Source organism: Pseudomonas fluorescens (assembly GCF_004683905.1).
Classification (GTDB): domain Bacteria; phylum Pseudomonadota; class Gammaproteobacteria; order Pseudomonadales; family Pseudomonadaceae; genus Aquipseudomonas; species Aquipseudomonas putida_A.
In genome coordinates, this window is sequence record NZ_CP038438.1 from 2,858,793 (window position 1) to 2,916,463 (window position 57,671).

Here is a 57,671-nt window from a genome sequence, read left to right on the forward strand (position 1 = left end):
TCCTCGTCAACCCGGTGTTGTGGCAAGGCTATATCACTGAAACTTTCACGTTCGCAAATCGCAAGATCAAAGATGTTGCGCTCATTCAGATGGACATCGCCGTGCGTGATACCCGTATGAGCGACACAGGCTGGATTTTCGGCACCTTCCAGTACAACGGGGCTAAAACCGGCAAACCCGGTTGGGACAATCTCGTTCCGGTCGGGATCATGTGGGGTAACGATCCGAAAGAAACCGGCAATGACTTCACCAATCCGACGCCGACTGAAACCAGAATCAACCCGGCATTGCAGCAGACGGCAATCAACGCCAACACCAAAGAACTGCCGCCCACCCACCTGGGCTGGAACGGTCGCCTCAACGGGCCTGTAGACAACCCCAACAGTTCCTGCCTGAGCTGCCACGCCACGGGTGAGTCGCCACAGGTGGCGATCATGAATCCCACCTTCCAGCCCAAGGACAAAATACCGAGCCCGGGTTCTGCGGAATGGATGAAGTGGTTCCAGAATATTCCGGCGGGTCATCCGTTCACGCCAGGGACCAAGAGCACGGACTACAGTCTGCAACTGTCAGGCGGTCTGGTTAATTATTTCGAATGGAAATGTGACATGAGCGGGATCTACGCCGATGGCAAGAACGCCTGCGCCAAGGTTCAGAACCTCAAGTTGAAAATGCTCAAGACAGGCGACGACAATTCGCAGCCTCAGCAAAAAGTCATGCGTGACCCAAGCTTGCAGCAATTGCTCGAGTAAAGTGCAGCAGCCTCCAGACGTCTCGGCGTCTGGAGGTTTTCAATCAGTTGATCACCATGCTGCCATCGGCCTGTTGCTTGTAAATCGTGTAGGGCAGCAAGAATGTGTCCAGCACACCTGAGACTGCTGCATCGACCACCAGGCCAAGGGAGGCGTTGTTGTAATTGAACGCGTCGACGTCATCCGGCTTTTCGGCGTGCAGCATGCAGAAGTCGTAGGTTGCACCGCTGTAAATGCGCGGAACAGCGCCGCAGTAGCTTTTCTTGGTCTTCAGCTGGTCCACGGAAGCCTTGTCGCTAAGCACGACGGTCTGCACCGTCCCGCACCCGCCGAGCATCAACAGCGTCAGCATCACTGCCTGAATTCTCATTACCGCCCAATCCTTTCGCCGGAAAAACCTCAATCTACGCCGAGCAGGCGCAAAAAGCACTCACGCCATCGGCGGTAAACGGCGCTTGACCGGGGTTTTCTTGACGATCGCGGTGTTGGTTTCGGCCAGCGTATTAAGGCGGTCGAGCAGGGTGTCCAGCTGTTCCATCGAGCGCACGTGCAGGCGTGCGATGAAGCAATCTTCCCCGGTGACCTTGTCGCACTCGGTGAACTCCGGGATCGACATGATTTGCCGCTCCACCTCCTGCAATTGCCCCGGCAGTGGTCGCACCCGGACGATCGCCTGGAGCTGATAGCCGAAGCATTTGGGGTCGATCTCGACGGTATAGCCCTTGAGCACGCCGCGCTCCTCCAGGCGGCGCAGGCGTTCGGCCACGCTGGGTGAGGACAGGCCGCTGATTTGCGCCAATGCCTTGAGCGAGCGACGCGAGTCGTCCATCAAGGCGCTGATGAGGATCTGGTCGATATCGTCGGTCATGGGGCAACTCCGGTATTAGGCATTTAAGGGAAACTACCCACGATAAAAAAGGCAGAAATCGAGTTTAGCCTGCTTTTTGCGCTGGAGGCGCTCATGGTCGGCTTGGCATACTTTTGCCACGCTTTCGTCAAACGCTTAGGGAGATCGATGATGGACAACACAATACGCCGTGGTTCATTGGAAATGACCGCCGCCATGCTGATTTCCGGGACCATCGGCTGGTTCGTGCTGGTGTCCGGGCAACCGGTGCTGGATGTGGTGTTCTGGCGTTGCGTGTTCGGCGCCGGCACCTTGCTGCTGATATGCGCGGCGTTCGGCTTCTTGCGTCCGGGCATTCTGACCCGCACCACGTTCCTGCTCGCGGTGCTCAGTGGGGTGGCGATTGTCGGCAACTGGGTGTTGTTGTTCGGCTCGTATTCCCGCGCCTCGATTGCCATCGGCACAGCGATCTACAACGTGCAGCCGTTCATGCTGGTCGGTTTGGCGGCGCTGTTTCTCGGCGAGAAAATCACCTTGCAAAAGCTGTTCTGGCTGGCGATTTCCTTTCTCGGCATGCTGGCGATCGTCAGTGCCCATGGCGGGCAGGGCGAGGGCGGTAGCGAATATCTGCTGGGGATTGCGCTGGCGTTGGGGGCGGCGTTGCTCTACGCGATGGCGGCGCTGATCATCAAGCGCCTGACCGGCACGCCGCCGCATCTGATCGCGCTGATCCAGGTCTGCACCGGAGTGCTGTTGCTCGCGCCGTTCGCGCACTTCAACGGCCTGCCGCAAACCAACGGAGCCTGGGCCAGTCTGGTGACGCTGGGCATCGTCCACACCGGCCTGATGTACGTGCTGCTGTACGGCGCGATCCAGAAACTGCCGACTGCCCTGACCGGTGCGCTGTCCTTCATCTACCCGATTGCGGCGATTTTCGTCGACTGGTTCGCCTTCGGCCATCGCCTGCAGATCCTGCAATGGATCGGGGTGGCAGCAATTCTGCTGGCCGCCGCCGGGATGCAACAGGGCTGGGGCCTGAAAGCCCGGCGCCAGCTCAAATCGGTTTGATCAGATCCTTGAACAGGCCTTTGAGCTGCTGATTGCCGGCATCCACCAGATGGTTGTCGTCAAAGTACAGCGGCACGCCGTCCATGGAACCCATGCAGTTGCCGTCGGGGCACAGGTACGGCGTCGGGTCGATAACCGTCGCGTTGCAGCGGCTGGCAGCGGCTTCGATGGTTGCGATGGCGATGCGGTTGCGCTTCTCATAGGCTTGCAACGGCAGGGAAATGTCGGTGGTTTGCCGGAACAATCGCTGATTCAGGTTCAAGCCCTTGTAGACGCTGAAAGGCATCTCCGGGATCGGTTTGACGATATACACCGGATGGTTTTCAGCGATCGAGCAGACTGTGCTGACGTATTCTTCGGTATACGCTTCGGCAAACGTGGCCTGGCGCTCGGGAAAGGAAATCCGGTAGCTGTTTTCCCGGCCCGAATCCGCATACAGCGCTGCACGGCTGAACAGCACCACCGGCACGCCGGCGTACGCGGTTTTCAGTTGTTGCAGCTTTTCCTGATTGAAGCCCCGGCACTGGCTTTCGACGGTCTTGTCGTGCATGGCGAAGTGCGCCAGGGTCGGGCAACCGCCCCGTGACCATGACAGTGCCGCTTGCGGGTTGTCCATCTGCACCGCCGCTGCGGTGGATTGCGCATGACTGTCGCCGTACAGAATTACCGACACATCACCCGTGCCCAGTTTGCAATCCGCCGCCGCATAGGCATTCGGGTAGCACTCCTGCGGATACAGCTTGCTGGCGTATTCGGGCTGGCCGAGTTCGACCAGTGCCGGACGCCAGTCGGGGTGTTGCTTGACCAGCGACGACGTCGTTGCCGACACGGCTACCACCGCTACCGTCAGTGACGCGAACTTGATCACTGTTCGAGTAGCGCTCGTACCTTTTTTCACCTTCGATTCCACCAGATAGAAGGACAGGGTGCCGAGGGCGAACGAGGCGATGATTGCGCCGATCACGTGCGGCCAGCTGCTCAACAGCCCGCACAGGTAAAGCAGTACCACCAGCGGCCAATGCCACAGGTACACCGAGTAGGAAATGCTCCCGACAAATTGCAGCGCAGGATTGCCGCTGAACATCGACCGGGTGTTGGCGTGAATCACCAGCATCGTCCCCAGCACCGGCAACAGTGCCAGGTAGCCCGGCCACAGATCCGCCTCCGAAAAAACCAGCACGCTGACGGCGACTGCCAGCAGGCCGAATCCTTCGCAAATCGCGCCGCCGCGCTGGCTCAATCGCAGGGGAAACAGAAAAACCAGCCCGCCAGCGATCATTTCCCAGGCGCGGGTGGGCAGCATGTAGAAAGCGAACGTCGGGTTGACGCGGGTCACGACGATGGACGCCAGCAGCGAAATCAGCGCCAAGGCCAGCAAGGCAAAGCGAGTTTTATCTGTGCCGAATAACCGGTGCAGCCCCATGATCAGCACGGGGTAAAGCAGGTAGAACTGCCATTCGACCGACAGCGACCAGGTATGCAGCAACCAGTTTTCATGCAGCGGCGCCGCGAAGTAATTGCCGCTTTGGGCAAAGCTGAAGTTCGAGCTGAACAGCAGACTGCTCTTGATCGTACGGATGGTTTCGCGCAAGTCATCCAGCGGCAGATAAAAGTAGCCGAAGATCAGCAGCGCAACGCACAGGACCAGCAGGGCGGGAATGATGCGGCGGGCGCGGGAGGCATAGAAACCGAGGAGGGAAAAGTTTTGCTGCTGCACACCCTTGAAGATGATGCCGGTCATCAGGAAGCCGGAAATGACGAAGAACACGTCTACGCCGACGAATCCGCCCTCAAACCCTGGCACCTTGAAATGAAACAGCACGACCGCGAGCACGGCCAGTGCCCGCAGGGCGTTGATACTCTTCCTGAATTGCATTTATGCGTCCATGTCACATCCGTTGTGCGGCGCATTGTAGTGATGATGTCGGATTTGTTACATGGATTTTTCCGCTGATTCAGATGTTCCAGCGCGGCGCCGTCATCGCCAGGCGTTGGCGCAGTTCACCAATGTTCGCGGCCAGTTGTCGGGTCAGCAACCGGTAGCCGTCCAGCGTGTTGTAGACCCGTGTGTCGAGGCTGGCGTCAGGCAATTCCAGCGGGCGCTGCAGGCGTTGCGTGGTGCCAGACTTCAAGGCCCGGGCCATGCCGATCAACTGTATGCGGATCACCCGGTGCTCGGCCCGCAGTGCCGATTGCAGGTGCGCCATGGCTTCGGGGTCGTTGGCATCCGGGCGGGTGTTGCCGAGGATCTCCAGGGTACTGACGCACATCCGCAGGTTGCGTTGAATCGCGTCCAGCTCGGTCATGGAGATTTTCACTTCCTTGGACACCGAAGGCATCAGCGAGCGCAGTTGCACCATAACCGTAGTCACCCGGCCCATCAGCTTCAGATGTTCATCGGCGCTGACCGGTTGGCCGCTGATGATCCGCCCGTACAACGTGGCGCAGTCGCGCAAGGCATCGGCCAGGTTGTAGCGCCACGAATACACCGCGTACAGCGGCAGGGCGAAGGAAAACGCGAGGGCCAGGGCGATGCCGATCAGGATGTCGACGCCGCGCCACAAGCCGTCGGTGATCGGGTTGTCGCCATGTCCGGCGACGATGAAGACGGTAATTGCCGAAAGCAGGGCGGTGTAACCGCCCTTGCCGATGGCGTGATATGAGAAGAATCCGCAGACCACGGCCATCGCAAAGTAGGTCAGCCACGGCATGCCCAACCACGCCTGCTGCGCCACCAGCAGCAGACCGACGCCGGCACCGATCAAGGTGCCGGTGGCGCGTTCGGCGGCTTTCTTGCCGATGTTGCCGTGGTGTTGCAGGCCGCCGATCACCACCAGCATGGTCACCGACGCCCACTCGCCGTGGGGCAGGTTGATGCCGGTGGTCAGCAGGATGGTCGCCAGCAGCCCCAGCGCTACCCGCACCGCGTGAATCAATCGGGCGTGCTGGTAGCGGCGGTACGGGTCCAGCAACGGACGCAGGATTCGCCGCAGCAGCGGTGGCAGTCGTTGGGTGCTGAAGGTGCTCAGTGCAAAGTCCTCGTCAGAAGATGTAGTCGGTGGTCAGGAAGCTCGAATCGCGGCCGCGAATGATTTCGCTGATCAGATCCTTGTTGCTGTCCTGGAACTTGGTTGCCACCAGTGTGCGGATCGAAAACACCCGCAGGGCATCGTGTACCGACAGCGTGCCTTCGGCGGAGTTCTTGCGCCCGTTGAACGGGTAGGTGTCCGGGCCGCGCTGGCACTGGGCGTTGAGGTTGATCCGCCCGACCTGGTTGGCGAAAGTGTCGACCAGTCGACCGATCGCCACCGGGTTGGTGCCGAACAGGCTCAGTTGCTGGCCGAAGTCCGATTCCAGCACGTAATCGATCACGGTATCGAGGTGACGGTACGGCACGATCGGCACCACCGGGCCGAACTGTTCTTCGTTGTACACGCGCATCTGCGGCGTCACCGGGTACAACACGGCGGGGTAGAAGAACGACTCGCGACTCTCGCCGCCATTCGGGTTGACCACTTGTGCGCCCTTGCTCTGCGCGTCGGCCACCAGACCGTGCAGGTAGTCGACCTTGCCCGACTCCGGCAGCGGCGTCAGCGCCACGCCGCTGTCCCACGGCATGCCCGGCTTGAGCGTGGCGAGTTTGGCGTTGAATTTTTCGATGAAGGCATCGACCACGTCCTCATGCACAAAAAGGATCTTCAGCGCGGTGCAGCGTTGGCCGTTGAACGACAGCGAACCGGTGACCGCTTCGCTGACCGCATTATCCAGATCGACTTCCGGCAGGACGATGCCGGGGTTCTTCGCATCCAGGCCCAGCGCGGCGCGCAAGCGGTGTGGTTTCGGGTGCAGTTTTTTCAGGTCGCTGGCGGCCTTGTTGGTGCCGATGAAGGCGAAGATGTCGATCTTGCCGCTGGCCATCAGTGCGCTGACGGTTTCGCGGCCGCTGCCGTAGATCACGTTGATCACGCCGCTCGGGAAACTGTCGCGGAACGCTTCGAGCAACGGGCGGATCAGCAACACGCCGAGCTTGGCCGGTTTGAACACCACGGTGTTGCCCATGATCAGCGCCGGAATCAGCGTGGTGAAGGTTTCGTTCAGCGGATAGTTGTAAGGCCCCATGCACAGTGCCACGCCGAGCGGCACGCGGCGGATCTGGCCGAGGGTGTCCTGTTCCAGTTCGAAACGGCTGGAGCGACGGTCGAGTTCTTTCAGTGCATTGATGGTGTCGACGATGTAGTCGCAGGTGCGGTCGAACTCTTTTTCCGAGTCCTTGAGGTTCTTGCCGATCTCCCACATCAGCAGCTTGACCACGGCTTCGCGCTGCTGGCGCATCCGGCCGAGGAACGCTTCGACGTGCTGGATGCGTTCGGCCACGCGCATGGTCGGCCACAGGCCCTGACCACGATCGTAGGCGCGCACGGCGGCGTCGAGGGCGGTGAGGGCGGTGTCGGCGTCGAGCAGCGGGGTGCTGCCGAGAATCACTTGTTCATCGCCGTTTTCGCCGTGCAGATACACCGGGCTGCGCACGGTGGCGAGTGGGCCGTCCCAGCGCCGCAGTTGGCCATCGACGAGGTATTCGCGTTGCTCGACCTGACCGTCGAGGCGGTATTTTTCCGGGATGTCGCTGACAGAAGGGAACAGATTGCCAAGGATGTTTGCTGTGGTCATGTCGCTACCCCGTGTTGATGTCCGTATACAGATCAAAAAGTCTTTACAGGTTATACGCCTGAATGCGCCGATATTTAAACCCGCCAATGTCACGCGAATGTCACGCAGAGATGCGGAACAGAGCTCTGACTGGTTTATGAAATCCAATGTGGGAGCGGGCTTGCTCGCGAATGCGTCCTTTCAACTGACATCCTCATTGCTGACACACCGCATTCGCGAGCAAGCCCGCTCCCACAGTTGAATGGGGTGGCCTGAACACTCTCTACTGGCCCCGGTTGGCCCCATCGTTGTCCGGCAATGCCCTCAACCCGCTGCCGTGCCTGCCTTAAGGTGTGATCACAACAAAAAGCGATGCCACCCTCGAGGATCGTTATGCGGGCAATCCCACTCACTTTACTGCTGGCGCTGATGATGACGCTGTGCGGCTGCGACGAAAAATCCGCACCGCCGGCGACCACTCTCAATGCTACTCCCACCGACCCGGCACTGGCGCAGATCTACGCCAACAGCTGCCAGCTCTGTCACGCCAATCCCGCCGCCAACGCACCATTGACCGGTGACCGAAAAGCCTGGGAACCACGCATCCGCCAGGGCGCCGACACGCTGCTCGACCACGCCATCAACGGCTACAACGGCATGCCGCCAATGGGCCAGTGCGTCGAGTGCAGCGAAGAACAATTCCTGCAACTGATCGGCTTCATGGCCGACCAGCCCCTCCCACAATAAGGGCGCGCGCATGAGTATGGATCTGACACGGCGTCAGTTGTTGCAACGGGCAAGCATCGTCGGCGCGTTCAGTGCACTGGCGGCCAACCCCGCGCTGGGGCAATTGATGCGCGCCCCGCGACTGATTCCCTGGCGCAACTGGTCGGGCGGGCAGAGTTGCCTGCCGGCGGCGCGGCTGGCGCCGAAGAATCTTGATGAACTAAGTGCTGCGATTCGTCAGGCTCAGGGCAAAATCCGCCCGGTCGGTTCCGCGCATTCGTTCAGCGCACTGGTGCCCACCGACGGCACTTTGCTGTCGCTGAGCTACTTCACCGGGCTGCTCGACCACGATCCGAACACCCTGCAGGCCGAATTCGGCGCCGGTATGCCAATGTCGCGCATGGGCGTGCCGCTGAAGGACGTCGGCCAGGCCCTGCAGAACATGGCCGATATCGATTACCAGACTCTCGCCGGGGCAATTTCCACCTCGACCCACGGCACCGGGAAAACCTTTCAGTCGTACTCGGCGCATGTCTGCGGCCTGCAACTGGTGACGGCCGACGGCGAGGTGCTGGACTGCGACAGCCAGCGTCACCCTGAAGTATTCAACGCGGCTCGCGTTTCGCTCGGCGCTCTTGGCGTGGCCACCAGAATCCGTCTGCAAAATCGCCCGGCCTACCGCCTGCGCGAACGCCAGTGGATCGCCAAGACCGAAGAGCTGCTGGAAGACCTCGACAAAAACACCCGGGAAAACCAGCACTGGGAAATGCTCGTCGTCACCCATTCCGACTACGCGCTGTCCATCGCCCTCAACGAAACCAGCGACCCGGCCACGCCGCCGATCCCACCCGAAGAGGAGGGCGGCAATGAGTTCGTGACCCTGATCGAGAAGATCGACAAATACGGCAGCGATTTCCCCGAGCTGCGCCGCACGCTGCTCAACAGCCTGCGGCATCTGGCGAGTTTCAATGACCGGGTCGGCGACTCGTTCGACATCTACGCCAATGTGCGCACCGTGCGCTTCAACGAGATGGAATACTCGGTGCCCGCCGAACACGGCCCGGCCTGTCTGCGGGAAATCCTCAAGCTGATTCAGGACAAGGACCTGCGCACCTGGTTTCCCATCGAGTACCGCTACGTCAAGGCCGACGACATTCCGCTGAGCATGTTCGAGGGCCGCGACAGCTGTTCGATCTCGGTGCACCAGCATTACCAGATGGATCACCACAACTTCTTCGCCGCGGTCGAGCCGATCTTCTGGAAGTACAACGGCCGCCCGCACTGGGGCAAGTTACACACGCTCAACGCGAAGAATCTGCAACCGCTGTATCCGCGCTGGCGCGAGTTTGTCGACGTACGTCAGGCGCTGGACCCGAGCGGACGCTTTCTCAATGCGCATCTGTCGTCGATTCTGGGGGTGAGCTGATGGCGGTCAATCGACGCAATTTTCTCCTCGGCACGCTGGGTGTCGGCGCTTTGTTAGTGGGCGTGGGCGCCTGGCTGCGACCGGGTGATCGTGGCGGCCCGTACAGTGAGTATTTTTGCGCGCTGAATAAAGAATTGAAGGACAACGGCCCGATGCGCCCGGTGTTGTTGATCGATCTGGATCGCCTCGATCACAACATCGACGTGGTGGTGCAGTCGCTCAAACGCGGCGGCAAGCAATTGCGTCTGGTGGAAAAATCCCTGCCGTCGCCGGGCTTGTTGAGCTACATCGCGCAACGGGCCGGGACACAAAAACTCATGTCGTTTCACCAGCCGTTTCTCAATCACGATGCTGTAGCGTTTCCGCAGTCCGACATCCTGCTCGGCAAGCCGTTGCCGGTGCGTTCGGCCGAGCTGTTTTATCAGACTCACAAAGGCCCGTTCGATCCTTCCAGGCAACTGCAATGGCTGCTCGACGGGCCTGTACGGCTGCAGCAATACCTGGCGTTGGCGCAAGGGCTGGGCACGCGGATGCGCATCAACATCGAACTGGATGTCGGCCTGCATCGCGGCGGGGTCAGTGATGTGAATGTGCTGGGGCAGATGCTCATGCTGATCAGCGCCAATCCGCAGCATCTGCAGTTCGCCGGGTTCATGGGCTACGACCCGTTCGTGGGCATGGGCGTGCCGGGGATTCTCGGTTCGCCCGAGGAACTGTTCGCCAAGGTCATGGTGATTTATCAGCGCTGCGTGGATTTCACCCGCCAGCAGTATCCGGCGTTGTGGAACGAAAACCTGTGCCTGAACACCGCCGGCAGCCCGAGTTACCGCATCCACGAAAACGAGAAACTGAGCACTGAGGTGTCGGTGGGCACGGCGATGCTCAAACCGACGCATTACGACCTGCCGTCGCTGGTTGACCACGTGCCGGCGACCTACATCGCCACGCCGGTACTGAAAAGCACTGGTGCGGTGAATATCCCGGCGCTGGATGACAAGTCGACTTTGTTCTCGTGGTGGGACACCAACCAGCGGCAGACTTTTTTCATCTACGGCGGCAACTGGATGGCCGAGTTCGAATCGCCGCCAGGGTTGCTGAGCAATGGGGTGTACGGGCGCAGTTCGAATCAGGAGATGGTCAACGGCTCCAACGCCGTGGGCCTGACCATCGAAGATCAAGTGTTCCTGCGCCCGACCCAGACTGAAGCCGTCCTCCTGCAATTCGGTGATCTGCTGGCGGTGCGTGGCGGCAAGATTGTCGACACCTGGCCGGTCTACACCTGACCCAAAAACACCTCAGATACCCCTGTGGGAGCGGGCTTGCTCGCGAAAGCGTCCTGTCAGTCAGCATCTATTTGACTGGCACACCGCATTCGCGAGCAAGCCCGCTCCCACAGGGTTTTGTGTTGTCTGTCAAATCCCGATCAATTTCTGTAATGAAGCTTTTATGACAAAAGTTCGGTAGCACATAGCCAGTCCGGTCATGCCTATGTAACGCGCTTGAGGGGCCCAACGGGGCGCTTTTCACAAGCCGAGGCGGGACGCCGGGAGTGAGGCAATGGGGACTATGGAACGCTACTCGAAAGTGGGCATGCAGGAGCTCGATCAGCGCCTGTCGAAGATCGTCGAGGCCGCGCGCAAGAAGCCGGTTTCGGTATATCGCTACGGCGCGCCGTGGGTCTGGATCGTGTCGCAGGATGACTGGCAGGGCGCCTTGAAAGAGGTCTCCAGCTACATTCCGCCCGGCCATTCGCTGGTGTTGCTGCGCCCGCAGATCGATGACTTGCTCGACGCCCATCAAGGCCTGTTGCACGAACTCAATGCCGAGCCCGGCATGCTCATCCCCGCGCAAACCGTCATGCACATCCTGCTCCTGCAACTGCTGTATTCGGTGCCCAGCGAGCAGCAACTGTATGAACAGCTCAATTACAACCTGCTGTTCCGCTGGTTCGTCGGTCTTGGCCTGAACCAGAAAGTCTGGAGCTTCAACGTCCTCAGTCGCGACATCGCCACGCTGCTCAACAACCCGCGTGCGGTGCAGCTCATCCAGAAAATCATCGGCGAAGTGTTCTGCGGTGCCTTGCTGCAAATGCCCGAGTTCTCGTTGAACTTCGCGCTGCTGCACACCTGGCTCGGCAAGCACAGCGGTGCCTCGACAGTCAGCAACTGACGCAACACACAAGGCGCGCAACAGCGCCACCAGGTCATCGCGAATTCAGGGGGTAGTGTGGATCAGATTTTCACGTCACGGCTGGCGCTGTGGGGCTGGCTGCTGGTGACGGCCGGCGCGCAACCGGCATTCGCCGAAGAGGCCGCCGAAAGCGTAGCGCCGCAACGTCTGGTGGACGTCAACGAATACTTCGTGCGCGGCAACACCGTGCTCGACGCCCGAGCAATTGAAGAGGCGGTGTACCCGTTTCTCGGCCCGCAAAAAGCCATGACTGACATCGAAGGCGCCCGCGATGCCTTGCAGAAGGCTTATCAGCAGCGCGGCTACCAATCGGTGTTCGTCGAACTGCCGGAGCAAGCGGTGGCGGACGGCATCGTCTATCTTCAAGTCAGCGAAACCAAGGTCGGCCGGGTGCGTGTGGTCGGCGCCAAACACTATTCGCCGCTGGACATCCGCGACAACGTCCCGGCGCTAAAAGAGGGCGAGGTGCCGGACTTCGCCAAGGTTCAGGGCGAACTGGCGCAGCTCAATAAAACCCCGGGCCGCCAGGTCATGCCGTTGGTGCGCGAAGGTCAACGCCCCGGCACCATGGACGTCGATTTGCAGGTCGAAGACCAGAACCCGTGGAGCGCCAGCGTCGGCCTCAACAACGATTACAGCGCCGACACCGAGAAACTGCGCGCCGTGACCAGCCTCGGCTACAACAACCTCTGGCAACTCGGCCACAGCATCAACCTGACGTACTTCACCGCACCGCAGGACACCGACAACGCCAAGGTCTGGTCGGCTTCCTACACAGCGCCGTTGAGCGAGCGCTGGAGCGTGCAGTTCTCCGGTTATCAGTCCGACAGCAACGTCGCCACCATCGGCGGCAGCAATGTGCTGGGCAAGGGCCATTCCTACGGGGTGTCGGCGATCTACACGTTGCCGTCCAGTGGCAGCTGGTCGAACTCGCTGTCGGCCGGTATCGACTTCAAGGACTTCGACGAACGCCTGACCCTGTCCGGCGAGAGCGACAAGGTGCCGCTGAAATACGCGCCGTTCACCTTCGCCTACAACGGTTTCCGCTACACCGAAAAAAGTCAGCTTGGACTCGGCCTGAGCCTGGTCGCAGCCACCCGCAGCATTTTCGGTTACGGCAGCTCCGACGAAGACTTCGACTACAAACGCTACCGGGCCAACCCGAGTTTCGCCGTGCTCAAGGGCGACAGCAATTTCACCTGGACTTTCGACAACGACTGGCAGAGCGCGAGCAAAGGCGCGTTCCAGCTGGCGTCGGGGCCACTGGTCTCCAACGAACAGTTTTCCGCTGGCGGCGCGACCTCGGTGCGCGGCTATCTGGCGGCCGAGCGCACCGGCGATGACGGCGTGCTGCTCAGTCAGGAACTGCGCACCCCGTCGCTGGCGAAATACGCCGGCAGCTGGATGCAGGAATGGCGCTTCTACGCCTTTGCCGAAGGCGCGCAACTGTACCTGCGCGACGAACTGCCGGACCAGGACGCCAGTTACGCCCTGGCCAGCGTCGGCCTCGGCACCCGCGCCAGCCTGAGCAAATGGCTGTCCGGCAGCCTCGACTGGGGCTACCCGTTACTCGAAGGGCCGAACACCTCGAAGCAGGAGTCGCGCCTGCACTTCAACCTTCAAGCCACTTTCTAAAGGAGCACGTTCATGCAGCGCCTCATTCTTTCGTTGTTGATCTGCCTGGGCTTCGTGCTCCCGGCCACGGCGCAGGCCTGGTGGCAGGACGACTGGCATTACCGCAAACAGATTGCCGTCGACACCACGCCGCAGGGCGCCGGGATCAATCAGGCCCTCGGCCGCACCGCGCTGCTGGTGCGCCTGCACACCGGCAACTTCACCTTCGACGGGGTCAAGGAAGACGGCGCGGATTTGCGCTTCGTCGCCGCCGATGACAAGACCGTGCTTAACCACCAGATCGAAAGCTTCGATGCGCTGATGGGCATGGCGCTGATCTGGGTCGATGTGCCGAATGTCGAGGGCGGCCAGCGTCAGGACATCTGGATGTACTACGGCAATCAGAAGGCCCCGGCCACCGGCAACGGCCAGTTGACGTTCGATCCGAATTACACCGCGCTGTATCACTTCGACGGCGCCACCGGCACCCCGGCCAAGGACACCACCGCCTACGGCAACACCGCGCAAAGCGCCACCGGCGCGGCGATTGACGGCGTGGTCGGGCGCGCCTTGCAGTTCAGCGGCCAGCCGTTGCTGCTGCCGGCCAGTCCGTCGTTGCAGCACAGCGCCGGCAGTGCGTTCACCTTCAGCGCCTGGCTGCGTCTGGATCAGGCCAATGGCGAGCAACTGATCCTTGCCCGCCGCGAAGGCGCCAACAGCCTGCTGGTCGGGGTCAATCAAGGTGTGCCGTTTGTGGAGATCGACGGCCAGCGCGCCGTGGCCACTCAGCCGCTGAATCCGGGCCAATGGCAGCACGTCGCGCTGACCGCCGAAGGTTCGAAAGTCAGCTTGTACATTAACGGTCGTGAGGGCGCGTCCCTCGCTCAAGCGATGCCGGCGTTCAATTCGGTGATGGCGATTGGCGGCGATCTGACCGCTGGCCCGTTCCAACCGTTCGTGGGCGCCATCGACGAACTGCGCCTGTCGAAAGTCGCGCGTCCCGCGCCGTTGCTGCTGGCCGACGCCACCTCGCAAGGCGCGGAGTCGAAACTGGTGGCCTACGGCGTCGATGAAGAACAGTCCGGTTTCGGTTTCGGCAGCCTCGGTTTCCTGCTCAATGCGGTGCCGGTCGACGCCTGGGTGATCATCGCCGTGCTGGTGCTGATGATGTTCCAGTCGTGGATCATCATGCTGCGCAAGAACCGCACCCTCAGCCGCGTGAGCAAGGCCAACGAGGATTTCCGCGAGCAATTCGCCAAGGTCGGTACGCGCCTGGAGATGTTCGCCGACGACGCGCAACTCGCCCAGCGTCTGCAGCATTCGCCGCTGTGGCGCCTGTACGCGGTGGCGGTCAAGGAAATCCGTACCCGCCGCGAGCAGGGCGCCGATACCTCTTCGGTGTCGGCGGCAACCATCGAAGCGATCCGCTGCTCGATGGACGGCGTGCGTACCCGTGAGAACCAGGCGCTCAGCTCGAAACTTTCGACCCTGTCCAACGCCATCGCCGGCGGCCCGTACATCGGCCTGCTCGGCACCGTGCTGGGGATCATGGTGGTGTTCCTCGGCACCGCCATGGCCGGCGACGTCAATATCAACGCCATCGCGCCCGGCATGGCCGCCGCATTGCTCGCCACCGCCATGGGCCTGTTCGTCGCGATTCCGGCGCTGTTTGGCTACAACCGCCTGATCACCCGCAACAGGGAAGTCAGCGCCGACATGCGCGTGTTCGTCGACGAGTTCATCACGCGTCTGGCGGAGATGCACGGCGAAGGCCAGTCCAGCGAAGCGGCGCATCAGCGCGGCCATCACGCCAACCACTCCGTACCGGCCTGAGGAGCACTGCCATGGCGTCCGTAAATGCCTCCCACGACGATGACGAAGATGCAGCGGTGGACAGCATCAACATCACCCCATTGGTCGACGTGCTGATGGTGGTGCTGGTGATGTTCATCCTCACCGCCACCGCGCAGGTCTCCGGGATCCAGATCAACCTGCCCAAGGCCAGCGCCTCGGTGTCGCTGTCGGAAGCCAAGACCAAGGCGATTTCGGTCAACGACGGCGGTCAGGTGTTCCTCGACGCCTACCCGGTGACCCTGGCCGAGCTGGAGGAACGCCTGCGTATCGAGAAGGCGCAGAGCCCGGACTTCCCGGTGATCGTGCGCGGCGACGCCACGGTGCAGTACCAGAAGGTCATTGAAGTGCTGGATCTGTTGCGCCGGCTCGAACTGTCTCAGGTCGGTCTGGTGACCGGCAAACCGACGCAGGGCTGAGTGATGACCGCACAACTTCCGATCGAGCCCTTGCCGGTGAAAAGGTCGCCGATGCGCTTTGTAAAGTGGGGCGCCGGGCTGCTGCTCGGTGCGCTCGCCGCGTGGTTCCTGTGGCAGTGGGCCAATGACATGAGCGGCGTGCGCCGTGAAGCGCCGAAGGTGCCGACGATCATTCCGTTGCCGCCACCGCCGCCGCCACCTCCGGAAAAACCACCGGAGCCGGAAACCCCGGTGGAAGAAAAAGTCATCGAGCCCGAACCCACGCCCGAGCCGCAAGAGGTCAAGCCCGAGGAAGAGGCGCCGCCATCGCCGGCGGACGATCTGGCCAACCCGATGCAAATGGACGGCGACGCGCAGAGTGGCAACGACGCGTTCAACATCGGCGCCGGCAAGGGTGGCGGCATGGCCGGTGCGGGTGGCGGACGCCTGGGCACCGGCACTTACAGCCAGTTCCTCGCGTTCACTTTTCAGCGCTTGCTGCGCGAGAACCCCGATCTGCGCAACCTCGCATTCTCGCTGGAGGCCGATGTGTGGCTGAGCAGCGTCGGCGAAATCACCCGGGTCGAGCTGGTCAAGTCCAGCGGCAAGCCCGAGATCGACACTCAGGTGCTGGCCGCATTGCGTAACGCGCCCCATCTGAGCGAACGGCCACCGGCCTCCATCACTTTGCCTGTGCGCCTGTCCCTGCAAGGGCGGCGTCCGGGTTAACCGAATTCATAAAGCTGTATGAAAAGGAGTTGTGTGCAGATGATTTCCAACGTGAATCGATTGTCCCTGGCGGTCGGCATGGTCATCGCGACCCTGGTCGGGCAGGCAGCGGCAGCGCCTGCGCCCTCGGAGAACGCCACGATCAATCTGATCCGCTTGCTGGTCGAGCAGGGCATTCTGAAACAGGACAAGGCTGACGCGCTGATCGCCCAGGCGCAGAACGAAGCCGCCCAGGCCAAGCAGGCAGCGGCTTCGACAGCGGTCGCAGCCGGTCCGGTGGCCGCACCGGGCGATGTGCGCGTGCAGTACGTGCCCGCCGCGGTGCGCGACCAGATCCGCGATCAGGTCAAGGCCGAGGTCATGGCCACCGCCAAGCAGGAAAACTGGGCAGCGCCCAACACCTTCCCGGACTGGGCGTCGCGTATCAGCTTCGATGGCGACATCCGCCTGCGCGATGAATCGCGCTACTACTCGGGCAGCAACAGCAACGAAATCGTCGACTTCGCCAAACTCAACAACAACGGTCCGTACGACGTGAACCCCAACAGCAGCACCAGTCTGCCGCCGTTGCTCAACACCCGTGAAGACCGCACCAACCAGTTCCGCCTGCGCGCACGGCTGGGCATGAAAGCGGTGATCTCGCCGGAATGGACCGCCGGCATCCGCATCGGCACCGGCTCGGACAACAACCCGGTGTCGACCACGCAGAACCTCGGCGGCGGGTTTGCCAAGAAAGACATCTGGCTCGATCAGGGCTACCTGAACTGGAAGCCGACCGATGAGCTGACCCTGACCGGCGGGCGCTTCGCCAACCCGTTCATGTCTACCGACATGCTGTATTCCAACGACCTGAATTTCGACGGCGTGGCGGCGATTTTCGACCACAAGCTCAACCGCGACTGGGGCGTGTTCGGCACCGTCGGCGCGTTCCCGGTGGATTACACCAACGACACCACCACCAGCAACGGTTTCGACAAGGAAGAAAGCGACAACAAGTGGCTGTACGGCGCGCAGCTCGGCGCCAAGTGGGCGATCAACAGCAACAACCGCCTCAAGGGTGCGTTGGCCTACTACCGCTTCGACGACATTCAAGGCCAACGCTCCAGTCCTTGCGCACCGTGGGCCGGCGCCCCGGGCTGCGACACCGATGGCACCCGTGCGGCGTTCATGCAGAAGGGCAACAGCGTGTTCCTGCTGCGCGACATCACGCCGAACCCGGCCAACCCGACCACCACGCCGCAGCCGCAATTCGTCGGCCTGGCGTCGGAGTTCAACCTGCTCGACCTGAACCTGGTGTGGGATGCCGATCTGCCAGAGGACTTCAAGCTGCGCAGCCAGGGCAACTACATCCACAACCTCGGTTACGACGAAGGCGACATGCGCAAGCGCGCCGAGGGGCAGATCGTCAACAACCTCAACAGCAACGGCGAGATCGAAAGCGGCGCCAATGCGTGGATGGTGCAGTTCACCCTCGGCAACGCGCTGGACCTGAAGAAGCAGGGCGACTGGAATATGTTCGCCGGCTACAAGTACATCCAGCCGGACGCCTTGCCCGACGGCTTCAACGATTCCTCGTTCCACCTCGGCGGCACCAACGCCAAGGGCTATTTCCTCGGCGGCAATTACGGTCTGGCGAAGAACGTCTACGCCACCGGCCGCTGGCTGAGCACCGAGGCGGTGTACGGCGCGCCGTTCGACATCGACGTCTTGCAGCTTGAGATCAACACGCGCTTCTAAGGCGCCGGGAGTACGGTCATGCACGCACGAGTTTTTCTGTTGGGGCTGAGTTTTTTCATCGCACAAGGCGCGCACGCCGAAGGCATGGAGGAGCGTCTGCGCACCCAGTTGCGCAGCACCACCCAGCAGTTGCAGACCCTGCAGAGCCAGCAGGCCCAAGCCAGCGCCGCGCAACTGGCGGCGCAGAACGAAGCCAAGGCTGCGCAGGCGCAGATCAAGCAATTGACCGCCGAACTGGCCAAGGCCAAAGGCGTCGCCGAGCAGTTGGCCGGCCAGCAGCAGAACCTGCACAACCAGGCGCAAGCGCAAGTCGCCGCCAGCAGCGAACAGGTCGGCAAGTTCAAGAAGGCCTACGACGAGTTGCTGGTCATGGCCCGTGCCAAAGAGGCAGAACGGTCTAAGCTTCAAGCGCAATTGGCTGAACGTGACACACAAGTGCAGCAATGTTCAGTCAAGAATCAGCAGATGTATGGCGTCGCCAAGCAGATCCTCAGCGCCTACGAAAACATCGATGTGGCCGAGGTGATGAAGATCCGCCAGCCCTTTGCGGGTAGTGCCCGGGTCAAGTTCGATGAGTTGGCCCAGGGGTTCGGTGACGAGCTGTACAAGACTCAATTCGACGCGCCACAAGCCGCGCTCGCACACTGATTTACCAACAAGGAAGAAGTCATGACTCAATTGATCAGCCATGTGTCCCCACAATCCCTGACCGACGTCCTGCAAGCGGCCGGTTATCGCGTCAACCAGACCGAACAGAACGGCATCGTGCAGTTGCTCAGCGCCAGTCAGGGCATCGGTTATGCCGTGCGTTTCGGCAACCCGGCGGTGGAGCAGGGCAGCTACGTCGATTTCACTTTCAGCTGCGCGCTGCGGGTGCAAGGTGAGTTGCCACAGGGCGTGGCCGAACAGTGGAACGCCACCCGGCGTTTTGCGCGGTTGTCGTTGCAGGGCGAGTTTCTGGTGATGGAGATGGACGTGGTGCTGGCGGCCGGTGTGAGCCACGATCACCTGCGCGGCAATCTGGAATTGTGGGATCGCCTGTTGCAGGAGTTCATCGTCTACCTGCGTGATTTCAGCCAGGCCGCACAAGCTTCGACAGCAAAAGTCGCCACCACTGAGCAAGAGGAAGTCGCGCTGTGAAAAAGCCTGCCATGGTGATCGGCGCCGGGGCAGTGGCGCTGTTGGTGGTAGCCGTGGCGCTGGTGCTGCGACCGGGTGCTGACCCGGTTGCCGCCCAGCAATCGTCGCCGTTGGCGGCGGTTGCTGCGGGGCCTGCGGTGGCGCGGTTGGGCAATCAGCAAGTGACGCCGCAGGAGTTGCAGGCGCTGCTGGCGACCGTCCCGCCGGCGACTCGCGAGCAATTGCGCGGCAACCGTGAAGCGCTGGAGCGCTGGATTCGTGCGCGGTTGGCGGAAAAAGCCGTGTTGGAACAGGCCGACGCTCAGGGCTGGGCACAGCGTCCGGACGTGGTGCGGCAAACCCGCGCGGCCACTGAGCAGATCGTCTTTCGCGATTACCTGCGCTCGGTCAGCACGGTGCCGGCGGACTACCCGAGTGCGAGCGAGTTGCAGCAGGCGTATGACGCTGGCAAGGGCAACTGGCAGACTCCGGCGTTGTATCGGGTGAGCCAGATTTTCCTCGCGGTGCCGGATGCCCAGAGCCTGGAAGCTGTGCGCAAGCAGGCCACCGAGCTAAGCAAGAAGGCCCAGAGCACACCGGGGGATTTTGCCGCGCTGGCGACTCAGTATTCGCAGGATCGCCTGACCGCCGAACGCGGCGGCGACACCGGGCTGCAACCGTTGCAGCAACTGGTGCCGGAGGTAAGGGGTGCGGTGGCGAAATTGAAGGTCGGTGCGGTGTCCGATCCAGTGCAGAGCGCGGCCGGCTTCCATGTGATCAAACTCACTGAACAGCAACCGGCACGTACTGCGACCCTCGACGAACTGCGCGACCAATTGACTCAAGCCTTGCGTGCGCAACGTCAGGAGCAGATTGCTCAGGCGTATCTGGACGGGATGCTCAATACCGCGACGCTGAGTATCGATGGGGCTGAGCTGAACAAGGTCCTCGAAGAGAAACGCTGATGGTGATTCACCGCAGATCCCGGGTGGGAGCGGGCTTGCTCGCGAAAGCGGTGGGTCTTTCAACAAACAAGTTGGCTGGCATGGCCCCTTCGCGAGCAAGCCCGCTCCCACATTAGAACCGTGGCGTTTTCCAAAATACAAAGATCGACAGGGAGTCATCGATGTCATTCACCGAACCCGCAGGACGACAGGGTAGCCCCGACTATCGCTGGGCACAGGGCGAGCGCGAGCCTTGGCTGGCGCAAGCCGCGACCATCGATGCCGAGGTCGCGCAATATTTTCTGGTCAGTGCCCGTTGCGGCTGTTTCATGCAGGCGGCGCGCAGCCTCAACGTGCGCTCGACCTTGCTGCGCAAGCAGTTGGCGCAGCTTGAGCAGGAACTGCAGCACTCGCTGTTCAGCTTTCAGGGCAGCGCCCTGAGCCTGACCCGTGAAGGTCAGCAGTTGCAGGCGCAACTGGTGGCGCTGGCCCACGAACGCAAACTGCCGGTGGTCGAGCAGCCACTGGTGCGTTTGGCGGTAGCCGAATCGATCCTGCATGACATTCTCGGTCGCGACCTGATCGCGTTGCTGCGGCGCAATGCCAGCGTGCGTCTCGAGATCATTGCGCTGGACAGCGAGTTGGCCTTGCGCGCAGTCAGCGCCGACGTGGTGCTGTGGCTGGCCCACGGCGACACCCCCAGCCCCGGCCCGACCTTCGCCACCAGTCAGCCGCAGGCCCTGGCGCGTCTGGATTACCTGCCGCACATCGCCAAACGCTATTCCCGGGTCACCGCGCGCCCGGCGAGTGCCGATGATCTGAGCGATTTCATGCTGGTGCAATGGCAGCACGACCGGCAGATCGACAGCTTCCGGCCGTGGAATGAACTGGTCGAACAACGTCTAGCCGGCGTGGTGCAGATGCAGTCCTATGAGCTGATGCTGGAAATGATCCGCTGCAGCGCTTGCATCGGGTTGCTGCCGGCGTACATGAGCCGTTTCGATCGCGGGTTGATTGCGCTGCCGGGGCTGTTTGACGAGCCGATGCAGTTGCAGGCATGGCTGGCGGTCAACGCTGATTCCCGGGACGTCGCCGAAGTGCAAACCCTGGTCGAACTGATCCAGCACACCTTCAACGAACGCCAGGAATGGTTCCAGACCTGATCCGATTCTGCCAACACCCCCAATCCCCTGTGGGAGCGGGCTTGCTCGCGAAAGCGGTGTGTCAGGTGACAGCGATGTTGAATTTCAGACCGCTTTCGCGAGCAAGCCCGCTCCCACATTTTGATATTCGCCAGCCAGACGCTCAACGGTTTAGAGTAAGCGGCCACACATCGATCCAGGAAGGATCTGCCATGCCCGACCACAACCCCGCCATCACCCTCGAACGCTTCAACGAATCCCATATCGAGGCCGTTACCGCGCTGTACAACGATCCGGCCGTGACCCGGCAGGTGTTGCAGATGCCGTTTCAGTCCACCGAGATCTGGCGCCAACGGCTGCTGGCGGAGAACGAGCGGATGGTCAAACTGGTGGCGCTGCATCAGGGCGCGGTGGTCGGTCATCTCGGGCTGGAAAACTATTCGCGGATTCGCCGCGCCCACGCCGGCAGCGTCGGCATGGCCGTCGCTGTGGCGTGGCAAGGCAAGGGTGTCGGGTCGAAACTGCTGGCGGCGGCGCTGGACGTCGCCGACAACTGGATGAACCTGCACCGGGTCGAACTCTCGGTGTACGCCGACAACCAGGCGGCCATCGGTCTCTACCGCAAGTTCGGCTTCGAGAACGAAGGCCTGTTTCGTGACTACGCCGTGCGCGACGGGCAATGGGTCGACACCCTGAGCATGGCCCGTCTGCGTCGTCGATAAGCCAAAAAATCCTGTGGGAGTCAGTTGCCCAGAGCGAACGCCACCGCCGACTGCGCATGCAACTCGGTGGTGTCGAGCAGGGGCAGGGCGCTGTGTTCGGGTTTGACCAGCAGGCCGATTTCCGTGCAGCCGAGGATGATCGCCTGGGCACCGCGCGCGGTCAGCGCTTCGATCACCTGTTGATAGATTTTGCGTGATTCGTCACTGATCACCCCGACGCACAATTCGTCGTAGATGATCCGGTGCACGTCCTTGCGCTCGGCGTCGTCCGGCACCAGTACCGTCAGACCCTGCGCAATCAGGCGCTGCTTGAGAAAATCCTGCTCCATGGTGAACGCCGTGCCGAGCAGACCGACCGTGCGCGCATCGATGGCCAATGCTGCCTGCGCCGCCGGTTCGGCGATGTGCAGGAACGGAATGCTGATCGCTGCCTGAATCTGCGCCGCGACCTTGTGCATGGTGTTGGTACACAGCACCACGCATTCGGCGCCGCCGGCCTCGAGCCTGCGCGCGGCATCCACCAGAATCGCCGCCGCATCGTCCCAGCGCCCGGCGTGCTGCGCCTGTTCGACCGGGCCGAAGTCGACGCTGTACATCAGGATTTGCGCCGAGCGCAGCGAGCCGAGCCGGTCACGAACCTGTTGATTGATGAGACGATAATATTCCGCGCTGGATTCCCAGCTCATGCCGCCGATCAGGCCGATGGTGCGCATTGAAACTCCTCGAACAATGGCCCGTATTGGAAAAGTCGGGCTCCGGCCGAGTGTCCATCGGTTCAATGACGGATGCCAGTACAAAGCAACTGTACCGTTGATCCTGTTGCCAAGTGTCCCGGTGCCGGCGATCGAGGTTTAACGTACGCCGGCGCCTCGATCTGTCACTATCGACTATCGCAGGCTCTCCCCGAGGAACGTACCGATGAACGACGTACAACAACTGGGCGAAATGCTTCGTCACTATGCCGAGAGTGAAGCGCACAAGAAGCAATTGTTCGAAACCCAGTCACAGGCGTGGGCCAGCCGCATCACCGAGCTGTTCGGCCAGATCCGGCAATGGCTGGAACCGGTGCAGGCACCGAACCTGCTGGAGGTGAGCCGCGAGGCTTACGTCGCATTCGGGCCGAGCACGCCGGTGGAAACCTCGACCTTCAAGACCGAGAAACTGAGCATCGTGATTGCCGGCAAAGCGGTGGAGTTCGTGCCAGACGTGATGGGCAGCGCCGGGCAGATTTCCCTGGCGGTGATGGGCCTGACGGCGGCGCGCTATGGCAGCATTTCGCTGGTCGGGCTGCCGAACGGCGAGTGGCAATGGCGCAAGACCAATGGCCTGAAGGATCCCGACACCTTTGTGTTTGATGCGGACTTTCTCGCGCAGCAACTGCAGAGCCTGATTCCGCGCGATCGCGCCTAGATCTCAGGATTTGCACAAGTCCCCTGTAGGAGTGAGCCTGCTCGCGATAGCGGTATATCAGTCACCATACAGTTGGCTGAATGACCGCAATCGCGAGCAGGCTCACTCCTACAAAGGGGCGGTGGTGGGGTTACATCTCGAGGTTGATCCAGCCCGGTTTCGCCTCTTCCGGCGCCACCGCCTTCACGGTTTTGCCGGTCGCCAGCTCCACTCGCCGTGCCACCTCCGGATCATCAGCAAACGGCACCATGCTCGCATCGTCGAGGCTCTCTGAAGTCTGATGGCGCAGGCAGTACTCTACCGCCAGCCACAGAAACACCACCCCCAGCACATTCAAGAAAATATCCATCCTCTGCGGCTCCCTGCCTCAGGCAATCTGTGCCTGGCTGCGTGCCAGCGCCACGTCGGCGACCCGCACCGTGCGCCAGACGTTGTAGGCCATCAGCAGCATGCCGCTGAGGAAGAACACCCCGCCGGCAAAGCGCACGATGAACCCCGGATGACTGGCCTGCAGCGCCTCGACAAACGAGTAGGTCAGCGTGCCGTCCTCGTTGATCGCTCGCCACATCAGGCCCTGAGTGATGCCGTTGACCCACATCGACGCGATGTACAACACGGTGCCGATGGTCGCCAGCCAGAAGTGCAGGTTGATCAGCGGCGTGCTGTACATCTGCTCGCGTCCAAAGACTTTCGGCACCATGTGATACGTCGCGCCGAAGGTGATCATCGCCACCCAGCCCAAAGCCCCGGCGTGAACGTGGCCGATGGTCCAGTCGGTGTAGTGGGAGAGGGCGTTGACGGTTTTGATCGCCATCATCGGGCCTTCGAAGGTCGACATGCCGTAGAACGCCAGCGACAGCACCAGGAAGCGCAAAATCGGGTCGGTGCGCAACTTATGCCAGGCACCGGACAAGGTCATCATGCCGTTGATCATCCCGCCCCAGCTCGGCGCCAGCAGGATCAGTGACATCGCCATGCCCAGCGACTGCGCCCAGTCCGGCAGCGCGGTGTAGTGCAAGTGGTGCGGGCCGGCCCAGATGTACAGGGTGATCAGCGCCCAGAAATGCACGATCGACAACCGGTATGAATACACCGGGCGATTCACCTGTTTTGGCACGAAGTAATACATCATTCCGAGGAAGCCGGTGGTCAGGAAGAAACCCACCGCGTTATGCCCGTACCACCACTGCACCATGGCATCGGTGGCCCCGGAATACACCGGATAGGATTTGAACCAGTCCACCGGGATCGACAGGTGATTGACCACGTGCAGCATGGCGATCACCAGAATGAACGCGCCGAAGAACCAGTTGCCGACATAGATGTGTTTGGTCTTGCGCTGCACCACGGTGGTGAAAAACACGATGGCGTACGCGACCCAGACCACCGCCATCCACACCGCGCCGGAGAATTCGATCTCGGCGTATTCCTTGGTGGTGGTGTAGCCCATTGGCAGGGTGATCAGCATGATCACGATCACCGATTGCCAGCCCCAGAAGGTGAAGGCCGCGAGCTTGTCCGAGTACAGCCGCACCTGGCAGGTACGTTGCACCGCGTAGTAACTGGCGGCGAATTGCGCGCTGCCGGCGAAACCGAAAATCACCAGGCTGGTGTGCAATGGCCGCAAGCGGCCGAAGGTGGTCCAGGGCAGGTCGAGGTTCATGTCCGGCCACACCAGTTGCGAAGCGATCCAGACCCCCATCGCCATGCCGACAACACCCCAGAAAACCGTCGCGATAACGAATTGGCGGACGACCTTGTAGTTATACGCCTGTCCGATTGTTGCTGTGCTCATGGTCAGTTCATCCACGGTTGCAAAGTCTTGCCAGGCCACCCTGGTCTGGCACGAGCTGCACTGTAGGAACAGCGTCGGAAACAAAACAGGCTCAGGAATCTTTCATTTGTACGGATCAGATTGAAGTGCTGCCTGCGGCGTTCTGCCGCGCCCTGATATGGTTTTTATGACTTCAGGTGAATCTGTTGGGTGCTGCGCTGCTCGTCCATAGTCGGGGAAAATCCTGTGGGAGCGGGCTTGCTCGCGAAAGCGGCGTGTCAGCCAACAAGTCAGTTGCCTGACACGCCGCTTTCGCGAGCAAGCCCGCTCCCACAGTTTTGATCTGGGATCAAACCTGATGGGGTAGCCGCTGCATGTATCAATACGATGATTACGACCGGGCGTTGGTGTTCGAGCGCGTTGCGCAGTTTCGCGATCAGGTCGAGCGCTTCATGGCCGGAGAGTTGAGCGAAGAAGAGTTCCTGCCGCTGCGTCTGCAAAACGGCCTCTACCTGCAGAAGCACGCGTACATGCTGCGGGTGGCGATTCCTTACGGCACCCTGAGTGCCGAACAGATGCGTACGCTGGCGAGCATTGCCGCCGATTATGATCGCGGCTACGGCCACTTCACCACGCGGCAAAACCTGCAATTCAACTGGATCGAACTGGCGCAGGTGCCGGACATCCTTGAACGCCTGGCGCAGGTCAACATGCACGCGATCCAGACCTCCGGCAACTGCGTGCGCAACATCACCACCGAGGCGTTTGCCGGGGTCGCGGCGGACGAGTTGATCGACCCGCGCCCGCTGGCCGAGATCTTGCGGCAATGGTCGACGATCAACCCGGAGTTCCTCTTCCTGCCACGCAAGTTCAAGATCGCCATCTGCTCGGCGAAGCAGGATCGCGCGGCGATCATGATGCATGACATCGGCCTGTATCTTTATCCGGGGCGCGACGGGCAGATGCTGCTGCGGGTGATCGTCGGTGGCGGGTTGGGGCGCACGCCGATCCTCGGTCTGCAGATCCGCGAAGGCTTGCCGTGGCAGCATCTGCTGTCCTACGTCGAAGCGATCCTGCGGGTCTACAACCGCCATGGCCGGCGCGACAACAAGTACAAGGCGCGGATCAAGATTCTGGTCAAGGCGCTGGGCATCGAGGCGTTCGCCAAAGAGGTTGAGGAAGAATGGCAACACCTCAAGGACGGCCCGGCGCAGCTGACCGAGGCTGAATACGAGCGGGTCGCCAGTGCCTTCGTGCCGCCGATCTATCACACCCTGGCCGATACCGATCTGGATTTCGGCACGCATCTGGCTGAAAGCCCGGCGTTCGCCCGCTGGGTTGCGCGCAACGTGCAGCCACACAAGAAACCCGGTTACACCAGCGTGGTGCTGTCGACCAAACCCGGTTTGAGCGCACCGCCGGGTGATGTCACCGGGTTGCAGATGCTGGCGGTGGCCGACTGGTCGGAGCGCTTCGGTTTTGGCGAAATTCGCATTGCCCACGAGCAGAACATCGTCCTGCCCGATGTACGAAAGTCTGATCTGTACGAACTCTGGCAGCTTGCCTGCGAGCGCAATCTGGGCAGCGCCAACGTTGGCCTGCTGACCGACATCATTGCCTGCCCTGGCGGCGATTTCTGTGCGCTGGCCAACGCCAAGTCGATCCCGATTGCCCAGGCGATTCAGGCGCGTTTCGACAACCTCGACTACCTGCACGATCTGGGCGACATCAGCCTGAACATCTCCGGTTGCATGAACGCCTGCGGCCATCACCACATCGGCAATATCGGCATCCTCGGCGTCGATAAGAACGGCAGCGAGTGGTATCAGATCACCCTTGGCGGCGCGCAGGGCAAAAACAGCGCCTTGGGCAAAGTCATCGGCCCATCGTTCAGCGCGGCCGAAGTGCCGCAGGTGATCGAACGGATCATCGGCACCTTCGTGCGATACCGCGAAAGCGAGGAGTTGTTTGTCGACACCGTGGCGCGTATTGGCCTGGAGCCGTTCAAGGAGCGGGTCTACCCGAAAGTGCTGGAGGCGTCGGCATGAACAATCTGCTGCGTCTGGAGCAAGGTGTCGCACGCCTGATCGAGGACGACCCATGGACGCTGGTTCGCGAGCCGGAGCAGGGCAGGCCGCAAGGATTGCTGATCCTGCCGCTGGCGCACTGGCTGCAATCGCCCTCGGCCCACGCGGTGTGGCTGGGGCCGGACGATGAAGTTGAAAGCGTGGTGCCGTGGCTGGCCTCGCTGCCGCTGATTGCCCTGGATTTTCCGAGCTTTCGCGACGGTCGCGCCTACAGTCAGGCGTATCTGCTGCGTAGCCGGTTTGGCTGGGCTGGCGAGTTGCGCGCGATTGGTGATGTTTTGCGTGATCAGCTCAGTCATATGCGCCAGTGCGGGTTCGACAGCTTCGCGGTGCGCGAGGACAAGTCGGCTGAGGATGCCCTGAAGGGACTGGCCGGCATGAGCGTGCTGTACGGCCGCTCGGTGATCGAGCCACGGCCGCTATTCCGCAGACGCTGAATATCCATTGCTTGATAGATACTTTGTGGTGAGGGGATTTATCCCCGATGGGCTGCGAAGCAGACCTAAAATCTGCCGAAGCATTTCTTCAGCTAAAACCTGTTGGCTGGTTCTGCGGCCGCCGCGCAGCCGGTCGGGGATAAATCCCCTCACCACAATTGCCTAGCGGCCCCTTCTCTACAGGGGAAACCCTTACATCCCGCACCATTCCCGGATTTTTCCTTGGGTCGATGCTGGCCTTTTGGTAGAGTCCCCGTCGCCAGCGGGTTTTCGGCTGGACGACGGAACGAAGAAGGGAGTCTGGGTAGTGAGTGCGGGCAAAAAGATTTTGGGCCTCACGGCGTTGCTGTTGATGCTGACGCTGTGGGCCAGTTACTTCTATGTGTTCAAGGAAAACCGCGACGGCCAGTTGGGCGGCGCCGGTGAAAGCACCGCGTGGTGCGGCGCGCCGCCGTCCACCGAAGCGGCGCTGTTGGGCAAGGATCAACTGACCTTGCGCGTCACCAACAACCTGCGCGGCGAGTTCATGCTCAGTGGCTCGCTGGTGGTCTCCGAACGCACCTTCAACCGTTACGATCTGGGCCGCAACGAACTGCGTCTGCGCCTGGAACCGTTGCAGTGGTCGTACGGCGTGACGCCGATCTTCCTCGAACAGGTCAAGGTTCAGCCGCTGAGCCGCAACCTCGCGTCTCCAACGAAAAGCGCCTACGCCGAGCTTGAGCCACGGCCGATCGGCGTCCAGGGCCAGGTCACCGACTTCCCCTTCGACACCTATCGCTACGGCTACAAACCGGTGCTGTATTACCTCAAGGGCAGCGAGCGCATCGACCTGCGCTTCAAGAACATCACCACGCTGATGGAGATGTCCAACACCTTCACGCCGATCCAGAAGTACAACCGCGTCGAGTACATCAACGAGAAAAACTCGATGATCCGCGACGAGGATTACAAGGCCTACGGCCCGCACGAATGCGCGTTCAGCGTCGAGCGCAAAGGCTCGTTCAAGGTCGTGGTGCTGTTGTTCCTGCTGGTGCTGTGCCTGCCGCTGTTGCACGTGTTCTATCGTGACGAGCCGGGGATCGACTTCCTCGCCACGCTGGTGACGATTGCCGTGGTGCGGGTGCTGCTGGTCGGGCCGGTGCAGGACTTCCAGCTGTACAACATCGACTTCCTGTTCGGCGCTGCGATTCTGCTGGTGGGCTCGGTGTCGCTGATCAAGGCGATGCGCGCCAACAGCCGGCGCGAGATGGCGTTGAAGAGCGGGGCGACGTCTTCCTGGTAATACTCAGTGTTCGAGACCAACACTGACCCTGTGGGAGCGGGCTTGCTCGCGAATGCGGTACATCAGTCACCCTTGATGTTGGCTGAGGGAATGCATTCGCGAGCAAGCCCGCTCCCACAAGGGATCAGGGATCACTTCAGCGCCGGATCCCCCATGTTCATCTTCTTCCAGCCTTAAGTCGTATCTGCATCTGTGGCTTAAATGAGGTTTGCCAAGCCGCGCGGGGTCTCGTATGAATTTTGTGGTTTTGCAACGCAATCGCCGCGCTTTTAGCTATACCTGTAACTCCCCCATACGCACATTCAGGCCTTCTGACAGGAGTTACAGCATGAAGCTAGCAGTAATGATGGGCGCCCTTTGCATCGCCACCCTTGGGGTGGTGGGTTGCTCCAGCAAAACCGTCGCTCCCGATGAGTATTCCGGCTTTCTCAAGGACTACAGCCAGCTCAAGGAGGCCAAATCGCCGTCCGGCGCCGAGGTGATGCGCTGGATCGATCCGAAGGTCGACATCAGCAAGTTCACCAGCGTGTACATCGAGCCAACCCAGCTCTATCCAAAGCCGCAACCGACCGCAAAGATTTCGCAGCAGACCCTCAACGGCATCACCTCCTATTACGATCAGGCGCTCAAGCGTGAAATCAGCAAGGATCTGCCGTTGGCCAACGGCCCCGGCCCAGGGGTGATTGTGGTGCGGGCGGCGATCACTGCCGTGAGCAGCAAGACCGAAGGCCTGCACGCGTATGAAGTGATCCCGGTCGCTCTGGTCGCGGCAGCGGTCAGCACCGCCAGCGGTATCCGCGATCAGGAAACCACCCTGGCCACCGAAGCGGTGTTCCTCGACGGTGCGAGCAACAAGGTGGTGGCGCAAGTGGTGCGCAAAGGCACCGGTAAACCGTTGGAAAATGAAACTCAAGCGATGAAGGCCTCCGACGTCAAACCTGTGATCGACGGCTGGGCCAATGACATGCGTCAGATGTATGTGAAGCTCAAGTCCAAATAAGCTGGGGCCTTTGTAGGAGCTGCCGCAGGCTCGGGCCGCGATCGGACGATCTTTTGACTTTGATTTTTTAAAAGCCAGATCAAAAGATCGCAGCCTTTGGCAGCTCCTACAGGGGGCAGGGATTACAGGTTTTTCTTCGCTTGCTCGCGAACACGTTCTTCCTGCGCCCGCGCCTCAGGCGTGAATTCGGCACCGAAATCCTCGGCGGAGAATATCTGCCGTATCTCGATATCAGAGTCGCCCGGCATCGGGTTCGGGCAGCGCTTGACCCATTCGATGGCTTCTTCCTTCGATTTGACTTCCCAGATCCAGTACCCGGCCACCAGCTCCTTGGTCTCGATGAACGGGCCGTCGATGACGCTGCGCTGGGCGCCGGAGAAATGCACGCGGACGCCTTTGCTGCTCGGGTGCAGGCCATTGCCGTCGATGAGGATGCCGGCCTTGACCAGTTCTTCGTTGAAGTTGCCCATGGCGGTGATCAGTTCTTCGCTGGGCATGATGCCGGCTTCGGAGTCGACGCTGGCTTTGACAAGGATCATGAATCGCATGGTGGTTTCTCCAGGGAACGGGGTTGATTCACTGCTTAGTCGAACGGGCAGGGCGTGAATCGACAGGTCTCTGAATAAAAGATGCAGTCCGGCGTTTTAACAAACGCAATCCGACACACTGCAACTGCCAATGTAGGAGCTGCCGCAGGCTCGGGCCGCGATCGGACGATCTTTTGATCTTGTCGTTAAAAACCAACATCAAAAGATCGCAGCCTGCGGCAGCTCCCCGTGCGTATTTCAATTCAGGATGTTTAAACGTTGTTTCGATTTTGCGGAACGTTCCCACAAGGTTTTCAGGTTGTCCGTCGGACGTAGGGTCTCTAGCCTGTGTTCGTCGCTGCCAATTCAGCGACCGGGACTGGAAACCCCGATGGGTATTAGTGGCGCGTACACGCCTTTCATAACGTATCCTTGCGCACTTCGAATGTGTGCACTCCGTTATGGCGGCTGTGCGCGGGGGACCTTCGGGTCGTCCGGGTCGCCGCTGCCCGGGTTTCCAACCTGCGTACAGCTGCCACCTCTTCGTCCGGAAACCGAAGGGGGCAGCTCCGACTATTCAGTGGAGTTACACCATGAAAAAACCAACACCCAACCCCCCAGAATCAGGCGCCGACACCACAACCCCTTACGCCTCAGTCGACAGTAAAAAACTCCACGAAGCCGCCGACCGCGCCCTCGACTACTACCTCAATCCCGCCGCCCGTATCATGTCTAGCGCCAACGAGCCGGAGTCCATGTACCTCGCCAATCCCAGGTTCAACACCGAATCTCTTTTAGCCAACGCCAGCGAAACACTCGGCTCGGCCAGCGAGATGCTCATCAACTTCGCTGCCTCGCTGGAAACCTCCCAGCGCAAAACAGCACTGGGCATTGCTCAGGTCGTCATGCTGGGGGAGTTAGCGGTAAATCAAGCACTGGATCACGTAGAACTTAAAGACTGATTGATCATGACCCTTCCCGCGCGCAGCAAAGCAATGAAGCCCTTGAGGCTCTGCGTCAGATTCGTGAGTTGGCGCACAGAGCTCTCTTGTTACATTCCTTTACCGCGCGTTGGAACGGTCAACGACCAACCAAAAAAGACTCTAGCCGGTTGTATTTTCTATCCAGTCCGCAGGTGCCATGGATACCCTGTTTTCCAAAACAAGATCGGGTAACATCCGCAGGTCGTGATATTCAATGGAGAGAAACGATGGCAGGAAAGCCAGTCGCAAGGCTCGGAGATCCAGGTAGTCATGGTGGAAATATCAGCACTGGATCAAGTCCTATTTTTGTTAACTCGACTCCCGTAGCTTTGGTAGGAGATATCTATTCCTGCCCGATTCACGGCAGTAATCCCATAACAACGGGCGCCCCCCATGTTTTTGGATTGGGAAAGGACGTTGCCCATGTCGGTTCCCAAACGGCATGTGGAGCGACGATTACTGCTGGATCACCCGACACCTTCGTCGGTGATTCTGGTAGTGCTCCCGCCAGCTTCTTCTCGCAGTTTCTGAAAGAAAAGACTTTCGTCGAGTTTCAGTTGCTTAATGAAAGAGATGAACCTGTAGCCAACGAGGCGTATGAATTGACGCTTCCCGATGGAACCTTGATGACTGGCGTCCTCGACGAAAATGGCTTTGTGCATGTTGCAAATATTCCCAGGGGGAGTTGCAGCATAAAGTTTCCGAAACTTGAAGATACGGAACATCTTTAATGGTTCAGTCTACTAAAACTACCAGCACAACCCAGGCAGCAAAAAATACAGGCGCATCAGGGAAAACCACGAAAACCAATCAGGTGGTCGTATCCGGTGCGTATATGGAAGTGCTGGTGGGTGGTCCCTACACCCGCGATAAAGAAGAACATCCTTTCGGGCACGCTGCTTTACACGTGGTGGTCGGTAGCAAAGACATTACTTATGACTTTGGTCGCTATGGAAAAACCTGGGGCACGTTCGATAGCGAGGGCGAAGGCGTGTTGAACGTCTGGACGTCCTTCAAAGCGTATATCTCTGGTGAAAACAGTTTGGGGCGTACAACAACAGGTTTTGTTTATTTTTTGGAAAATGCAAAAGCCGAGGCTGTGATCGCTCATTTCGACGGTATTGTCGCCCAGCAAAAAGAACAGCGAAAAAAGACTGCCTCATCAGCTCGGTATGTCTTGCCATCGAACTATCATCCGACCACGAATAACTGCACAACCGTGACAATCGCAGGAGCAAAGGTTTCGGGAAAGTCAATTGTGCAGAACCCGGCGAAATTCAATGAGATGCGAGGTCTTTCTTTTATCGAAAGACAGGCAGCGCGTACGCAAAGTAGTCCGAAGGACGGTATTTTCATGCCTGCGGATTTACAAGCCATGCTCGAAGCGAATACCGAGGCCCCCTATGATAAGAAAAATGTTTACAAATAGACGTCTTGGCCTATGGCTGGTGGCAGTTTTATCCGTCAATGCGATTTTTTTGGCTTTTCTGATTTTTGGCGATATTGCGAAGGGGTACAATATGAAAATGATCAAAACTAAAGAACCGTTGCTGATTGAAGGGCCAAATGGTGACGAGAATTACTATGTCCTGCCTTTGGGTACTACCCTTTATCACGATAAAAGCTTTCCTGAAGGGCATGACCGTTATGTGGTGTATCTCAATCATAAAGGTGCAATTGCACACGAAGAAGTACCCATGAAGCCTGAGTATGGCGGTTCATTTATAGATCCGCTCTGGCTGGCCAATGTTGATGAGGAAACCTTGAAAGAAATTTTCAAACGGTTTCCGCTCTCCAAAACCGATATTGCCGCTGCTATCAAGGCCAATGAAATAACCAAGGATGATCTAGCCGACATCATCCGATCCATGCCCGACTGACCAATTCTTTTAGCTGTCGGTGAAACGAAGCTGCGATCTTTTGATCTTGATGAAAAGATAAAGTCAAAAGATCGCAGCCTGCGGCAGCTCCTACAGGGGGGGGCTTGGGTTGTATACAATTTTTCGCGCAGGCCCCTGACAATTTTCATGCAGGGCATAGGTCGTCGGACAATTTCGTGGTTAACTTCGGCCTCTTGCATGCTCAATCACCACGTTAAGAAGGACTAAAGTCATGGCTCAAGTCACCCTCAAAGGCAACCCGGTTCAAGTCAACGGCCAGTTGCCACAAGCCGGTTCCAAGGCGCCAGCCTTTTCCCTGGTTGCCGGCAATCTGTCCGACGTCACCCTGGCGAGCTTCGCCGGCAAGCGCAAAGTGCTGAACATCTTCCCAAGCGTTGATACCCCGACCTGCGCCACTTCGGTACGCAAGTTCAACGCTCAGGCCAACGAACTGGCCAACACCGTGGTGCTGTGCATCTCGGCTGACCTGCCATTCGCTCAGGCACGCTTCTGCGGCGCCGAAGGTCTGGAAAACGTGCAGAACCTGTCGACCCTGCGCGGTGCCGAATTCATCGAAAACTACGGCGTAGCCATCGCTGACGGCCCGCTCAAAGGCCTGACCGCCCGTGCCGTGGTAGTGCTGGACGAGAACGACAACGTCCTGCACAGCGAACTGGTCAAGGAAATCGCTGAAGAGCCGAACTACGACGCAGCACTCGCCGTTCTGAAATAAGCGCTTTTACAATTGTTAACGGCCTGGCCCTGTCCAGGCCGTTTTCATTTGTGTATCAGTGTTTTGCCTCACACCTTGAAACGTAAGTTGAAGGTAAATTGCCGGTAAAGCTGCTTTGCTTAAATCCGATCAGTGCTTATCGTTCAGCCTCCCGTAAAAGAAGCCCACGCGCCCAATGGTTAATCAATCCATGCAATCGTCCCCTCGCAACTCCCGTCGCTGGCTGATCAGCCTGCTCGTCCTGTTGGTCATCGCCGTCCTGTGCTGGAAATTCTGGCCCGCCGGTTCGGCCCACAAGGAGGGCGCCGACAAGGCGGCGAGCGGCCATGCCGGACGTTCGGGGATGATGCGGCCAGGCTTCGGCGGTGCGGCCGGGCCGATTCCGGTGCGTGTGGCGCCGGCGGTCACGGGCGACTTCCCGCTGTATTACAAGGCACTGGGCACGGTGACTGCGCTCAACACCATCAACGTGCGCAGCCGGGTCGGCGGTGAACTGGTGAAGATCAATTTCGAGGAAGGGCAGATGGTCAAGGCCGGCGACCTGCTGGCAGAGATCGATCCGCGTCCGTACCAGAACGCCTTGCTCCAGGCTGAAGGCACCTTGCTGCAGAATCAGGCGCAGTTGAAAAACGCACAGGTCGACGTCGAGCGTTATCGCGGCCTGTACAAGGAAGACAGCATCGCCAAGCAGACCCTGGACACCGCCGAAGCGCTGGTCGGCCAGTACCTGGGCACGGTCAAGACCAATCAGGCGGCGGTCAACGACGCCAAGCTCAATCTCGAATTCACCAAGATCCGCGCACCGATTGCCGGTCGCGTCGGTCTGCGTCAGGTCGACGTCGGCAACCTCGTCGCCGCCAACGACACCACGTTCCTTGCGGTCATCACTCAGACCCAACCGATCAGCGTGGTCTTCACCCTGCCGGAAAACAGTCTCGAAACCGTATTGGCGCGCTACCACAGCGGCGCCAGACTGCCGGCCGAGGCATGGGATCGCGGCGATACCAAGATCCAGGCCAGCGGCGTGCTGCAAAGTCTCGATAACCAGATCGACGTCGCCACCGGCACCCTGAAATTCAAGGCCCGTTACGATAACCGCGACCAGTCGCTGTTCCCCAATCAGTTCGTCAACGTCCATCTGCTGGCCGATACCTTGAAAGGCGTGGTACTCGCACCGTCGGCGGCGATTCAGTTCGGCACCAACGGCACGTTCGTTTACGCATTGGACGGCGACAAGAAAGTCACCATCCGCCAACTGAAGATCGGCGCCAGTGACGGTACCAACACCGTGGTCACCGAAGGCCTCGCCGCGGGCGATCGCGTGGTGCTGGAAGGCACCGACCGCCTGAAGGAAGGCAGCGAAGTGGAAGTGGTCAACGACAGCAATGACGTGCCGACAACCCCGACCGGGCACCTGCAGGGCAAACCCGCCGCCAGTGCACCGGACGCCGCCGCGGCTGACAAGGCCAAGAAGGGCGCATGAACATTTCGCGGCTGTTCATCCTCCGTCCGGTAGCCACCACCCTGAGCATGCTGGCCATTGTTCTGGCCGGCCTGATTGCTTATCGCCTGCTGCCGGTCTCGGCATTGCCGCAGGTCGATTATCCGACCATTCGCGTCATGACCCTGTACCCCGGCGCCAGTCCGGACGTGATGACCAGTGCCGTCACCGCGCCGCTCGAACGTCAGTTCGGGCAGATGCCGGGCCTGACGCAAATGGCCTCGACCAGCTCCGGCGGCGCTTCGGTGCTGACCCTGCGCTTCAGCCTCGACATCAACATGGACGTCGCCGAACAGCAGGTGCAAGCCGCGATCAACGCCGCGACCAACCTGCTGCCGACCGACCTGCCGGCGCCGCCGGTGTACAACAAGGTCAACCCGGCGGATACCCCGGTGCTGACCCTGGCGATCACCTCGAAAACCATGCTCCTGCCCAAGCTCAATGATCTGGTCGATACGCGCATGGCGCAGAAGATCGCCCAGATCAGCGGCGTCGGCATGGTCAGCATTGCCGGCGGTCAGCGGCAGGCGGTGCGGATCAAGGTCAACCCGGAAGCCCTCGCGGCGAACAGCCTGAACCTGGAAGACGTGCGCACCCTGATCGGCGCGTCCAATGTCAACCAGCCGAAAGGTAACTTCGACGGCCCGACCCGGGTCTCGATGCTCGACGCTAACGACCAACTGACGTCGCCCAAGGACTACGCCAACCTGATCCTCGCCTACAAGAACGGCGCGCCGCTGCGTCTGAAGGATGTGGCGGAAATCGTCGACGGCGCGGAGAACGAACGTCTCGCCGCGTGGGCCAATCAGAATCAGGCAGTGTTGCTGAACATCCAGCGTCAGCCGGGCGCCAACGTGATCGAGGTGGTCGACCGGATCAAGGCGTTGCTGCCGAGCATCACCGACAACCTGCCGGCCGGCCTCGACGTTACCGTGCTCACCGACCGCACCCAGACCATCCGCGCCTCGGTGACTGACGTGCAGCACGAACTGCTGATCGCCATTGCGCTGGTGGTGATGGTGACGTTCCTGTTTTTGCGGCGTGCCAGTGCGACGATCATCCCGTCGGTGGCGGTGCCGCTGTCGCTGATTGGTACGTTTGGCGTGATGTACCTGGCCGGCTTCTCGGTCAACAACCTGACCTTGATGGCCCTGACCATCGCCACCGGTTTTGTGGTCGACGATGCGATCGTGATGCTGGAAAACATCGCGCGCTTCATCGAGGAGGGTGATAGCCCGATGCAGGCAGCGCTGAAAGGCGCCAAACAGATCGGTTTCACTTTGATTTCGCTGACCCTGTCGCTGATCGCGGTACTGATTCCACTACTGTTCATGGCTGACGTGGTCGGGCGGCTGTTCCGCGAGTTCGCCATCACTCTGGCGGTGGCGATCCTTATTTCGCTGGTGGTCTCGCTGACCCTGACGCCGATGATGTGCGCGCGCTTGCTCAAGCGTGAGCCGGAGGCCCACGAACAGGGCCGCTTCTACCGGGCCAGTGGCGCGGTCATCGACTGGATGATCGCCGCGTACGGGCGCAAGTTGCAGTGGGTGCTCAAACACCAGCCGCTGACCCTGTTGGTGGCTATCGGTACGTTGGCGCTGACGGTGTTCCTTTATATGGTGGTGCCCAAGGGCTTTTTCCCGGTGCAGGACACCGGGGTGATCCAGGGCATCTCCGAAGCGCCGCAGTCGATTTCGTTCGCGGCCATGGGCGAGCGCCAGCAGGCGCTGGCCAAAGTGATTCTCGAAGATCCGGCGGTGGAGAGCCTGTCGTCCTACATCGGTGTCGACGGCGACAACGCCACGCTCAACAGCGGTCGCTTGCTGATCAACCTCAAGCCGCATGGCCAGCGTGACCTGAGCGCCACCGAGGTGATCGCGCGCCTGCAACCGCAACTGGACAAACTGGTCGGCATCCGTCTGTTCATGCAGCCGGTGCAGGATCTGACCATCGAGGATCGGGTCAGCCGCACCCAATACCAGTTCAGCATGTCCTCGCCGGATGCCGAACTGCTCAGCCAATGGAGCGGGCGTCTGGTCGAAGCCCTGGCCCAGCGTCCGGAACTGACCGACGTTGCCAGCGACTTGCAGGATAAAGGCCTGCAGGTCTATCTGGTGATCGACCGCGATGCGGCTTCGCGCCTCGGTGTCTCGGTGCAGAACATCACCGATGCGCTGTATGACGCCTTCGGTCAGCGGCAGATCTCGACCATTTACACCCAGGCCAGCCAGTACCGCGTGGTGCTGCAGGCGCAGGCCGGGGAGAAGATCGGCCCGGCGGCGCTGGACCAGATTCACGTCAAGACCACTGACGGTGCGCAGGTGCGCCTGTCGAGCCTGGCCCATGTCGAGGAGCGTCAGGCGCAACTGGCGATCACCCACATCGGCCAGTTCCCTGCGGTGATGATGTCGTTCAACCTGGCTCCCGGTGTGGCGCTGGGACATGCGGTGGATATCATCGATCAGGTGCAGAAGGACATCGGCATGCCGATTGGCGTGCAGACCCAGTTCCAGGGCGCGGCCGAAGCGTTCCAGGCGTCGCTGTCGAGCACCTTGCTGCTGATTCTGGCGGCGGTGGTGACCATGTACATCGTGCTCGGCGTGCTTTACGAAAGTTACATCCACCCGATCACCATTCTCTCGACCCTGCCGTCGGCGGCGGTCGGCGCCTTGCTCGCGTTGCTGCTCAGCGGCAATGACCTGGGGATGATCGCGATCATCGGCATCATCCTGCTTATCGGTATCGTCAAGAAGAACGCGATCATGATGATCGACTTCGCCCTCGACGCCGAACGCACCCAGGGCATGGCGCCGGAGCAGGCGATCTATCAGGCGGCGCTGCTGCGCTTCCGGCCGATTCTGATGACCACCTTGGCCGCGCTGTTCGGCGCCGTGCCGTTGATGCTCGCCACCGGTTCCGGGGCTGAGTTGCGTCAGCCACTGGGTCTGGTGATGGTCGGCGGTCTGCTGGTGAGCCAGGTGCTGACCCTGTTCACCACGCCGGTGATCTATCTGTACTTCGACCGTCTCGGTCGGCGCTTTGGCAAAACCAATGCCGAAGAGGTACCGGTATGACTGTCTGGACACATTCCCCCTGTGGGAGCGGGCTTGCTCGCGAAAGCGCTGTATCAGGCGACATGAATGTTGAATGTCAGACCGTATTCGCGAGCAAGCCCGCTCCCACAAGGGACTGGTGTGATGTTGGGGATTGCGGTCAATGAACCTCTCCGGTCCTTTCATCAAGCGCCCGGTCGCGACCATGCTCCTGAGTCTGGCGATCATGCTGCTGGGCGGGGTCAGTTTCGGTCTGTTGCCGGTGTCGCCGCTGCCGCAAATGGATTTCCCGGTGATCGTGGTCCAGGCCAGTCTGCCCGGCGCCAGTCCCGAGGTGATGGCGTCCACGGTGGCGACGCCGCTGGAGCGCTCGTTCGGGGCGATTGCCGGTGTCAACACCATGAGCAGCCGTTCCAGCCAGGGTTCGACCCGGGTCATTCTGCAATTTGACCTCGACCGTGATATCAACGGCGCGGCGCGGGAAGTGCAGGCGGCGATCAACGCTTCACGCAACCTGTTGCCGAGCGGGATGCGCAGCATGCCGACCTACAAGAAGGTCAACCCGTCGCAGGCGCCGATCATGGTGCTGTCGCTGACGTCGGATGTGCTGGAAAAAGGCCAGCTCTACGACCTGGCCTCGACCATCCTCTCGCAGAGCCTGTCCCAGGTGCAGGGCGTAGGTGAAGTGCAGATCGGCGGCAGTTCGCTGCCGGCGGTGCGTATCGAACTCGAACCGCAGGCGCTTAACCAGTACGGCGTGGCGCTCGACGATGTGCGCAAGACCATCGCCGGGGCCAACGTGCGCCGGCCCAAGGGCTCGGTCGAAGACGGCGAGCGCCTGTGGCAGATCCAGGCCAACGACCAGTTGGAGAAAGCCAAGGATTACGAGTCGCTGATCATCCATTACAAGGACGGCGCAGCCCTGCGTCTGAAGGACGTGGCCAAGGTCAGCGACGGCGTCGAAGACCGTTACAACAGCGGTTTTTTCAACGATGACGCGGCGGTGCTGTTGGTGATCAACCGCCAGGCTGGCGCCAACATCATCGAGACGGTCAACGAGATCAAGGCGCAGTTGCCGGCTCTGCAAGCGGTACTGCCGGCCAGCGTCAAACTGAACCTGGCAATGGATCGCTCGCCAGTGATCAAGGCCACGTTGCACGAAGCGGAAATGACCCTGTTGATTGCCGTGGCGCTGGTGATTCTGGTGGTGTTCCTGTTTCTCGGGAATTTCCGCGCCTCGCTGATTCCGACGCTGGCAGTGCCGGTGTCGCTGGTCGGCACCTTTGCGGTGATGTACCTCTATGGCTTCTCGCTGAACAACTTGTCGCTGATGGCGCTGATTCTGGCTACCGGACTGGTGGTGGACGATGCCATCGTGGTGCTGGAGAACATTTCCCGGCACATCGACGAAGGCGTCAAACCGATGCAGGCCGCCTACCTCGGGGCCAAGGAAGTCGGATTCACCTTGCTGTCGATGAACGTGTCGCTGGTGGCGGTGTTCCTGTCGATCCTGTTCATGGGCGGGATTGTCGAGAGCCTGTTCCGTGAGTTTTCCATCACCCTGGCAGCAGCCATCGTGGTGTCGCTGGTGGTCTCGCTGACCCTGACGCCAATGCTCTGCGCCCGCTGGCTCAAGCCGCACACGCCGGGCCAGGAAAACCGCCTGCAACGCTGGAGCCGCCGCGCCAACGACTGGATGGTCGGCAAATACGCGACCAGCCTCGACTGGGTGCTGCGCCACCGCCGCCTGACCTTGCTCAGCCTGATCATCACGGTCGGGGTCAACGTTGCGCTTTACGTGGTGGTGCCGAAGACGTTCATGCCGCAGCAGGACACCGGCCAGTTGATCGGTTTCGTCCGGGGTGACGACGGTCTGTCGTTCAGCGTGATGCAGCCGAAAATGGAAACCTTCCGCCGTGCCGTGCTCAAGGACGAAGCAGTGGAAAGCGTCGCCGGGTTCATCGGCGGCACCAACGGCACCAACAACGCGTTCATGCTGGTACGCCTGAAGCCGATCAAGGAGCGCAACCTGTCGGCGCAGAAAGTCATCGAGCGCCTGCGCAAGGAAATGCCCAAGGTGCCCGGTGCCCAGTTGATGCTGATGGCCGATCAGGATCTGCAATTCGGCGGTGGTCGCGAGCAGACCACCTCGCAATACAGCTACATCCTGCAAAGCGGGGATCTGGGGGCGTTGCGCGAGTGGTACCCGAAAGTGGTGACCGCGCTGCGCGCACTGCCCGAGCTGACCGCCATTGATGCCCGCGAGGGGCGCGGCGCGCAGCAGGTGACGTTGATTGTCGACCGTGATCAGGCCAAACGCCTCGGGGTCGACATGAACATGGTCACGGCGGTGTTGAACAATGCCTACAGCCAGCGTCAGATTTCGACGATCTACGACAGCCTCAACCAGTATCAGGTGGTGATGGAGGTCAATCCGAAATACGCGCAGGATCCGGTGACGCTCAATCAGGTGCAGGTGATTACCGCTGACGGTGCGCGGATTCCGTTGTCGACCATCGCCCATTATGAAAACAGCCTGGAAGACGACCGCGTCAGCCACGAAGGCCAGTTCGCCTCCGAAAGCATCGCGTTCGACATGGCTGAAGGCGTGACCGTGGAGCAGGGCAGTGCCGCGATCGAGCGGGCGATTGCCAAGGTCGGTCTGCCGGAAGACGTGATCGCGAAAATGGCCGGCACCGCCGATGCCTTTGCCGCCACGCAGAAGAGTCAGCCATTCATGATCCTCGGTGCGCTGCTCGCGGTGTATTTGGTGCTGGGTGTGCTGTATGAAAGCTACATTCACCCGTTGACGATTCTCTCGACCTTGCCCTCGGCCGGGGTCGGTGCGTTGCTGTCGATCTATGCGCTGGGCGGCGAGTTCAGCCTGATTTCGCTGCTCGGACTGTTCCTGCTGATCGGGGTAGTGAAGAAAAACGCGATCCTGATGATCGACCTGGCGCTGCAACTGGAACGCCATCAGGGCCTGTCGCCGCTGGAGTCGATCCGCAGCGCCTGCCTGCAACGGCTGCGGCCGATTCTGATGACCACCCTGGCGGCGATCCTCGGCGCCTTGCCGTTGCTGCTCGGCCGCGCGGAAGGCGCAGAAATGCGCCAGCCGTTGGGCCTGACCATCATCGGCGGCCTGATCTTCAGCCAGGTCCTGACCCTTTACACCACGCCTGTGGTTTACCTCTATCTCGACAAGCTGCGCCACCGCTTCAACAAGTGGCGTGGCGTGCGTACTGACGCCGCTCTGGAAACTCCGCTATGACTGACCGTTCGCTTCTCAATCTGGCCACTGCGCGCGGCTCGCGCCTGTTGAGCCTGTCGCTGTGCGTGGCGATGCTCAGTGCCTGCGCTGTGGGCCCGGACTATCAGCGTCCGCAGACCGCCGAGGTCGCGCAATACAAAGAGGCCAAAGGCTGGCGTCAGGCCAATCCGAGCGATTCGCTGGCGCGCGGTGCCTGGTGGGAGTTGTATGGCGATCAGCAACTCAATGGTCTGATCGAAAAACTCAACAGTTCCAACCAGACCGTGGCGCAATCCGAAGCCCAGTTTCGTCAGGCCCAGGCCTTGGTGCGGAGTGCCCGTGGAGCGTTTTATCCCAGTGTCGACCTGAGCGTGGGCAAGACCCGCTCCAGCCAGGGCACCGGCAGCAGCAGTTCGAGCCTGAGCAGTTCCGCCAGCGGCATTCGCGACACCTACAACGCGCAGTTGGGCGTGAGTTGGGAAGCGGATATCTGGGGCAAATTGCGCCGAGGCCTGGAAGCCGACCAGGCCAGCGCCCAGGCGAGTTTTGCCGATCTGGCCGCGATGCGCCTGAGTCAGCAGTCGGAACTGGTGCAGAACTACCTGCAATTGCGGGTTATCGATCAGCAGAAGCGTCTGCTCGAAGCCACCGTCGCGGCCTACGAAAAATCCCTGCAAATGACCCAGAACCAGTACCGCGCGGGGATATCCGGGCGCGATGCGGTGGCGCAGGCGCAGACCCAGTTGAAAACCACCCAGGCCGATCTGGTCGACCTGATCTGGCAACGCGCGCAGTTTGAGAATGCCATCGCCGTGCTCACCGGGCAGGCGCCGGCCGAATTCAGCATCGCTGAAACGCAGAACATTCCGAACCTGCCGCAGATTCCCCTGAGCCTGCCTTCGCAGTTGCTGGAACGGCGCCCGGATATTGCCTCGGCGGAACGCTCGGTGATCGCCGCCAACGCCAATATCGGCGTGGCCAAGGCCGCGTACTACCCGGATCTGACCTTGAGCATGAGCGGCGGCTACAGCAGCAGTACCTCGAAAAATCTTTTAACGCTACCGAACCGTTTCTGGTCGGTCGGGCCAAAGCTGGATCTGCCGATCTTCGATGGTGGCATCCGTTCGGCCGAGGTTGACCGTACCGAGGCGGTCTATGACCAGACCGTCGCCAAGTACCGCCAGACCGTGCTCGACGGCTTCCGTGAAGTGGAAAACTATCTGGTGCAATTGAAGGTGTATGAGGACGAGGCGGCCGTGCGTCAGGAAGCACTGGATGCCGCGCGCGACTCGCTGCGCCTGACCCAGAACCAGTACAAGGCCGGGTTGATTGCTTACATCGATGTGGTCGTGGTGCAAGCCACCGCGCTGAGCAACGAGCGGACTGTGCTGAACATTCTGCAGAACCGCTTGATCGCCAGTGTGCAATTGATTGCGGCGCTGGGTGGCGGCTGGGACGGACAACTCGCCACCGAATAGCCTGTGTAGGAGCTGCGGCACGCTGCGATCTTTTGATCTTTAAAAACAAGGTCAAAAGATTGCAGCGTGCCGCAGCTCCTACAGGTTGTGATGGTTGTTCCAGAGCTTCGCAAAACCATCAAACAAGCGTTTCATCGGGTTGATGGCAAAATGATTACTTTGTCAGTGCGTTCTTCCGCGCAATCAGTACAATCGCCGCATTTGCCCAGCCGAGAATGGACGCAGTACGGCGCGGGTGGTCGCGAGAATCTTCATGCTCATCGGTAATTATTCCTTCACCCTGGTTTTCATTTCTTTGTGTGTGGCGATCCTCGCGTCCTACACCGCGCTCGATCTGACCGGGCGCATCGCCAGCGCCCGTGGGCGCGCAGTGCATTTCTGGACGGCCGGCGGTGCACTGGCGATGGGGGTCGGCGTCTGGTCAATGCACTTCATCGGCATGTTGGCCTTCAAGCTGCCGATCGACCTGGGCTACGACATTGCGATTACCGCGCTGTCGCTGCTGATTGCCGTGCTGTCCTGCGGGTTTGCCCTGTGGCTGGTCAGCCAGCCGAAACTGCCGATTTTGCAATTGGCCTTTGGCGCTTTGGTCATGGGCGCCGGCATCAGTGCAATGCATTACACCGGCATGGCCGCGCTGCGCATGACGCCTGGCATCGATTACGACCCGACCCTGTTCGGCGCCTCATTGCTGATCGCGGTCGGGGCCTCGGCGGCGGCGTTATGGATCGCCTTCCGCCTGCGCCAGCACTCGCCTTATGTACGTCTGATTCGTGGTGGTGCGGCAGTGATCATGGGCATCGCGATTGTCGGCATGCACTACACCGGCATGGCCGCCGCGCAGTTTCCTGATGGCAGTTTCTGCGGCGCAACGCTCGACGGCCTAAAAGGCAACGGCCTCGACAATCTGGTGCTGATCACCACGCTGGCGGTGCTGTCGATCGCCTTGCTCACTTCGATTCTCGATGCGCGCCTTGAAGCGCGTACCGCCGATCTGGCGCATTCGCTGACCCTGGCCAACCGTGAACTGACGCAACTGGCATTGCACGACACCCTGACCGGTCTGCCGAACCGTATGCTGCTGGACGACCGGATTAATCAGGCGATGAAGAAGGTCGAGGAGCAGGGCGGTTGTTTTGCGTTGATGTTCATCGATCTGGACGGTTTCAAACCGGTCAACGATGCCTTCGGCCACCACATGGGTGACCAGTTGCTGCGTGAAGTCGGGGTGCGCCTGCGCGAAGATCTGCGCAGTCAGGATACGCTCGCGCGAATTGGCGGCGACGAGTTCGTGCTGCTGGTGCGTCTGAGCGAACCCGACGATGCTCTGGGACTGGCTGCGCGTCAGGTCGGGTTGCTCGGTCAGGCGTTCCGCGTGGCCGAGCACGACTTGCAGATTTCTGCCAGCGTCGGCATCGCCCTGTACCCGGGTAACGGCCTGAGCGCCCAGGAACTGCTGATGAATGCCGACGCGGCGATGTATCACGCCAAGGGCAGCGGAAAAAACGGTTACAGCTTCTTCGATGCTTCGATGAACAGCAACGCGCGCAAGCAGCTGCAGCTGTTGCAGGACCTGCGCGCCGCGCTGGAACACAGTCAGTTCAGCCTGTATTTCCAGCCCAAATTCGACGCCATCAGTGGTCGTCCGGTCGGTGCCGAAGCGCTGCTGCGCTGGCAGCATCCGACCCAGGGCATGTTGCTGCCGGACAAGTTCATCGATCTGGCGGAGAAGACCGGCCTGATCATCGCCATCGGTGAATGGGTGCTCAACGAAGCTTGCCGGCAGATGCGCGAATGGTACGTGCTCGGTTACACCGACTGGCGCATTGCGGTGAACCTCTCGGCCTTGCAGTTCTGCCACGCGGGGCTGGTGCAGAGCGTGGCCAAGGCGCTGGCGACCCACCACCTGCCGGCCAACAGCCTGACCCTGGAGATCACCGAAACCACGGCCATGAGCGACGCGGATGCGAGCATGAAGGTGTTGCAGGAGTTGTCCGACATGGGCGTCGACCTGTCGATCGACGACTTCGGCACCGGTTATTCGAGCCTGATGTACCTCAAGCGTTTGCCGGCCAACGAGCTGAAGATCGACCGCGGTTTTGTCCGCGATCTGGAGCACGACAGCGATGACGCGGCCATCGTCTCGGCGATTGTGGCGTTGGGGCAGGCACTCGGTTTGCGCATTGTTGCCGAGGGGGTGGAGACCGGCGTGCAGCAGGATTTTCTCACGCAGTTGGGTTGTGATTCTTTGCAGGGCTATCTGTTGGGGCATCCGATGCCGGCGGATGCGTTCATGCAGAACATTGCCCGTGGAGAGGCTTTGGCGGCAGTCTGACTGCATTCTGTGGCGAGGGAGCTTGCTCCCGCCGGGGCGCGAAGCGGCCGCGTTTTTACTCGGTTTTACTGTGTTGCCCGGCATCACGGATGCTTCGCAGCCGAGCGGGAGCAAGCTCCCTCGCCACAAAAAACATCTCAGTCTCATGCAGGGTTTTGTCTTTGACAGAGCCCATGCAAAACCGCCCAATGGCGGTTATTCTTCAACCCGACTGTTACGTGTGCATTGGGGGGAAGGGCCAGCATGGATAAAGTCATGGTAATCACCGGTGGCGGGCGCGGAATTGGCGCCGCTACGGCGTTGTTGGCTGCCGGGCAGGGCTATCGGATCTGCATCAACTATCAGTCGGATGAACAGGCCGCGCAAAGCGTGCTGGAGCAAGTGCGGGCGCTGGGGGCGCAAGCCATTGCGGTACGCGCCGATGTCAGCATCGAAGACGAAGTGATCGCGCTGTTTCAGCGGGTCGACACCGAATTGGGGCGGGTCACCGCGCTGGTGAACAACGCCGGCACCGTCGGGCACAAGTCGCGGGTCGATGAAATGTCCGAATTCCGCATTCTTAAAATCATGAAAACCAACGTCCTGGCGCCGATCCTCTGCGCCAAGCACGCGATCCTGCGCATGTCGCCCAAACACGGCGGGCAGGGCGGCAGCATCGTCAACGTCTCCTCGGTCGCCGCGCGCCTGGGTTCGCCCAACGAGTACGTCGACTACGCCGCGTCCAAAGGCGCACTCGACACCTTCACCATCGGTCTGTCCAAGGAAGTGGCGGGTGAGGGGATTCGGGTCAACGCGGTGCGTCCGGGCTATATCTATACCGATTTCCATGCACTGAGCGGCGATCCTGATCGGGTCAGCAAGCTTGAGTCGGCGATTCCGATGGCCCGGGGCGGGCGCCCGGATGAAGTGGCGGAGGCGATTGTCTGGTTGTTGTCGGACAAGGCTTCTTATGCGACCGGGACGTTTGTTGATTTGGGTGGCGGGCGCTGATCGTTGGGATTTGTGTTGCCTGATCTGGACTCTTCGCGAGCAAGCCCGCTCCCACAGTAGACCGCGTTTCTCCAGATGGAATGCGGTCTACTGTGGGAGCGGGCTTGCTCGCGAAGGCGTCATAAGCCCCAACATCTGTCTGTCAGAACGACCGCACAATCCGCCCCAACGTCTCCATCGCCTTCTCCGAATCCTCGGTCCACGGGCTGCCGTAATTCAGGCGAATGCAGTTCCTGAACCGCTGAGTCGGCGAGAAGATCGGCCCCGGCGCGATGCTGATGCCTTGCGCCAATGCCATCTGAAACAACTTCAACGAATCCATCTGCGGTGGCAGTTCCAGCCAAAGGAAGTAGCCGCCCGCCGGCTGGCTGACGCGGGTCTGCGCCGGGAAATAGCGGGCAATCGCTGCGAGCATCGCGCTTTGCTGTTCTTCCAGGGCGTAGCGCAGTTTGCGCAAGTGGCGGTCGTAGCCGCCGTGTTGCAGGTAGTCGGCGATGGCCGCTTGCGCCGGCATCGAGGCACAGAGCGAGGTCATCAGTTTCAGCCGTTCGATTTTCTGTGCGTAACGCCCGGCGGCGACCCAGCCGATGCGGTAGCCGGGGGCCAGGCTCTTGGCGAACGAACCGCAGTGCATCACCAGCCCTTCGGTGTCGAAGGCCTTGGCCGGTTTCGGTGCCTGCTGACCGTAATAGAGTTCGGCGTAGACGTCGTCCTCGATCAGCGGCACCTGATGCCGGCGCAGCAGTTCCACCAGTTCCTGTTTCTTCGCCTCGGGCATGGTCGCGCCCATCGGGTTCTGGAAACTGGTCATGCACCAGCAGGCCTTGATCGGATGGCGCTCCAGGGTCTGGGCGAGCACGCCGAGGTCGATACCGTCGCGCGGGTGCACGGGGATTTCCACGGCTTTGAGTTTCAAGCGCTCCAGCACTTGCAGGCTGGCGTAGAACGCCGGGGCTTCGATGGCCACCAGATCGCCCGGCTCGGTCACCGCTTGCAGGCACAGATTCAGCGCTTCGAGGGCGCCGTTGGTGATCAGCAGTTCTTCCATCGGCAGCATCAAGCCGCCAACCATGTAGCGCAGGGCGATCTGCCGACGCAGTTGCGGGTTGCCCGGCGACATGTCGGTGACCACCATGCGCGGGTCCATCTCCCGCGCCGCACTGGCCAGCGAACGTGACAGCCGTTGCAATGGGAACAGGGTCGGGCTGGGGAACGCCGAGCCGAAGGGCACGGTGCTCGGATCCTTGATCGATTCCAGCACCGAGAACACCAGTTCGCTGACGTCGACTTCGGTGGAGTCGTTGACGTGGCTGCTGATCACCGGCTCCGAGAACGGACTCGGTGCGTGGGTGTTGACGAAGTAACCGGAGCGCGGCCGCGCGCGGATCAGACCGCGACGTTCCAGCAGGTAATAGGCCTGGAACACCGTGGACGGGCTGACCCCGTAAGTCTGGCTGGCGTAGCGCACCGACGGCACCCGTTGCCCGGGGCCGAGCACGCCGGAGCGGATCAGTTCAGCGATGTCGTCGGCGAATTTTTCGTAGCGTTTCATCGGGGGCCTTGGTGCTGGTTGGGTGTGTAGGGTGTCAGGGAAAGCCCCTCACCCTAGCCCTCTCCCGGGGGGAGAGGGGACTGATCGGGTTGTATGTTCGAGTTACGCCGACTTGAAAGCCCGGAGTCGAACTCGGGTTTGAAAGCCACTGAGATCTGCTCCCTTTCCCCCTCGCCCCCTGGGGGGAAAGGGCTGGGGTGAGGGGGAGGATTCTAACGGCTCAGCGATTCATCGGCGCCACAAACCTGCTTTTCGCCACGCTATAAATCTCGGGCTCGTCGCTGTCGGCGATCTTGAAGCTCAAGGTCTGCGAGCTGCTGGCCGGGCGTTCCGTGGTCATCGCCACCGATACGGGCACATCGACAATCTCTCCCGGCGCCAGGCTCAGTTCGGTCTTGCCCTGCAACTGGAAGCCGTCGCCGTCCACCAGGCTCAGGGTGTAGTCCTGGCGCTGCTGGGTCTTGTTGATGACCTTGAGGGTGTAGATGTTTTCGATCTGGCCCTGACCGTTCTCGCGAAACAGCCCACGATCCTTGGTCACGTCCAGCGAGACCATCGGCCGCTCAACCAAGGCCAGCGCCAGTGCGCCGATCATCACCAGCAGCACCGCGACATAACCAATCAGCCGAGGCCGCAGCAGGTGGGTCTTGCCGCCCTGCAATTCGCGTTCGGAACTGTAGCGGATCAGGCCGCGCGGGTAATTCATTTTGTCCATGATCGAATCACAGGCGTCGATGCACGCTGCGCAGCCGATGCATTCCATCTGCAGGCCATCGCGGATGTCGATGCCGGTCGGGCATACCTGCACGCACAACTGGCAATCGATGCAATCACCGAGGCCGGCTTCGGCAGGTTTCACGTCGCGTTTGCGCGGGCCACGGTTTTCGCCACGGGCGACGTCGTAGGATATCGCCAGGGTGTCCTTGTCGAACATCACGCTCTGGAACCGCGCATACGGGCACATATGCATGCACACCGCTTCGCGCAGCCAACCGGCGTTGATGTAAGTGGCGGCGGTGAAGAACAGTACCCAGAACAGACTGACCCCGCCGATCTGCAGGGTGAACAGCTCTTCGGCCAGCGGCCGGATCGGCGTGAAGTAGCCGACAAACGTCAGCCCGGTCATCACGCTGATCGCCAGCCACAGAGTGTGCTTGGCCGCGCGCCGGGCCAGTTTGTTCAGGCTCCAGGGCGCCGCTTGCAGTTTGATCCGCTGGTTGCGTTCGCCCTCGGTGACTTTTTCGCACCACATGAAGATCCACGTCCACGAGCTCTGCGGGCAGGTGTAACCGCACCAGACCCGGCCGGCGAACACGGTGATGGCGAACAGACCGAACGCAGCAATGATCAGCAGCGCCGAGAGCAAGATGAAATCCTGTGGCCAGAAGGTCGCGCCGAAGATGTGGAATTTGCTTTCGGCCAAGTCCCACAGCACGGCCTGACGACCGCCCCAGTTCAGCCACACGGTGCCGAAGAACAGCAAAAAGAGAAAGCCCGCGCCGCTGATGCGCAAGGTGCGGAACAGGCCGGTGAAACTGCGGGTGTGGATGTGATTGTCGGTGGAGCCGGCCTTCGCCTTCATCGGGCGACCAGGCACATTTTTTATGGTGGGGCTTGCTTCTACGGTTCGGACGGGGATTTGTTCGCTCATGGTCATTCGCTCATCAGCCTCCATCAGGCGAGCGAACTATGAGCGCCGATCTGTTTGCATAACAGACTCAGCTATTTTAATAAAAAGCGTATCAGATGGCTCTGGGCACACATCCTGCGACAACTTGAAGCAGCCCGCAGGCGCAGGCGCAAACGCCTATCGCAGGCGTCTGCGCCGGATGTTGATCAGGGTCAGTCAAATCACCGAATCACTCTCGTCAGCCTTCAGGTGCTTGCGGCCATCCTTCGCACCGGCGACGGTCAAGGCGTCGGCTTCTGCTTCGGTGATGTAAATGCGCCGGTTTTCAATCTCTACGAACGACATGGCTTTTTCGCTATCCGTTTTGACTTCCAGGGTGTCGCAGATACGAATTTCTTCTCCATTTTCGACGGTGAAAAAACACACTTTTGATTCGGGGTTGGATTCATCGATTCGAACGGGCATGAGGCTGTCCTTTTTTCATGGGTACCTAAGAGGTTAGGGCGCGCGCGTGGCCGATCGTTCTGCGCAACTGATTAATGGTCGCTGCTGTCCATCCACTAACGACCAATAAGAAAGGAGGGAGCGATGAACGCCTGGTGGCATGAAGTGTGGGTGACGCTGCAAGCGGAGTTCGCCGACGTCGGCGATGCTTCGCAACTGACGCGCATTACCGTGCGCCTGTTGATGGCGGCGGTGCTGGGCGGAATTCTCGGTTTCGAACGTGAGCATAAGGGCAAGGCTGCCGGGGTGCGTACGCACATGCTGGTGGCGTTGGGGGCGGCGCTGTTTGTGCTGGTGCCGCAGACCTCAGGGGCTGAATCCGATGCGATGAGCCGGGTGTTGCAGGGAGTGATCGCCGGGATCGGCTTTTTGGGCGCCGGGACGATTTTGAAGAATCAGGAAGGTGACGAAGGGCACGTGAAAGGACTGACCACGGCAGCCGGATTGTGGATGACGGCGGCGATCGGCGTGGCGGCCGGGTTGGGCAGGGAAGCGACGGCGCTGCTCAGCACTTTGCTGGCGCTGGGGATTTTCAGCGTGATGCCACGGGTGGTCAGGATGTTTGAGAAGGATGGGGAGAAAAACCAGCACCTGTAACCGATCGTTCCCATGGTGGGTGGGAACGATCGGCTGGGTGCTTAAACGATCACGGGCGGCATCGTCGTCGGCGGCTCTTCCTTCGGCGGTGGCGTGGTGCCTGGGGGTTCCTGCTCGGGAATCGGCTGCGGCTCGGTCTCGGGCAGGGTGGGTTTGTCGATGTTCGGATCAGGCGTTTCGGCCGGGATCGGGATGTTCATCTGTAGACCTCCGTGTGGCACATGGCGTGAGAAGTGCTTAAGTGGATTGACCACCGTGTGATGAATTCGATCCGCTTTTCTGTCCAGACAAATCCCTGTGAACTTTTCCCCGCGCCGGTCGCTCGGAACCTAAGTGAGTTCAAGTCGGGGCCGGTGCCTCATTGTGAACACTGTTCCGGCACAAGAGCGTCCTTGGGGCGTTAAGGAGAGATGCTCGATGTCTGCTGAAAAACCTTCAGAGCAGAGCTACAACCCGCACATGCCGCTGTCGCAGGCGTTGCTGCTGCCGCGCATCGTGATCGAAAACACTATGCCGACCCTCGATGGCGGGCAGTTTGCCGTGAAGTCGATCGTCGAGCGTGAAGTGATCGTCACCAGCAAGGTCTTCGCCGACGGCCATGACAAGCTGGCCGTGCGCATCCGCTGGCGTGCGGAGGGCGAAGAGAGCTGGCACAGCGAGGTGATGAACGAGCTGGGCAATAACAGTTGGCAGGGGCAGTTTCGTCCGGACCGCCAGGGTCGCTATCTGTACTGCATCGAAGCGTGGATCGACCATTTCGCCAGTTTCCAGTACGAACTGGAGAAGAAGCACAACGCCGCCGTCCCGGTGTCGCTCGAACTGCAGGAAGGGCGCAGCATGGTGCTGCAGGCCGCCGAGCGCAGCGACGGTCAGCTCAGCGAGCAACTCGCCGCACTGCATTATGAATTGTCCGGCCTGCTCGAAACCGAGCAGGTGGCGCTGTTTCTGCACTCGCGCAGTGCGCAATTGATGGCGCAGGCCGATCACCGTGCCTATCTGAGCCTGAGCGCCGAATTCCCGGTGGATGTCGAACGGGAACTGGCCGAGTTTGCCAGTTGGTACGAGCTGTTTCCGCGCTCGATCACCGACGATCCCAAGCGTCACGGCACGTTCAACGACGTGCACTCGCGCCTGCCGATGATTCAGGACATGGGTTTTGACGTGTTGTACTTCACGCCGATCCACCCGATCGGCCGCGCCCACCGCAAGGGCCGCAACAATTCCCTGACCGCCGGCCCGGATGATCCGGGCAGTCCGTACGCGATCGGTAGTGAGGAGGGCGGCCACGAGGCGATTCACTCGCAGCTCGGCACTCGCGAAGATTTCCGTCGGTTGGTCGCCGCCGCCGCTGAGCATGGCCTGGAAATCGCCCTCGATTTCGCCATCCAGTGTTCGCAGGATCACCCGTGGCTCAAGCAGCATCCAGGCTGGTTCAACTGGCGCCCGGACGGCACGATCAAATACGCGGAAAACCCGCCGAAGAAATACCAGGACATCGTCAACGTCGACTTCTATGCGCCGGATGCGATCCCCAGCCTCTGGGTGGAACTGCGCGATATCGTCGTCGGCTGGGTCAACGAAGGTGTGAAAATCTTCCGCGTCGACAATCCGCACACCAAGCCGCTGCCGTTCTGGCAATGGCTGATCGCCGATGTGCGGGCGCTGCACCCGGAAGTGATCTTCCTCGCCGAGGCGTTCACCACGCCGGCGATGATGGCGCGGCTGGGCAAGGTCGGTTATTCCCAGAGTTATACCTATTTCACCTGGCGCAACACCAAGTCGGAGCTGGCGACTTACTTCAGTGAACTCAACGAGTCGCCGTGGCGTGAATGCTACCGGCCGAACTTCTTCGTCAACACGCCGGACATCAACCCGGCGTTCCTGCATGAGTCGGGGCGGCCGGGGTTTCTGATCCGCGCGGCGCTGGCGACCATGGGCTCGGGCTTGTGGGGCATGTATTCCGGTTATGAGTTGTGCGAAGCGGCGCCGGTGCCGGGCAAGGAGGAATACCTCGATTCGGAGAAGTACGAGATCCGCGTCCGCGACTTCAATGCGCCGGGCAACATCATTGCCGAAATCGCCCAGCTCAATCGCATCCGCCGGCAGAACCCGGCGCTGCACACGCACCTGGGGCTGAAGGTCTACAACGCCTGGAACGACAACATTCTGTACTTCGGCAAGCGCAGCTTCGACGGCAGCAATTTCATTCTGGTGGCGGTGAGCCTCGATCCGCACAACGTGCAGGAAGCCAATTTCGAACTGCCGCTGTGGGAGATGGGCCTGCCCGACGACGCAACCACCCACGGTGAAGACTTGATGAACGGGCATCGCTGGGACTGGCATGGCAAGTATCAATTCATGCGCATTGACCCGGCGTACCAGCCGTTCGGGATCTGGCGGATTACTGCCGCGTAAGACCTTGCTCAAAAACTTGTGGTGAGGGGATTCATCCCCGACTGGCTGCGCAGCAGCCACAAAGAACAACCGGGTAAAACTGAATAAAAGCAGGGCCGCTTCGCAGCCCGTCGGGGATGAATCCCCTCACCACAGAGCCCCTCATCACAGGGCATCCGTGTGGTCTGACAGAATTGAACAGGAGTTTCACATGGCGAAGAAACCCAAGGCAGCCACCTTTATCAAAGACCCGCTCTGGTACAAGGATGCGGTGATCTATCAAGTTCACGTCAAATCGTTTTTCGACTCCAACAACGACGGGATCGGCGACTTTCCCGGCCTGATCGCCAAACTCGATTACATCGCCGAACTCGGCGTCAACACCATCTGGCTGCTGCCGTTCTACCCGTCGCCACGTCGCGATGACGGCTATGACATCGCCGAATACCGCGGCGTACACAGCGACTACGGGACCATGGCCGACGCCAAGCGCTTTATCGCCGAGGCGCACAAGCGTGGTTTGCGGGTGATCACCGAGTTGGTCATCAACCACACCTCGGATCAGCACCCGTGGTTCCAGCGGGCGCGCAAGGCCAAGCCCGGTTCGGCGGCGCGCGACTTCTATGTGTGGTCGGATGACGATCAGAAGTACGACGGCACGCGGATCATCTTCCTCGACACCGAGAAGTCGAACTGGACCTGGGATCCGGTCGCCGGTCAGTACTTCTGGCACCGTTTCTATTCGCACCAGCCCGACCTCAACTTCGACAATCCGCAAGTGATGAAAGCGGTGCTGTCGGTGATGCGTTACTGGCTGGACATGGGCATCGACGGCCTGCGCCTCGACGCGATTCCGTACCTGATCGAGCGCGACGGCACCAATAACGAAAACCTGCCCGAGACCCACGATGTCCTCAAGCAGATCCGTGCCGAGATCGATGCCAATTACCCGGACCGCATGCTGCTGGCCGAGGCCAACCAATGGCCGGAAGACACCCAGCTGTACTTCGGCGACACCGATGCCGAGGGCGTCAACGGTGACGAATGCCACATGGCCTTTCACTTCCCGCTGATGCCGCGCATGTACATGGCGCTGGCCCAGGAAGATCGCTTCCCGATCACCGACATTCTGCGGCAAACCCCGGAAATTCCTGCCAACTGCCAGTGGGCAATCTTCCTGCGTAACCACGATGAGTTGACGCTGGAGATGGTCACCGACAAGGAGCGCGACTACCTGTGGAACTACTACGCCGCTGACCGTCGCGCGCGGATCAACCTTGGCATTCGTCGGCGTCTGGCGCCGTTGATGGAGCGTGACCGCCGCCGTGTCGAGTTGCTCAACAGCCTGCTGCTGTCGATGCCCGGCACGCCGACGTTGTATTACGGCGACGAAATCGGCATGGGCGACAACATCTACCTCGGCGACCGCGACGGTGTGCGTACTCCGATGCAATGGTCTATTGACCGCAACGGCGGCTTCTCCCGCGCCGATCCGGCCAGTCTGGTGCTGCCGCCAATCATGGATCCGCAATACGGTTATCTGTCGGTCAACGTCGAAACCCAGGCCGGCGACCCGCACTCGCTGCTGAACTGGACGCGACGCATGCTTGCCGTGCGCAAGCAGTCCAAGGCGTTCGGTCGTGGCACGCTGAAGATGCTTTCGCCGAGCAACCGACGGATTCTGGCCTACACCCGCGAGTTCACCGACGCCGACGGCAAGCACGAAATCATTCTTTGCGTGGCCAACGTCTCGCGCAGCGCGCAGGCAGCAGAACTCGATCTGTCGGCCTACGTCGGCATGGTCCCGGTGGAGATGCTCGGCGGTAACGCGTTCCCGCCAATCGGCCAGTTGAATTTCCTCCTGACCCTGGCGCCGTATGGTTTCTACTGGTTCGCCCTAGCCACGGAAAACCAGATGCCGAGCTGGCACGTGGAGCCGGCGCAGAGCCTGCCGGACTTCACCACCCTGGTGCTGAAAAAACGCATGGAAGAACTGCTCGAAACGCCGACCCGCAACACGCTGGAGCAGAGCATTCTGCCGAGCTGGCTGCAGAACCGCCGCTGGTTCGCCGGCAAGGACGCAGCCATCGAACAGGTCAATCTGGCCTACGGCGTGCGCTTCGGCGATGCGCAGCATCCGGTGTTGCTCAGCGAGATCGAAGTCACCAGCGCCGGGCAGACCAGCCGCTATCAACTGCCGTTCGGCTTCATCGCTGAAGATCAGGTCGGGCCGGCGTTGCCGCAGCAACTGGCGTTGTCCCGGGTTCGTCGCGGGCGTCAGGTCGGTCTGATCACTGATGCGTTCAGCCTCGAAACGTTCGTGCACGCGGTGCTGCAAGGCATGCAGAGCAACACCGTGCTCAATTCCGAACAGGGCGAGATTCGTTTCGCGCCGACCGCGCAACTGGAAAAACTCGGCCTTGGCGCCGAATCCGAGGTGCGTTATCTGTCGGCCGAGCAATCGAACAGTTCGGTGGTGATCGGCAACAGTCTGGTGCTGAAGCTGATCCGCAAGGTCGCCTCGGGTGTTCACCCGGAACTGGAAATGAGCGCGTACCTGACCGAGGCCGGTTTCGCCAACATCTCGCCGCTGCTCGGCTCGGTGATCCGCCGCGATGGCGCGGGCGAAGACAACCTGCTGATGATCGCCCAAGGCTATCTGAGCAATCAGGGCGATGCCTGGGAATGGACGCAGAACAACCTCGAACGGGCGTTGCGTGATGAGCTGGCGGACGCGATGTCCGAGCAGGAACAGCATTACAACGCCCTCGGCGAACTGAAGGACTTTGCCGGCATGCTCGGCCAGCGTCTGGGCGAAATGCACCAGGTGCTGGCGGCGCCAAGCAACAACCCCGACTTCGCCCCGCAAACCACCAGCGCCAAGGACGCCCAAGCCACTGGCAAGGACGTCGCGGCGCAGGTCGAGCATGCCTTGAAGCTGCTCAAGCAACATCAAAGTCATCTGAGCGCGGCGGATCAGAAAATGGTCGCGCGGCTGCTGGACAACAAAAAAGTCATCCTCGGCCATGTGCAGGAACTTTCGCAGAAAGCCGTTGGCGGCTTGCGGATTCGCGTCCACGGCGACTTGCATTTGGGTCAGGTGCTGGTGATCAAGGGCGATGCCTATCTGATCGATTTCGAGGGTGAACCGGCGCGGCCGCTGCACGAACGGCGCGGCAAACACAGTCCGTACAAGGACGTCAGCGGCGTGCTGCGTTCCTTCGATTACGCGGCGGCGATGACGATCAACGTGCACAACGTCGATCACAGTCCAGAGTCCGAAGCGGCCCGGCATCGGGTTGCCGAGCGCTACCTGCGTGAGGCGCGCGAGGCATTTGTTCAGGCATATCGCCAAGCGGCAGCTAGTCTTGATCATGCCTGGCAGGATCCTGCGGGTGCCGACGCTGCGCTTGCGCTGTTCGGCCTGGAGAAGGCGGCCTATGAAGTGGCCTATGAAGCCGAAAATCGCCCCACGTGGCTGCCCGTGCCGTTGCACGGTTTGTATGGGTTATTGACGGGGCTTAAACCCTTTTCCGATCTTGGTGGAGAGTAGTCATGAGTTTCTCGAACAAGGAACAGGGTCACGCTAAAGAAGCGTTATTGCCGGCGGCGCGGGACATCGACGCCCTGGTGCGCGCGGAACACCACGACCCGTTTTCCATTCTCGGCCCGCACGGTGATGGTGCCGGTGGGCAGTTCATCCGCGCTTATCTGCCGGGTGCATTGAAAGTCGAAGTGCTGGACAAGGACAGCGGTGAAGAACGCGGCGAACTGCAAGCCACCGAAACACCGGGATTGTTTGTCGGTCACTTCGATCAGGCGCGGCCGTATCTGCTGCGCACGCGTTGGGCCGGCGGCGAACAGGTGGCGGAAGATCCGTACAGCTTCGGCCAGTTGCTCGGCGAAATGGATTTGTATCTGTTCGCTGAAGGCAATCACCGCGACCTCAGCAGTTGCCTCGGCGCGCAACTGACCACCGTCGATGGCGTCGACGGTGTGCGTTTTGCCGTGTGGGCGCCGAATGCTCGCCGAGTGTCGGTGGTCGGTGATTTCAACGTGTGGGATGGTCGTCGCCATCCGATGCGCCTGCGCCATCCGTCCGGGGTCTGGGAGTTGTTCATTCCGCGCCTGCAAGCAGGGGAGTTGTACAAGTACGAAATCCTTGGCGCCCACGGCATCCTGCCGCTGAAGGCCGACCCGATGGCCCTGGCCACCAGCCTGCCGCCGGACACCGCGTCGAAAGTCGCCGCACCGCTGCAGATCAACTGGCAGGATCAGGACTGGATGAACGGCCGTCGCGAACGGCAGAAGCATTCAGCGCCGCTGTCGATCTACGAATTGCATGCCGGCTCGTGGCAGTGC

49 protein-coding genes (2 of these 49 cut by a window edge) are annotated in these 57,671 nt (G+C 60.8%); 36 read left to right on the forward strand and 13 right to left on the reverse strand.

Annotation, left to right across the window (positions count from 1 at the left end; genetic code table 11):
- Positions 1-752: the 3' portion of a hypothetical protein gene (locus tag E4T63_RS13045; RefSeq protein WP_135295681.1), read on the forward strand. It extends 607 nt beyond the left edge of the window; only the last 752 of its 1,359 coding nucleotides appear in the window; its start codon lies beyond the left edge, outside the window; its stop codon occupies positions 750-752.
- Positions 753-795: 43 nt separating this feature from the next.
- On the opposite strand, the gene E4T63_RS13050 is transcribed toward E4T63_RS13045, so the two are convergent.
- Positions 796-1,122 (reverse strand): YceK/YidQ family lipoprotein, encoded by a 327-nt coding sequence (locus E4T63_RS13050; protein ID WP_135295682.1) that lies wholly within the window; start codon positions 1,120-1,122, stop codon positions 796-798.
- A 60-nt stretch (positions 1,123-1,182) separates the two neighbouring features.
- Complete coding sequence (locus E4T63_RS13055) at positions 1,183-1,620, reverse strand: Lrp/AsnC family transcriptional regulator (RefSeq protein WP_027613772.1); 438 nt, start codon at positions 1,618-1,620, stop codon at positions 1,183-1,185.
- A gap of 150 nt (positions 1,621-1,770) precedes the next feature.
- Here E4T63_RS13055 and E4T63_RS13060 point away from each other — a divergent pair, with 150 nt between their 5' ends.
- On the forward strand, positions 1,771-2,667 hold the full coding sequence (locus E4T63_RS13060) for a DMT family transporter (RefSeq protein WP_135295683.1): 897 nt from the start codon (positions 1,771-1,773) through the stop codon (positions 2,665-2,667).
- Here E4T63_RS13060 and E4T63_RS13065 read toward each other — a convergent pair.
- The 3 genes from E4T63_RS13065 to E4T63_RS13075 form a co-directional block, all read right to left on the reverse strand.
- Positions 2,654-4,543 carry an acyltransferase family protein gene (locus tag E4T63_RS13065; RefSeq protein WP_135295684.1) on the reverse strand — a complete coding sequence of 630 codons (1,890 nt, stop codon included), beginning with the start codon at positions 4,541-4,543 and terminating at the stop codon, positions 2,654-2,656. The genes E4T63_RS13060 and E4T63_RS13065 overlap by 14 nt on opposite strands.
- Positions 4,544-4,622: 79 nt before the next feature.
- Positions 4,623-5,663 carry an FUSC family protein gene (locus tag E4T63_RS13070; protein ID WP_209318235.1) on the reverse strand — a complete coding sequence of 347 codons (1,041 nt, stop codon included), beginning with the start codon at positions 5,661-5,663 and terminating at the stop codon, positions 4,623-4,625.
- A 46-nt stretch (positions 5,664-5,709) separates the two neighbouring features.
- Entirely contained in the window at positions 5,710-7,335 is a 1,626-nt protein-coding gene (locus E4T63_RS13075) for an NADP-dependent glyceraldehyde-3-phosphate dehydrogenase (protein WP_098963892.1), read from the reverse strand.
- Between the two features lie 372 nt (positions 7,336-7,707).
- Here E4T63_RS13075 and E4T63_RS13080 point away from each other — a divergent pair, with 372 nt between their 5' ends.
- The 14 genes from E4T63_RS13080 (at position 7,708) to E4T63_RS13145 (ending at position 21,912) form a co-directional block, all read left to right on the forward strand.
- A complete protein-coding gene (locus E4T63_RS13080) occupies positions 7,708-8,061 on the forward strand; it encodes a c-type cytochrome (RefSeq protein WP_135295686.1) in 354 nt (117 codons plus the stop codon).
- Positions 8,062-8,137: 76 nt separating this feature from the next.
- Complete coding sequence (locus E4T63_RS13085) at positions 8,138-9,466, forward strand: D-arabinono-1,4-lactone oxidase (protein ID WP_167797095.1); 1,329 nt, start codon at positions 8,138-8,140, stop codon at positions 9,464-9,466.
- A gap of 74 nt (positions 9,467-9,540) precedes the next feature.
- Positions 9,541-10,749 (forward strand): DSD1 family PLP-dependent enzyme, encoded by a 1,209-nt coding sequence (locus E4T63_RS13090; RefSeq protein ID WP_167797096.1) that lies wholly within the window; start codon positions 9,541-9,543, stop codon positions 10,747-10,749.
- Positions 10,750-11,023: 274 nt separating this feature from the next.
- Positions 11,024-11,635, forward strand: coding sequence for a transposase (locus E4T63_RS13095; RefSeq protein WP_007969141.1), 612 nt, complete (start codon positions 11,024-11,026; stop codon positions 11,633-11,635).
- A gap of 57 nt (positions 11,636-11,692) precedes the next feature.
- Complete coding sequence (locus tag E4T63_RS13100) at positions 11,693-13,291, forward strand: ShlB/FhaC/HecB family hemolysin secretion/activation protein (protein ID WP_135295689.1); 1,599 nt, start codon at positions 11,693-11,695, stop codon at positions 13,289-13,291.
- Positions 13,292-13,303: 12 nt separating this feature from the next.
- Positions 13,304-15,103: a DUF2341 domain-containing protein gene (locus E4T63_RS13105; protein WP_135295690.1), complete on the forward strand. Its 1,800-nt coding sequence runs from the start codon at positions 13,304-13,306 to the stop codon at positions 15,101-15,103.
- Between the two features lie 11 nt (positions 15,104-15,114).
- Positions 15,115-15,540: an ExbD/TolR family protein gene (locus E4T63_RS13110; protein ID WP_003224462.1), complete on the forward strand. Its 426-nt coding sequence runs from the start codon at positions 15,115-15,117 to the stop codon at positions 15,538-15,540.
- A gap of 3 nt (positions 15,541-15,543) precedes the next feature.
- Positions 15,544-16,248, forward strand: coding sequence for an energy transducer TonB family protein (locus tag E4T63_RS13115; RefSeq protein ID WP_135295691.1), 705 nt, complete (start codon positions 15,544-15,546; stop codon positions 16,246-16,248).
- Between the two features lie 39 nt (positions 16,249-16,287).
- The gene (locus tag E4T63_RS13120; protein ID WP_135295692.1) at positions 16,288-17,985 is read left to right on the forward strand and encodes a putative porin; all 1,698 of its coding nucleotides are present in this window, start codon (positions 16,288-16,290) and stop codon (positions 17,983-17,985) included.
- A gap of 18 nt (positions 17,986-18,003) precedes the next feature.
- A complete protein-coding gene (locus E4T63_RS13125) occupies positions 18,004-18,633 on the forward strand; it encodes a DNA repair protein (protein ID WP_134786269.1) in 630 nt (209 codons plus the stop codon).
- A gap of 21 nt (positions 18,634-18,654) precedes the next feature.
- Positions 18,655-19,125, forward strand: a complete 471-nt coding sequence (locus tag E4T63_RS13130; RefSeq protein ID WP_134786270.1) for a YbjN domain-containing protein — start codon at positions 18,655-18,657, stop codon at positions 19,123-19,125.
- Complete coding sequence (locus E4T63_RS13135; RefSeq protein ID WP_134786271.1) at positions 19,122-20,069, forward strand: peptidylprolyl isomerase; 948 nt, start codon at positions 19,122-19,124, stop codon at positions 20,067-20,069. The genes E4T63_RS13130 and E4T63_RS13135 overlap by 4 nt, the downstream gene beginning before the upstream one ends.
- 161 nt (positions 20,070-20,230) lie before the next feature.
- On the forward strand, positions 20,231-21,211 hold the full coding sequence (locus E4T63_RS13140) for a LysR family transcriptional regulator (protein ID WP_135295693.1): 981 nt from the start codon (positions 20,231-20,233) through the stop codon (positions 21,209-21,211).
- A gap of 191 nt (positions 21,212-21,402) precedes the next feature.
- The gene (locus tag E4T63_RS13145) at positions 21,403-21,912 is read left to right on the forward strand and encodes a GNAT family N-acetyltransferase (protein ID WP_134786273.1); all 510 of its coding nucleotides are present in this window, start codon (positions 21,403-21,405) and stop codon (positions 21,910-21,912) included.
- Positions 21,913-21,932: 20 nt separating this feature from the next.
- Here E4T63_RS13145 and E4T63_RS13150 read toward each other — a convergent pair whose 3' ends face one another.
- On the reverse strand, positions 21,933-22,625 hold the full coding sequence (locus tag E4T63_RS13150; RefSeq protein WP_096797628.1) for an aspartate/glutamate racemase family protein: 693 nt from the start codon (positions 22,623-22,625) through the stop codon (positions 21,933-21,935).
- Between the two features lie 205 nt (positions 22,626-22,830).
- On the opposite strand from E4T63_RS13150, the gene E4T63_RS13155 reads away from it, so the two are divergent.
- Positions 22,831-23,322 carry a hypothetical protein gene (locus E4T63_RS13155; protein WP_135295694.1) on the forward strand — a complete coding sequence of 164 codons (492 nt, stop codon included), beginning with the start codon at positions 22,831-22,833 and terminating at the stop codon, positions 23,320-23,322.
- 130 nt (positions 23,323-23,452) lie between these two features.
- On the opposite strand, the gene E4T63_RS13160 is transcribed toward E4T63_RS13155, so the two are convergent.
- On the reverse strand, positions 23,453-23,671 hold the full coding sequence (locus tag E4T63_RS13160; protein WP_027613752.1) for a hypothetical protein: 219 nt from the start codon (positions 23,669-23,671) through the stop codon (positions 23,453-23,455).
- An 18-nt stretch (positions 23,672-23,689) separates the two neighbouring features.
- Entirely contained in the window at positions 23,690-25,117 is a 1,428-nt protein-coding gene (gene ccoN, locus E4T63_RS13165; RefSeq protein ID WP_027613751.1) for a cytochrome-c oxidase, cbb3-type subunit I, read from the reverse strand.
- A 353-nt stretch (positions 25,118-25,470) separates the two neighbouring features.
- Here ccoN and E4T63_RS13180 point away from each other — a divergent pair, with 353 nt between their 5' ends.
- The 4 genes from E4T63_RS13180 to E4T63_RS13195 all read left to right on the forward strand — a co-directional run bounded on the left by E4T63_RS13180 (position 25,471) and on the right by E4T63_RS13195 (position 29,902).
- Positions 25,471-27,144 (forward strand): nitrite/sulfite reductase, encoded by a 1,674-nt coding sequence (locus E4T63_RS13180; protein ID WP_135295695.1) that lies wholly within the window; start codon positions 25,471-25,473, stop codon positions 27,142-27,144.
- Positions 27,141-27,620, forward strand: a complete 480-nt coding sequence (locus tag E4T63_RS13185) for a DUF934 domain-containing protein (RefSeq protein WP_135295696.1) — start codon at positions 27,141-27,143, stop codon at positions 27,618-27,620. The genes E4T63_RS13180 and E4T63_RS13185 overlap by 4 nt, the downstream gene beginning before the upstream one ends.
- Before the next feature lie 307 nt (positions 27,621-27,927).
- Entirely contained in the window at positions 27,928-28,902 is a 975-nt protein-coding gene (locus E4T63_RS13190; protein ID WP_135295697.1) for a hypothetical protein, read from the forward strand.
- Positions 28,903-29,230: 328 nt separating this feature from the next.
- Positions 29,231-29,902, forward strand: coding sequence for a DUF3313 domain-containing protein (locus E4T63_RS13195; protein WP_134786277.1), 672 nt, complete (start codon positions 29,231-29,233; stop codon positions 29,900-29,902).
- A 122-nt stretch (positions 29,903-30,024) separates the two neighbouring features.
- Here E4T63_RS13195 and E4T63_RS13200 read toward each other — a convergent pair whose 3' ends face one another.
- A complete protein-coding gene (locus tag E4T63_RS13200) occupies positions 30,025-30,450 on the reverse strand; it encodes a YciI family protein (RefSeq protein ID WP_134786278.1) in 426 nt (141 codons plus the stop codon).
- A 572-nt stretch (positions 30,451-31,022) separates the two neighbouring features.
- On the opposite strand from E4T63_RS13200, the gene E4T63_RS13210 reads away from it, so the two are divergent.
- From E4T63_RS13210 to E4T63_RS13260, 11 genes are all read left to right on the forward strand, one after another.
- Positions 31,023-31,391 carry a DUF6124 family protein gene (locus E4T63_RS13210; protein ID WP_135295699.1) on the forward strand — a complete coding sequence of 123 codons (369 nt, stop codon included), beginning with the start codon at positions 31,023-31,025 and terminating at the stop codon, positions 31,389-31,391.
- 248 nt (positions 31,392-31,639) lie between these two features.
- A complete protein-coding gene (locus E4T63_RS13215) occupies positions 31,640-32,143 on the forward strand; it encodes a PAAR domain-containing protein (protein ID WP_096797341.1) in 504 nt (167 codons plus the stop codon).
- Positions 32,143-32,841 (forward strand): hypothetical protein, encoded by a 699-nt coding sequence (locus tag E4T63_RS13220; RefSeq protein ID WP_123587948.1) that lies wholly within the window; start codon positions 32,143-32,145, stop codon positions 32,839-32,841. Before E4T63_RS13215 ends, E4T63_RS13220 begins: the two co-directional genes overlap by 1 nt.
- Before the next feature lie 91 nt (positions 32,842-32,932).
- Positions 32,933-33,292, forward strand: a complete 360-nt coding sequence (locus E4T63_RS13225; RefSeq protein WP_243753581.1) for a hypothetical protein — start codon at positions 32,933-32,935, stop codon at positions 33,290-33,292.
- A 232-nt stretch (positions 33,293-33,524) separates the two neighbouring features.
- On the forward strand, positions 33,525-34,025 hold the full coding sequence (tpx, locus tag E4T63_RS13230) for a thiol peroxidase (RefSeq protein WP_003224497.1): 501 nt from the start codon (positions 33,525-33,527) through the stop codon (positions 34,023-34,025).
- Between the two features lie 175 nt (positions 34,026-34,200).
- Complete coding sequence (locus tag E4T63_RS13235) at positions 34,201-35,508, forward strand: MdtA/MuxA family multidrug efflux RND transporter periplasmic adaptor subunit (RefSeq protein ID WP_135295701.1); 1,308 nt, start codon at positions 34,201-34,203, stop codon at positions 35,506-35,508.
- The gene (locus E4T63_RS13240) at positions 35,505-38,600 is read left to right on the forward strand and encodes an MdtB/MuxB family multidrug efflux RND transporter permease subunit (protein ID WP_135295702.1); all 3,096 of its coding nucleotides are present in this window, start codon (positions 35,505-35,507) and stop codon (positions 38,598-38,600) included. The genes E4T63_RS13235 and E4T63_RS13240 overlap by 4 nt, the downstream gene beginning before the upstream one ends.
- Positions 38,601-38,742: 142 nt before the next feature.
- On the forward strand, positions 38,743-41,850 hold the full coding sequence (locus tag E4T63_RS13245; protein ID WP_027613729.1) for an efflux RND transporter permease subunit: 3,108 nt from the start codon (positions 38,743-38,745) through the stop codon (positions 41,848-41,850).
- Complete coding sequence (locus E4T63_RS13250; RefSeq protein ID WP_135295703.1) at positions 41,847-43,307, forward strand: efflux transporter outer membrane subunit; 1,461 nt, start codon at positions 41,847-41,849, stop codon at positions 43,305-43,307. Before E4T63_RS13245 ends, E4T63_RS13250 begins: the two co-directional genes overlap by 4 nt.
- 253 nt (positions 43,308-43,560) lie before the next feature.
- Positions 43,561-45,642 (forward strand): putative bifunctional diguanylate cyclase/phosphodiesterase, encoded by a 2,082-nt coding sequence (locus E4T63_RS13255; RefSeq protein WP_134786281.1) that lies wholly within the window; start codon positions 43,561-43,563, stop codon positions 45,640-45,642.
- 243 nt (positions 45,643-45,885) lie between these two features.
- Entirely contained in the window at positions 45,886-46,632 is a 747-nt protein-coding gene (locus tag E4T63_RS13260) for an SDR family oxidoreductase (protein ID WP_007968514.1), read from the forward strand.
- A gap of 142 nt (positions 46,633-46,774) precedes the next feature.
- On the opposite strand, the gene mapR is transcribed toward E4T63_RS13260, so the two are convergent.
- The 3 genes from mapR to E4T63_RS13275 form a co-directional block, all read right to left on the reverse strand.
- On the reverse strand, positions 46,775-48,184 hold the full coding sequence (mapR, locus tag E4T63_RS13265) for a GntR family transcriptional regulator MpaR (RefSeq protein WP_008087199.1): 1,410 nt from the start codon (positions 48,182-48,184) through the stop codon (positions 46,775-46,777).
- A gap of 220 nt (positions 48,185-48,404) precedes the next feature.
- Complete coding sequence (gene ccoG / locus E4T63_RS13270; RefSeq protein ID WP_135295704.1) at positions 48,405-49,835, reverse strand: cytochrome c oxidase accessory protein CcoG; 1,431 nt, start codon at positions 49,833-49,835, stop codon at positions 48,405-48,407.
- Between the two features lie 195 nt (positions 49,836-50,030).
- The gene (locus E4T63_RS13275; RefSeq protein ID WP_135295705.1) at positions 50,031-50,279 is read right to left on the reverse strand and encodes a DUF3203 family protein; all 249 of its coding nucleotides are present in this window, start codon (positions 50,277-50,279) and stop codon (positions 50,031-50,033) included.
- Between the two features lie 123 nt (positions 50,280-50,402).
- Here E4T63_RS13275 and E4T63_RS13280 point away from each other — a divergent pair, with 123 nt between their 5' ends.
- Positions 50,403-50,915 (forward strand): MgtC/SapB family protein, encoded by a 513-nt coding sequence (locus tag E4T63_RS13280; protein ID WP_027613723.1) that lies wholly within the window; start codon positions 50,403-50,405, stop codon positions 50,913-50,915.
- A gap of 41 nt (positions 50,916-50,956) precedes the next feature.
- Here E4T63_RS13280 and E4T63_RS28525 read toward each other — a convergent pair whose 3' ends face one another.
- A complete protein-coding gene (locus E4T63_RS28525) occupies positions 50,957-51,115 on the reverse strand; it encodes a hypothetical protein (protein ID WP_003224520.1) in 159 nt (52 codons plus the stop codon).
- Between the two features lie 217 nt (positions 51,116-51,332).
- Here E4T63_RS28525 and E4T63_RS13285 point away from each other — a divergent pair, with 217 nt between their 5' ends.
- The 3 genes from E4T63_RS13285 to glgB all read left to right on the forward strand — a co-directional run.
- Positions 51,333-53,330, forward strand: a complete 1,998-nt coding sequence (locus E4T63_RS13285) for an alpha-1,4-glucan--maltose-1-phosphate maltosyltransferase (protein ID WP_135295706.1) — start codon at positions 51,333-51,335, stop codon at positions 53,328-53,330.
- A 190-nt stretch (positions 53,331-53,520) separates the two neighbouring features.
- Entirely contained in the window at positions 53,521-56,862 is a 3,342-nt protein-coding gene (gene treS / locus E4T63_RS13290; protein ID WP_135295707.1) for a maltose alpha-D-glucosyltransferase, read from the forward strand.
- A gap of 2 nt (positions 56,863-56,864) precedes the next feature.
- Positions 56,865-57,671: the start of a 1,4-alpha-glucan branching protein GlgB gene (gene glgB / locus E4T63_RS13295; RefSeq protein WP_135295708.1), read on the forward strand. 1,425 nt of this gene lie beyond the right edge of the window; only the first 807 of its 2,232 coding nucleotides appear in the window; the start codon lies at positions 56,865-56,867; the stop codon falls past the right edge of the window.

Excerpts from the sequence above, each read along its gene's own strand:
- tpx (WP_003224497.1), top strand. The coding sequence starts at position 33,525 with ATGGCTCAAGTCACCCTCAAAGGCAACCCGGTTCAAGTCAACGGCCAG.
- E4T63_RS13075 (WP_098963892.1), bottom strand. The coding sequence starts at position 7,335 with ATGACCACAGCAAACATCCTTGGCAATCTGTTCCCTTCTGTCAGCGAC.
- E4T63_RS13210 (WP_135295699.1), top strand. The coding sequence starts at position 31,023 with ATGAAAAAACCAACACCCAACCCCCCAGAATCAGGCGCCGACACCACA.
- ccoN (WP_027613751.1), bottom strand. The coding sequence starts at position 25,117 with ATGAGCACAGCAACAATCGGACAGGCGTATAACTACAAGGTCGTCCGC.
- E4T63_RS13065 (WP_135295684.1), bottom strand. The coding sequence starts at position 4,543 with ATGCAATTCAGGAAGAGTATCAACGCCCTGCGGGCACTGGCCGTGCTC.
- E4T63_RS13140 (WP_135295693.1), top strand. The coding sequence starts at position 20,231 with ATGTCATTCACCGAACCCGCAGGACGACAGGGTAGCCCCGACTATCGC.
- E4T63_RS13280 (WP_027613723.1), top strand. The coding sequence starts at position 50,403 with ATGAACGCCTGGTGGCATGAAGTGTGGGTGACGCTGCAAGCGGAGTTC.
- E4T63_RS13105 (WP_135295690.1), top strand. The coding sequence starts at position 13,304 with ATGCAGCGCCTCATTCTTTCGTTGTTGATCTGCCTGGGCTTCGTGCTC.
- mapR (WP_008087199.1), bottom strand. The coding sequence starts at position 48,184 with ATGAAACGCTACGAAAAATTCGCCGACGACATCGCTGAACTGATCCGC.
- E4T63_RS13225 (WP_243753581.1), top strand. The coding sequence starts at position 32,933 with ATGAAAATGATCAAAACTAAAGAACCGTTGCTGATTGAAGGGCCAAAT.
- E4T63_RS13110 (WP_003224462.1), top strand. The coding sequence starts at position 15,115 with ATGGCGTCCGTAAATGCCTCCCACGACGATGACGAAGATGCAGCGGTG.
- E4T63_RS13055 (WP_027613772.1), bottom strand. The coding sequence starts at position 1,620 with ATGACCGACGATATCGACCAGATCCTCATCAGCGCCTTGATGGACGAC.
- ccoG (WP_135295704.1), bottom strand. The coding sequence starts at position 49,835 with ATGAGCGAACAAATCCCCGTCCGAACCGTAGAAGCAAGCCCCACCATA.
- E4T63_RS13275 (WP_135295705.1), bottom strand. The coding sequence starts at position 50,279 with ATGCCCGTTCGAATCGATGAATCCAACCCCGAATCAAAAGTGTGTTTT.
- E4T63_RS13240 (WP_135295702.1), top strand. The coding sequence starts at position 35,505 with ATGAACATTTCGCGGCTGTTCATCCTCCGTCCGGTAGCCACCACCCTG.
- E4T63_RS13095 (WP_007969141.1), top strand. The coding sequence starts at position 11,024 with ATGGGGACTATGGAACGCTACTCGAAAGTGGGCATGCAGGAGCTCGAT.
- E4T63_RS13235 (WP_135295701.1), top strand. The coding sequence starts at position 34,201 with ATGGTTAATCAATCCATGCAATCGTCCCCTCGCAACTCCCGTCGCTGG.
- E4T63_RS13130 (WP_134786270.1), top strand. The coding sequence starts at position 18,655 with ATGACTCAATTGATCAGCCATGTGTCCCCACAATCCCTGACCGACGTC.
- treS (WP_135295707.1), top strand. The coding sequence starts at position 53,521 with ATGGCGAAGAAACCCAAGGCAGCCACCTTTATCAAAGACCCGCTCTGG.
- E4T63_RS13200 (WP_134786278.1), bottom strand. The coding sequence starts at position 30,450 with ATGCGATTCATGATCCTTGTCAAAGCCAGCGTCGACTCCGAAGCCGGC.
- E4T63_RS13260 (WP_007968514.1), top strand. The coding sequence starts at position 45,886 with ATGGATAAAGTCATGGTAATCACCGGTGGCGGGCGCGGAATTGGCGCC.
- E4T63_RS13250 (WP_135295703.1), top strand. The coding sequence starts at position 41,847 with ATGACTGACCGTTCGCTTCTCAATCTGGCCACTGCGCGCGGCTCGCGC.
- E4T63_RS13160 (WP_027613752.1), bottom strand. The coding sequence starts at position 23,671 with ATGGATATTTTCTTGAATGTGCTGGGGGTGGTGTTTCTGTGGCTGGCG.
- E4T63_RS13155 (WP_135295694.1), top strand. The coding sequence starts at position 22,831 with ATGAACGACGTACAACAACTGGGCGAAATGCTTCGTCACTATGCCGAG.
- E4T63_RS13285 (WP_135295706.1), top strand. The coding sequence starts at position 51,333 with ATGTCTGCTGAAAAACCTTCAGAGCAGAGCTACAACCCGCACATGCCG.
- E4T63_RS13060 (WP_135295683.1), top strand. The coding sequence starts at position 1,771 with ATGGACAACACAATACGCCGTGGTTCATTGGAAATGACCGCCGCCATG.
- E4T63_RS13220 (WP_123587948.1), top strand. The coding sequence starts at position 32,143 with ATGGTTCAGTCTACTAAAACTACCAGCACAACCCAGGCAGCAAAAAAT.
- E4T63_RS13180 (WP_135295695.1), top strand. The coding sequence starts at position 25,471 with ATGTATCAATACGATGATTACGACCGGGCGTTGGTGTTCGAGCGCGTT.
- E4T63_RS13245 (WP_027613729.1), top strand. The coding sequence starts at position 38,743 with ATGAACCTCTCCGGTCCTTTCATCAAGCGCCCGGTCGCGACCATGCTC.
- E4T63_RS13195 (WP_134786277.1), top strand. The coding sequence starts at position 29,231 with ATGAAGCTAGCAGTAATGATGGGCGCCCTTTGCATCGCCACCCTTGGG.
- E4T63_RS13080 (WP_135295686.1), top strand. The coding sequence starts at position 7,708 with ATGCGGGCAATCCCACTCACTTTACTGCTGGCGCTGATGATGACGCTG.
- E4T63_RS13125 (WP_134786269.1), top strand. The coding sequence starts at position 18,004 with ATGCACGCACGAGTTTTTCTGTTGGGGCTGAGTTTTTTCATCGCACAA.
- E4T63_RS13050 (WP_135295682.1), bottom strand. The coding sequence starts at position 1,122 with ATGAGAATTCAGGCAGTGATGCTGACGCTGTTGATGCTCGGCGGGTGC.
- E4T63_RS28525 (WP_003224520.1), bottom strand. The coding sequence starts at position 51,115 with ATGAACATCCCGATCCCGGCCGAAACGCCTGATCCGAACATCGACAAA.
- E4T63_RS13145 (WP_134786273.1), top strand. The coding sequence starts at position 21,403 with ATGCCCGACCACAACCCCGCCATCACCCTCGAACGCTTCAACGAATCC.
- E4T63_RS13120 (WP_135295692.1), top strand. The coding sequence starts at position 16,288 with ATGATTTCCAACGTGAATCGATTGTCCCTGGCGGTCGGCATGGTCATC.
- E4T63_RS13255 (WP_134786281.1), top strand. The coding sequence starts at position 43,561 with ATGCTCATCGGTAATTATTCCTTCACCCTGGTTTTCATTTCTTTGTGT.
- E4T63_RS13150 (WP_096797628.1), bottom strand. The coding sequence starts at position 22,625 with ATGCGCACCATCGGCCTGATCGGCGGCATGAGCTGGGAATCCAGCGCG.
- E4T63_RS13215 (WP_096797341.1), top strand. The coding sequence starts at position 31,640 with ATGGCAGGAAAGCCAGTCGCAAGGCTCGGAGATCCAGGTAGTCATGGT.
- E4T63_RS13115 (WP_135295691.1), top strand. The coding sequence starts at position 15,544 with ATGACCGCACAACTTCCGATCGAGCCCTTGCCGGTGAAAAGGTCGCCG.
- E4T63_RS13185 (WP_135295696.1), top strand. The coding sequence starts at position 27,141 with ATGAACAATCTGCTGCGTCTGGAGCAAGGTGTCGCACGCCTGATCGAG.